At 71.2% G+C, this 54560-nt stretch carries 55 protein-coding genes (1 of these 55 only partly in view); 24 read left to right on the top strand and 31 right to left on the bottom strand.

The features are described from left to right. From G4G93_RS00770 to hisN, 6 genes are all read left to right on the top strand, one after another. On the top strand, positions 1-1439 hold the 3' end of the coding sequence (locus G4G93_RS00770) for an efflux RND transporter permease subunit (protein ID WP_165080317.1). The gene continues 1699 nt to the left of window position 1, outside the view; the window shows 1439 of its 3138 coding nt (coding positions 1700-3138); its start codon lies beyond the left edge, outside the window; it ends in the stop codon at positions 1437-1439. Next, positions 1436-3133, top strand: a complete 1698-nt coding sequence (locus tag G4G93_RS00775; RefSeq protein ID WP_246736464.1) for an efflux transporter outer membrane subunit — start codon at positions 1436-1438, stop codon at positions 3131-3133. The genes G4G93_RS00770 and G4G93_RS00775 overlap by 4 nt, the downstream gene beginning before the upstream one ends. 84 nt (positions 3134-3217) lie before the next feature. After that, on the top strand, positions 3218-4255 hold the full coding sequence (locus G4G93_RS00780; RefSeq protein WP_165080319.1) for a DUF808 domain-containing protein: 1038 nt from the start codon (positions 3218-3220) through the stop codon (positions 4253-4255). Between the two features lie 114 nt (positions 4256-4369). Continuing rightward, entirely contained in the window at positions 4370-6457 is a 2088-nt protein-coding gene (pbpC, locus tag G4G93_RS00785) for a penicillin-binding protein 1C (RefSeq protein WP_165080321.1), read from the top strand. A gap of 136 nt (positions 6458-6593) precedes the next feature. Continuing rightward, positions 6594-8660 (top strand): AI-2E family transporter, encoded by a 2067-nt coding sequence (locus tag G4G93_RS00790; RefSeq protein ID WP_165080323.1) that lies wholly within the window; start codon positions 6594-6596, stop codon positions 8658-8660. Between the two features lie 98 nt (positions 8661-8758). Further along, on the top strand, positions 8759-9550 hold the full coding sequence (gene hisN / locus G4G93_RS00795) for a histidinol-phosphatase (RefSeq protein ID WP_165080325.1): 792 nt from the start codon (positions 8759-8761) through the stop codon (positions 9548-9550). Between the two features lie 368 nt (positions 9551-9918). On the opposite strand, the gene G4G93_RS00800 is transcribed toward hisN, so the two are convergent. Next, positions 9919-10956: an alpha/beta hydrolase gene (locus tag G4G93_RS00800; RefSeq protein ID WP_395410100.1), complete on the bottom strand. Its 1038-nt coding sequence runs from the start codon at positions 10954-10956 to the stop codon at positions 9919-9921. Positions 10957-11182: 226 nt separating this feature from the next. On the opposite strand from G4G93_RS00800, the gene G4G93_RS00805 reads away from it, so the two are divergent. Then, positions 11183-11647 carry an Hsp20 family protein gene (locus G4G93_RS00805; protein WP_099899369.1) on the top strand — a complete coding sequence of 155 codons (465 nt, stop codon included), beginning with the start codon at positions 11183-11185 and terminating at the stop codon, positions 11645-11647. 100 nt (positions 11648-11747) lie between these two features. On the opposite strand, the gene G4G93_RS00810 is transcribed toward G4G93_RS00805, so the two are convergent. Both G4G93_RS00810 and G4G93_RS00815 read right to left on the bottom strand, forming a co-directional pair. Then, positions 11748-12065: a carboxymuconolactone decarboxylase family protein gene (locus G4G93_RS00810; RefSeq protein WP_165080329.1), complete on the bottom strand. Its 318-nt coding sequence runs from the start codon at positions 12063-12065 to the stop codon at positions 11748-11750. A 303-nt stretch (positions 12066-12368) separates the two neighbouring features. Then, positions 12369-12839, bottom strand: coding sequence for a sigma factor-like helix-turn-helix DNA-binding protein (locus G4G93_RS00815; protein WP_165080331.1), 471 nt, complete (start codon positions 12837-12839; stop codon positions 12369-12371). A 271-nt stretch (positions 12840-13110) separates the two neighbouring features. Between G4G93_RS00815 and G4G93_RS00820 the strand changes: the two genes are divergently transcribed. The 3 genes from G4G93_RS00820 to hemC are packed head-to-tail and all read left to right on the top strand — an operon-like array spanning position 13111 to position 14649. After that, entirely contained in the window at positions 13111-13410 is a 300-nt protein-coding gene (locus G4G93_RS00820; protein WP_165080333.1) for an antibiotic biosynthesis monooxygenase, read from the top strand. A gap of 51 nt (positions 13411-13461) precedes the next feature. Then, a complete protein-coding gene (locus G4G93_RS00825; RefSeq protein WP_165080335.1) occupies positions 13462-13641 on the top strand; it encodes a hypothetical protein in 180 nt (59 codons plus the stop codon). Between the two features lie 60 nt (positions 13642-13701). Next, complete coding sequence (gene hemC, locus G4G93_RS00830; protein ID WP_206289410.1) at positions 13702-14649, top strand: hydroxymethylbilane synthase; 948 nt, start codon at positions 13702-13704, stop codon at positions 14647-14649. A gap of 16 nt (positions 14650-14665) precedes the next feature. On the opposite strand, the gene G4G93_RS00835 is transcribed toward hemC, so the two are convergent. From G4G93_RS00835 to G4G93_RS00845, 3 genes are all read right to left on the bottom strand, one after another. Continuing rightward, positions 14666-15817: a GGDEF domain-containing protein gene (locus tag G4G93_RS00835; RefSeq protein ID WP_165080337.1), complete on the bottom strand. Its 1152-nt coding sequence runs from the start codon at positions 15815-15817 to the stop codon at positions 14666-14668. Between the two features lie 158 nt (positions 15818-15975). After that, a complete protein-coding gene (gene pncB / locus G4G93_RS00840; RefSeq protein ID WP_165080339.1) occupies positions 15976-17268 on the bottom strand; it encodes a nicotinate phosphoribosyltransferase in 1293 nt (430 codons plus the stop codon). Between the two features lie 137 nt (positions 17269-17405). Continuing rightward, a complete protein-coding gene (locus G4G93_RS00845) occupies positions 17406-17915 on the bottom strand; it encodes a pyridoxamine 5'-phosphate oxidase family protein (protein ID WP_165080341.1) in 510 nt (169 codons plus the stop codon). A gap of 219 nt (positions 17916-18134) precedes the next feature. Here G4G93_RS00845 and G4G93_RS00850 point away from each other — a divergent pair, with 219 nt between their 5' ends. The 6 genes from G4G93_RS00850 (at position 18135) to mobA (ending at position 23181) form a co-directional block, all read left to right on the top strand. Further along, positions 18135-18344 (top strand): molybdopterin-binding protein, encoded by a 210-nt coding sequence (locus tag G4G93_RS00850; protein ID WP_048427261.1) that lies wholly within the window; start codon positions 18135-18137, stop codon positions 18342-18344. Between the two features lie 12 nt (positions 18345-18356). Further along, positions 18357-19382, top strand: coding sequence for an ABC transporter substrate-binding protein (locus G4G93_RS00855; protein WP_165080343.1), 1026 nt, complete (start codon positions 18357-18359; stop codon positions 19380-19382). Between the two features lie 5 nt (positions 19383-19387). Beyond that, a complete protein-coding gene (locus G4G93_RS00860; RefSeq protein WP_395413609.1) occupies positions 19388-20428 on the top strand; it encodes a FecCD family ABC transporter permease in 1041 nt (346 codons plus the stop codon). Next, a complete protein-coding gene (locus G4G93_RS00865; protein WP_165080345.1) occupies positions 20425-21198 on the top strand; it encodes an ABC transporter ATP-binding protein in 774 nt (257 codons plus the stop codon). The genes G4G93_RS00860 and G4G93_RS00865 overlap by 4 nt, the downstream gene beginning before the upstream one ends. Positions 21199-21400: 202 nt before the next feature. Beyond that, complete coding sequence (locus G4G93_RS00870) at positions 21401-22546, top strand: Mrp/NBP35 family ATP-binding protein (protein WP_165080347.1); 1146 nt, start codon at positions 21401-21403, stop codon at positions 22544-22546. Then, complete coding sequence (mobA, locus tag G4G93_RS00875) at positions 22543-23181, top strand: molybdenum cofactor guanylyltransferase MobA (protein WP_165080349.1); 639 nt, start codon at positions 22543-22545, stop codon at positions 23179-23181. Before G4G93_RS00870 ends, mobA begins: the two co-directional genes overlap by 4 nt. A 224-nt stretch (positions 23182-23405) precedes the next feature. Here mobA and G4G93_RS00880 read toward each other — a convergent pair whose 3' ends face one another. From G4G93_RS00880 to G4G93_RS00900, 5 genes are read right to left on the bottom strand one after another with little or no spacing between them, the layout of a single operon-like run. After that, complete coding sequence (locus G4G93_RS00880; RefSeq protein WP_165080351.1) at positions 23406-23861, bottom strand: peptidylprolyl isomerase; 456 nt, start codon at positions 23859-23861, stop codon at positions 23406-23408. After that, complete coding sequence (locus tag G4G93_RS00885; RefSeq protein ID WP_165080353.1) at positions 23858-24322, bottom strand: hypothetical protein; 465 nt, start codon at positions 24320-24322, stop codon at positions 23858-23860. Before G4G93_RS00885 ends, G4G93_RS00880 begins: the two co-directional genes overlap by 4 nt. Before the next feature lie 3 nt (positions 24323-24325). Further along, positions 24326-24874 carry a peptidylprolyl isomerase gene (locus G4G93_RS00890; protein WP_165080355.1) on the bottom strand — a complete coding sequence of 183 codons (549 nt, stop codon included), beginning with the start codon at positions 24872-24874 and terminating at the stop codon, positions 24326-24328. 29 nt (positions 24875-24903) lie between these two features. Further along, positions 24904-25407, bottom strand: coding sequence for a pantetheine-phosphate adenylyltransferase (gene coaD, locus G4G93_RS00895; protein ID WP_165080357.1), 504 nt, complete (start codon positions 25405-25407; stop codon positions 24904-24906). Positions 25408-25450: 43 nt separating this feature from the next. Then, positions 25451-26269, bottom strand: coding sequence for a phosphodiester glycosidase family protein (locus tag G4G93_RS00900; RefSeq protein WP_165080359.1), 819 nt, complete (start codon positions 26267-26269; stop codon positions 25451-25453). Positions 26270-26414: 145 nt separating this feature from the next. Here G4G93_RS00900 and G4G93_RS00905 point away from each other — a divergent pair, with 145 nt between their 5' ends. Then, entirely contained in the window at positions 26415-26933 is a 519-nt protein-coding gene (locus G4G93_RS00905) for a hypothetical protein (protein WP_165080361.1), read from the top strand. Positions 26934-27031: 98 nt separating this feature from the next. Here the strand turns inward: G4G93_RS00905 and G4G93_RS00910 are convergent, their stop codons facing one another. Continuing rightward, positions 27032-27451: a DUF4174 domain-containing protein gene (locus G4G93_RS00910; protein WP_165080363.1), complete on the bottom strand. Its 420-nt coding sequence runs from the start codon at positions 27449-27451 to the stop codon at positions 27032-27034. A gap of 184 nt (positions 27452-27635) precedes the next feature. On the opposite strand from G4G93_RS00910, the gene G4G93_RS00915 reads away from it, so the two are divergent. Continuing rightward, positions 27636-28649, top strand: coding sequence for an NADP-dependent oxidoreductase (locus G4G93_RS00915; protein ID WP_165080365.1), 1014 nt, complete (start codon positions 27636-27638; stop codon positions 28647-28649). 4 nt (positions 28650-28653) lie between these two features. Here G4G93_RS00915 and G4G93_RS00920 read toward each other — a convergent pair whose 3' ends face one another. Continuing rightward, positions 28654-29397, bottom strand: coding sequence for an RNA methyltransferase (locus G4G93_RS00920; protein ID WP_165080367.1), 744 nt, complete (start codon positions 29395-29397; stop codon positions 28654-28656). 290 nt (positions 29398-29687) lie between these two features. Here G4G93_RS00920 and G4G93_RS00925 point away from each other — a divergent pair, with 290 nt between their 5' ends. After that, positions 29688-30902 (top strand): NADP-dependent isocitrate dehydrogenase, encoded by a 1215-nt coding sequence (locus tag G4G93_RS00925; RefSeq protein WP_165080369.1) that lies wholly within the window; start codon positions 29688-29690, stop codon positions 30900-30902. An 81-nt stretch (positions 30903-30983) separates the two neighbouring features. Here the strand turns inward: G4G93_RS00925 and G4G93_RS00930 are convergent, their stop codons facing one another. From G4G93_RS00930 to glgX, 5 genes are all read right to left on the bottom strand, one after another. Then, a complete protein-coding gene (locus tag G4G93_RS00930) occupies positions 30984-31640 on the bottom strand; it encodes an intradiol ring-cleavage dioxygenase (RefSeq protein ID WP_165080371.1) in 657 nt (218 codons plus the stop codon). A gap of 34 nt (positions 31641-31674) precedes the next feature. After that, positions 31675-33291, bottom strand: coding sequence for a hybrid sensor histidine kinase/response regulator (locus G4G93_RS00935; protein WP_165080373.1), 1617 nt, complete (start codon positions 33289-33291; stop codon positions 31675-31677). A 400-nt stretch (positions 33292-33691) separates the two neighbouring features. Continuing rightward, positions 33692-35611, bottom strand: coding sequence for an AI-2E family transporter (locus G4G93_RS00940; RefSeq protein ID WP_165080376.1), 1920 nt, complete (start codon positions 35609-35611; stop codon positions 33692-33694). A 103-nt stretch (positions 35612-35714) separates the two neighbouring features. After that, the gene (locus G4G93_RS00945) at positions 35715-36092 is read right to left on the bottom strand and encodes a response regulator (protein WP_165080378.1); all 378 of its coding nucleotides are present in this window, start codon (positions 36090-36092) and stop codon (positions 35715-35717) included. 159 nt (positions 36093-36251) lie between these two features. Beyond that, on the bottom strand, positions 36252-38531 hold the full coding sequence (glgX, locus tag G4G93_RS00950; RefSeq protein ID WP_165081298.1) for a glycogen debranching protein GlgX: 2280 nt from the start codon (positions 38529-38531) through the stop codon (positions 36252-36254). A 225-nt stretch (positions 38532-38756) separates the two neighbouring features. On the opposite strand from glgX, the gene G4G93_RS00955 reads away from it, so the two are divergent. Continuing rightward, complete coding sequence (locus tag G4G93_RS00955; RefSeq protein WP_165080380.1) at positions 38757-39161, top strand: CBS domain-containing protein; 405 nt, start codon at positions 38757-38759, stop codon at positions 39159-39161. On the opposite strand, the gene G4G93_RS00960 is transcribed toward G4G93_RS00955, so the two are convergent. The 3 genes from G4G93_RS00960 to cobD form a co-directional block, all read right to left on the bottom strand. Further along, positions 39136-39444, bottom strand: a complete 309-nt coding sequence (locus tag G4G93_RS00960; protein ID WP_165080382.1) for a hypothetical protein — start codon at positions 39442-39444, stop codon at positions 39136-39138. The two genes, G4G93_RS00955 and G4G93_RS00960, sit on opposite strands and share 26 nt — an antisense overlap. A gap of 198 nt (positions 39445-39642) precedes the next feature. Then, entirely contained in the window at positions 39643-40938 is a 1296-nt protein-coding gene (locus G4G93_RS00965; protein WP_165080384.1) for a capsule biosynthesis protein, read from the bottom strand. Between the two features lie 111 nt (positions 40939-41049). Then, the gene (cobD, locus tag G4G93_RS00970) at positions 41050-42057 is read right to left on the bottom strand and encodes a threonine-phosphate decarboxylase CobD (protein ID WP_165080386.1); all 1008 of its coding nucleotides are present in this window, start codon (positions 42055-42057) and stop codon (positions 41050-41052) included. A gap of 5 nt (positions 42058-42062) precedes the next feature. On the opposite strand from cobD, the gene cbiB reads away from it, so the two are divergent. Further along, a complete protein-coding gene (gene cbiB, locus G4G93_RS00975; protein ID WP_165080388.1) occupies positions 42063-43058 on the top strand; it encodes an adenosylcobinamide-phosphate synthase CbiB in 996 nt (331 codons plus the stop codon). 344 nt (positions 43059-43402) lie between these two features. Here cbiB and G4G93_RS00980 read toward each other — a convergent pair whose 3' ends face one another. From G4G93_RS00980 to G4G93_RS01020, 9 genes are all read right to left on the bottom strand, one after another. Next, positions 43403-44371 carry an HlyD family secretion protein gene (locus G4G93_RS00980; protein ID WP_165080390.1) on the bottom strand — a complete coding sequence of 323 codons (969 nt, stop codon included), beginning with the start codon at positions 44369-44371 and terminating at the stop codon, positions 43403-43405. Between the two features lie 12 nt (positions 44372-44383). Next, complete coding sequence (locus tag G4G93_RS00985; RefSeq protein WP_165080392.1) at positions 44384-44587, bottom strand: DUF1656 domain-containing protein; 204 nt, start codon at positions 44585-44587, stop codon at positions 44384-44386. After that, positions 44587-46623: an FUSC family protein gene (locus G4G93_RS00990; RefSeq protein WP_165080395.1), complete on the bottom strand. Its 2037-nt coding sequence runs from the start codon at positions 46621-46623 to the stop codon at positions 44587-44589. The genes G4G93_RS00985 and G4G93_RS00990 overlap by 1 nt, the downstream gene beginning before the upstream one ends. Continuing rightward, the gene (locus G4G93_RS00995) at positions 46623-47132 is read right to left on the bottom strand and encodes a MarR family winged helix-turn-helix transcriptional regulator (RefSeq protein ID WP_165080397.1); all 510 of its coding nucleotides are present in this window, start codon (positions 47130-47132) and stop codon (positions 46623-46625) included. The genes G4G93_RS00990 and G4G93_RS00995 overlap by 1 nt, the downstream gene beginning before the upstream one ends. A 314-nt stretch (positions 47133-47446) precedes the next feature. Next, a complete protein-coding gene (locus G4G93_RS01000; protein ID WP_165080399.1) occupies positions 47447-48016 on the bottom strand; it encodes a DUF4062 domain-containing protein in 570 nt (189 codons plus the stop codon). Continuing rightward, positions 48013-48624: a hypothetical protein gene (locus G4G93_RS01005; protein WP_165080401.1), complete on the bottom strand. Its 612-nt coding sequence runs from the start codon at positions 48622-48624 to the stop codon at positions 48013-48015. Before G4G93_RS01005 ends, G4G93_RS01000 begins: the two co-directional genes overlap by 4 nt. Positions 48625-48652: 28 nt before the next feature. Then, a complete protein-coding gene (locus G4G93_RS01010; RefSeq protein WP_165080403.1) occupies positions 48653-48877 on the bottom strand; it encodes a hypothetical protein in 225 nt (74 codons plus the stop codon). Between the two features lie 856 nt (positions 48878-49733). Further along, positions 49734-50072, bottom strand: a complete 339-nt coding sequence (locus G4G93_RS01015; RefSeq protein WP_165080405.1) for a hypothetical protein — start codon at positions 50070-50072, stop codon at positions 49734-49736. 78 nt (positions 50073-50150) lie between these two features. After that, positions 50151-50432 (bottom strand): hypothetical protein, encoded by a 282-nt coding sequence (locus G4G93_RS01020; RefSeq protein ID WP_165080407.1) that lies wholly within the window; start codon positions 50430-50432, stop codon positions 50151-50153. A gap of 443 nt (positions 50433-50875) precedes the next feature. Between G4G93_RS01020 and G4G93_RS01025 the strand changes: the two genes are divergently transcribed. The 3 genes from G4G93_RS01025 (at position 50876) to G4G93_RS01035 (ending at position 53296) form a co-directional block, all read left to right on the top strand. Further along, entirely contained in the window at positions 50876-51811 is a 936-nt protein-coding gene (locus G4G93_RS01025) for a sugar kinase (RefSeq protein ID WP_165080409.1), read from the top strand. A gap of 8 nt (positions 51812-51819) precedes the next feature. Next, entirely contained in the window at positions 51820-52464 is a 645-nt protein-coding gene (gene eda, locus G4G93_RS01030; protein ID WP_165080411.1) for a bifunctional 4-hydroxy-2-oxoglutarate aldolase/2-dehydro-3-deoxy-phosphogluconate aldolase, read from the top strand. 205 nt (positions 52465-52669) lie between these two features. After that, entirely contained in the window at positions 52670-53296 is a 627-nt protein-coding gene (locus tag G4G93_RS01035; RefSeq protein ID WP_165080413.1) for a L,D-transpeptidase, read from the top strand. A gap of 288 nt (positions 53297-53584) precedes the next feature. Here G4G93_RS01035 and G4G93_RS01040 read toward each other — a convergent pair whose 3' ends face one another. Beyond that, positions 53585-54532: a helix-turn-helix domain-containing protein gene (locus G4G93_RS01040; RefSeq protein ID WP_165080415.1), complete on the bottom strand. Its 948-nt coding sequence runs from the start codon at positions 54530-54532 to the stop codon at positions 53585-53587. Positions 54533-54560 lie beyond the last annotated feature (28 nt).

Consider the following 54560-nt stretch of genomic DNA (forward strand, 5'->3'; position numbering starts at 1 on the left):
TGCCGGCCTCGATCTCGCTCGAGGCGGGCAACCCCTACGTCGAGCGGATGCGCAAGCTGATCGGCTCCTACCCGGAGGTGACCACGGTCGTCTCGCACCAGGGCCGGCCCGACGACGGCACCGATGCCACCGGGTTCTTCAACGTCGAGATCTTCGCTCCCCTGAAGCCCGCCGACCAATGGCGGCCGGGCCTGACCAAGGAGAAGCTGATCGAGGAGATGTCGGCTCGGCTGCGCGAGGAATTGCCCGGCATCGAGTTCAACTTCTCGCAATACATCCAGGACAACGTCCAGGAGGCGGCCTCCGGCGTGAAGGGCGAGAACTCGGTCAAGATCTACGGCACCGACCTCGAGCAGATCACCCGCACCGCCAACGACGTGAAGGCGGCGCTCGCCACGGTGCCGGGGGTGACCGATCTGGCGGTGTTCACCTCGCTCGGCCAGCCGACGGTGCGCATCGACATCGACCGGGCGCGGGCCGCCCGCTACGGCCTGGCGCCCGGCGACATCGCCACCACCATCTCGGCGGCGATCGGCGGGCAGACCGCGGGCGACCTCTACGAGTACGGCAGCGACCGCCACTTCCCGATGCGGGTGCGGCTGGCGCCGGACTACCGCCGCTCGCTGGAGACGATCCGCAACATCACGGTGGGCGTGACGACGGCGAGCGGCGGCGTGATGCAGGTGCCGCTCTCGGAGATCGCCCAGGTCCAGCTCGTCTCGGGCGCCGCCTTCATCTACCGCGAGAACCAGGAGCGCTACATCCCGGTCAAGTTCAGCGTGCGCGGGCGCGATCTCGGCGGCGCGGTGATCGAGGCGCAAAGGCGCGTCGCCGAGCAGGTCGACTTGCCGGCAGGCTACCACCTCGAATGGGTCGGCGAGTTCAGCAACCTGCAGGGCGCCATCGCCCGGCTGAAGCTCGTGGTGCCGGTGACGATCGGGCTGATCGCGCTCCTGCTCTACGTCAACTTCGCCTCGCTCACCGACACCCTGCTCACCCTGAGCGTGATCCCGATGGCGCTGATCGGCGGCATCTTCGCCCTGGTCCTCACCGGCACGCCGTTCTCGGTCTCGGCGGCGATCGGCTTCATCGCGCTGTTCGGCATCTCGACCATGGAGGGCGTGATCCTGCTCTCCTACTGCAACCAGCTGATGGACGAGGGCTGGGCGCGGGCACAGGCCATCCGCCACGCCGCCGACGTGCGCATGCGCCCGGTGATGATGACCTGCGTCGCGGCTTGCGTCGGCCTGCTCCCCGCCGCAATCTCGACCGGCATCGGCTCGCAGGTGCAAAAACCCCTGGCGCTGGTGGTGGTGGGCGGCATCCTGCTCGCCCCGATCCTGATCCTGGTGGTGCTGCCGGTGCTGATCGCGGCCTTCTCGCGCCACCGTCCGCGCCTGCCTGTGGCCGCGGCGCGACAGCCGGAGCCGGCGGAATGAGCGAGATGCAGGTCGGATTCGCCGTGCCCTCCCCTGCTGACGTGAAGCTGCCGCTGCCCATGCGCGCCATCCTGCGCCTCTCGACCGCCATCAGGGTGCCGCCGCGCGCCGCCGCCCCGGCGGCGGTCTCCGGCCCGGCGACGGACGAGACCGCGGGGGAACCCGCCGCGCCGCGCCCCTCCGCCCGCACCGCCGCCCGCATCCTGGCCGCGGCGCTCGCCGCCGGCTCGGCCTCGGCCTGCATGGTCGGGCCCGACTTCCAGGGCGCGACGCCGCCGCCGGTCGCCGCCTACACCAGGGAGGGGCTGCGCCACCCGGCCCTGAACGACGAGGATCGCCGCAACGGCGCGGTGGGTCAGCGCTTCGCGCAGGGGCGCGACGTGCCGGGCGAGTGGTGGACGCTGTTTCGCTCCCGCGCCCTCGACGGCCTCGTGGCGGAGGCGCTCGCCCGCAACCCGACCCTCGACGCCGCCCAGGCGACGCTCCGCGCGGCGCGGGCGACGACGGAGGCGCAGCGCGGCGCCCTGTTTCCGCAGGTCGGCTTCAACTCCCAGGCCTCCTACAACAAGGCCCCGGGCGGCGACCTGCAATCGCCCCTCAACAACAACGACCTGCTCTACAGCCTCGTCACCCCGCAGGTGACGGTGAGCTTCGTCCCCGACGTGTTCGGCGGCACCCGCCGGGCGCTGGAATCGCAGGCGGCGCAGGAGGAGGGGCAGCGCTGGCAGCTCGAGGCGGCCTACCTGACCCTGACCTCCAACGTCGTCGCGGCGGCGATCCAGGAGGCGTCGCTGCGGGCCCAGATCGCCGCGACCGAGAAGGTGATCCAGGCTCAGACCGACCTCCTGAACCTGATCACCAGGCAGTCGAATGCCGGCCAGGTCGCGGGCGCCGACGTGGTGCAGCAGACCGCCCTGCTGGCCCAGTCGCAGCAATTGCTGCCGCCGCTGCAGCGGGCGCTCGCCCAGCAGCGCAACCTGCTGACCGCGCTCGCCGGCCGCTTCCCGAGCGAGGAGGTGAGCCAGACCTTCACCCTCGCCTCGCTGCACCTGCCCCGCTCCCTGCCGGTGAGCCTGCCCTCGCGGCTGATCGAGCAGCGCCCGGACGTCAAGGCGGCGGAGGCCGCGGTCCATGCGGCGAGCGCCCAAGTCGGCGTCGCGGTCGCCAACCGCCTGCCGCAATTCACCCTCTCGGGCGCCATCGGCGCCAGCGCGACCAATTTCGCCGCCCTGCTCAACCCGGCGGCCAGCCTCTGGACGATCGCGGGCGCGGTGGCCCAGCCGCTCTTCGACGGCGGCACCCTGTTCCGGCGCCAGCAGGCGGCGGAGGAGACCCTGGTCGCGGCCCAGGCCCAGTACCGCGCCACCGTCATCACCGCCTACCAGAACGTCGCCGACGCGCTGCGCGCCCTCCAGGCCGACGGCCGCGCGGTGGCCGCCGCCAACGCCGCCGCCAAGGCGAGCCAGCAGAGCGTGGAGCTGGTGCGCAAGCAGTTCAGCCTCGGCGCGGTCAGCAGCGCCTCGCTCCTCATCACCCAGTCGGCCTATCTGCAGGCGGTGGTGACCCAGGCCCAGGCCCAGGCCAACCAGTACGCCGACACCGCCGCGCTCTTCCAGGCGCTCGGCGGCGGCTGGTGGAACCGGCGCGACGTGAAGCCGGCCCGCGACCCGAAGGATCCGGCGCCGTTCCTGTAGGGACGGCCCCTGGTCGGATCGCGGCGCGGATCCAAACCGTTTCTGCCCCGTTTCCAGCAAAGCTGTGACGGGCGGGGGGTTTTGGTGAGCGTCGGTTTGTTGGCTCTTCTGGACGACGTCGCCTTCATGGTGCGGAGCGCCGCGGCCTCCCTCGACGACGTCGCCGCGCAGGCGGCGCGGGCCGGCACGAAGGCCGCCGGCGTCGTCATCGACGACGCGGCGGTGACGCCGCGCTACGTCGTGGGCTTCGCGGCCGAGCGCGAATTGCCGATCGTCGGCAAGATCGCCCTGGGCTCGCTGCGCAACAAGCTCCTGTTCCTGCTCCCCGGCGCCCTCGCCCTGAGCGCCTTCGCCCCCTGGGCGATCACCCCGCTCCTGATGCTGGGCGGCGCCTATCTCTGCTACGAGGGCGCCGAGAAGGTCTACGAGGCCGTCTTTCCGCACCGCGCGCACGGCGACGAGGAGGGTCCCCAAGCCGGAGCGGGGCACGACCCGGCGCTGGAGGAGCGCCGGGTGGCCGGCGCCATCAAGACCGACTTCATCCTGTCGGCCGAGATCATGGCCATCACGCTCGCCGCCCTGCCGGAGGGCAGCGTGTGGATGAAGGCGGCCGTGCTGGCGATCGTCGGCATCGGCATCACCGTGGCGGTCTACGGCGCCGTCGCCCTGATCGTGAAGGCCGACGATGCCGGGCTCGCGCTCGCCGGCAGCCGCGCGGGACCGCCCTTCGGCGGCCTCGTCCGCGGGATCGGCCGCGGCGTGGTCAAGGGCATGCCGGCCCTGCTCAAGATCCTCTCCATCGTCGGCACGGCGGCGATGGTCTGGGTCGGCGGCGGCATCCTGCTGCACGGGCTGGAAGAGTACGGCGTGTCGGGCCCGGCCCATGCGGCGCATGACGCAGCGGTGAGAATGGGAGCGCTCGTCCCCTCGATCCGGGGCGTCGTGGAGTGGCTGGTGACGGCGGTGGCGTCGGGCCTCGTCGGCCTCCTCGTCGGCGGGGTGCTGATCCCGGTGGCGAACGTCGCATCGGGCCTGCTGCGCCGGGGCGGGAAGGCCCCCGCCGGCAAGGCTCCCACCGGCAAGGCTCCCACCGGAAAGCATCCCGCGCGGACCGGTGCGTAAGCGCAGGAGCGCCACGGACGCACCGATCCGGGCGGCCCCGGAGATCCTCCCCATCGCCTCCGCCCGCGAAACGCGGCAGGATCGGCCGGAGCCGACCGCAGGACGAGGCCCGGGATGGGAGCGCGCACGACACCGACGACCCGGCGGCGCCGCGCCGCTCCGACCGCCGCGGTCGTGTCGCTCATCGTCCTCGCCGCGGCGCTCGCCCTCGCCGCCCGATCCTGGTCCAGCCTCCCTGCCATCGACCTCGCCGCGGCGAACGCACGCTCCACGGTCGTCCTCGACCGCACCGGCACCCTCCTGCGCCCCTTCGCGACCGGCGACGGCCGCTGGCGGCTGCCGCTCGAACCGGACGCCGTCGATCCGCGCTTCCTCGCCCTGCTGACGGCCTACGAGGACCGGCGCTTCCGCGCCCATCCGGGCGTCGACCCGATGGCGCTGCTGCGCGCCGCCGGGCAGTGGCTCGCCGCCGGGCGGATCGTGTCGGGGGCCTCGACCCTGTCGATGCAGGTGGCGCGCCTCGTCGAGCCGCGGGGCGCGCGCTCGCTCCCCGCCAAGCTGCGCCAGATCGTCCGGGCGATCGAGCTGGAACGGCGCCTCGGCAAGGACGGGGTGCTGCGGCTCTACCTGGCGCTCGCGCCCTATGGCGGACCGGTCGAAGGCCTGCGGGCGGCGAGCCTCGCCTATGTCGGGCGCGAGCCGGCGCGGCTGACGCTCGCCGAGGCGGCGCTCCTGGTGGCGTTGCCGCAGGCGCCGGAGGCGCGCCGGCCCGACCGCTTCCCCGATGCGGCCCGCCGGGCCCGCGACCGGGTCCTCGACCTCGCGGCCGCCCGCGGCGTGGTGCCGGCGGCGGAGGCCGCGGCCGCCAAGGCCGAGCCGGTACCGCACGGGCGAAAGTCCTTCCCGATGCTCGCGCCCCACGCCGCCGAGGCGGCGGTGGCGCAGGAGCCGGGCCGGGCCATGCACCGGCTCACCCTTGATGCGCGGCTCCAAGCCCGGCTCGAACCGCTGGTGGCCGAGCGGGCGGCGGCGTTCGGCCCCGGCTTGTCGGCGGCGCTTCTCGTCGTCGACAACGCCACCGGCGAGGTGAGGGCCCAGGTCGGCAGCGCCGGCTACCTCGATTCCACGCGCTCGGGCGCCATCGACATGACGGGGGCCGTGCGCTCGCCGGGGTCGGCGCTGAAGCCCTTCATCTACGCCATGGCGTTCGACGCGGGGCTCGCCCATCCCGAGACGCTGATCGAGGACCGCCCGTCCCGGTTCGGCGCGAGCTACGCGCCGGAGAATTTCGACCTCACGTTCCAGGGCACGGTGACGGCGCGGCGGGCGCTCCAGCTCTCCCTGAACGTGCCGGCGGTGGAGCTGATGGAGGCTTTGGGCCCGGCCCGCTTCATCGCCCGCCTGCGCGCCGCCGGCGCCGGCATCGTCCTGCCCAAGGACGCCGCGCCCGGCCTGCCGGTGGCGCTCGGGGGCCTGGGGCTCACGCTTGCCGACCTCGCCCGGCTCTATGCCGGGCTCGCCCGCGGCGGCGAGGTGCCGGTGCTGAAACGCCGCCTCGACGGCCCGGCGGTGCCCGAGGCCGTGCTGCCGCGCATCGCCGAGCCGGTGGCGTCCTGGTACGTCGCCGACGTCCTGCGCGGCACGCCGCCGCCGGAGAGCGCCCTGCCGAACCGGATCGCCTACAAGACCGGCACGTCCTACGGCTACCGCGACGCCTGGGCGGTGGGGTTCGACCGGCGATACACCGTGGCGGTCTGGCTCGGGCGGCCGGACGGGGCCGGGGTGCCGGGCCTCGTCGGGCGCGTCGCCGCGGCGCCCCTGCTGTTCGACGCCGTCGCGCGCCTCGGCGGAGAGCCCGAGCCGGTGGCCCGCCCCCGCGACGCCCTCGTGGCGGCGACCTCCGCCCTGCCGCCGCCCTTGCGCGCCTTGCGCCGCGAATCCGGTCCGATCGATCGCCTGCGCATCGCCTATCCGCCGGACGGGGCTCGGATCGACCTCGGGGCGCATGAGGGAATGCCCGCCGGCCTCGCCCTCAAGGCGCTCGGCGGCACCCTGCCGCTGACCTGGCTGGTCGGAGGCCTGCCGGTGACCGAATCGGACCGGCGCCAGGCCGAGTGGCAGCCCGACGGCGCCGGCTTCGTGCGCATCTCGGTTCTGGACGCGGCGGGGGCCAGCGACAGCGTGATGGTGCGGATCGAATAGGGCCGTACACGTTTTCGCGAGGATGGCCCTGCGTCATCGGGGGATCGTTTCGCCCTCCCTGCCGTTCCTCCCTCGTGGAAGCGTGGCGCGATCGGGCCCCGCGCATGAGGCGAGTCTACGTCGGATGGCAGGTCGCATGGCAGGTCGGATAGCGGACGGGCAGGACGATGGCGGGCGGGCCCTGCCGATGAAGCCGGCCCGGGTCCAGGCCGCCGAGACACCCGGCGACGGGCTCGCGGCGCCGCTGGTGATCGCGGCGGTGATCGTCGCGGCCCTGTATTTCGCCCGCGAGATCCTGATCCCGATCGCCATCGCGGTGCTGCTCAGCTTCGTCATCGGGCCGCTGGTGGCGCTCCTGCGCAAGCTCCGGCTCGGGCGCATCCCGTCGGTCGGCGTCGCGGTGCTGCTGCTGCTCGCCGTGGTGGCGGGACTGGGCGGCCTCATCGGCATGCAGGTCGCCGACCTCTCGACCGGCCTGCCGCGCTACCAGCGCACCATCGCCGAGAAGGCCGAGAACCTGAAGGCAGGGCCGCTCGGCGACCTCGCCGGGTACATGCGCAGCATCAACCACCAGATCCAGCAGGCCGGCGCGCCCGAGCAGAAGCCGCAAGAGCAGAAGCCCCAAGAGCAGAAGCCCGCCTCCGGCAAGCCCGCCCCGCCGCCCTCGGTGCAGAACCCCGACAAGCCGGTCCTGGTCGAGGTGCGCGACCGCGAGCCCGGCCCGGTCGAGCTGGCCGAGAAGGTGCTGGCGCCGGTGATCTCGCCGCTCGCCACGCTCGGCATCGTCTTCGTGGTGCTGATCTTCATCCTGGTGCAGCGCGAGGACCTGCGCGACCGGATGATCCGCCTCGTCGGCTCCAGCGACCTGCACCGCACCACCGTGGCGATGGACGACGCGGCGTTGCGCCTGAGCCGGTTCTTCCTGGTCCAGCTCGGGCTCAATGCCAGCTTCGGCCTCGCCATCGGCGTCGGGCTGTGGCTGATCGGCGTGCCGAACCCGATCCTGTGGGGCATCTTCTCGGCGCTGATGCGCTTCGTGCCCTATATCGGCGCCTTCCTGTCGGCGCTGCTGCCGCTGGCGCTGGCGGCGGCCGTCGATCCGGGGTGGAACATGGTGCTGGCGACCGCCGCCCTGTTCCTGGTGCTGGAGCCCCTGGTCGGCCAGTTCATCGAGCCGCTGGTCTACGGCCACTCGACCGGCTTGTCGCCCTTCGCGGTTCTGGTCTCGGCCCTGTTCTGGACCTGGCTGTGGGGGCCGGTCGGGCTGCTGCTCTCGACGCCGCTCACCGTCTGCCTCGTCGTCCTCGGCCGCCACGTCGACAAGCTCGAATTCCTCGACGTCCTGTTCGGCGACCGGCCGGCCCTGACCCCGGTCGAGAACTTCTACCAGCGCATGCTGGCCGACGATCCGGACGAGGCGCAGGAGCTGGCCGAAGCCATCCTCGCCCAGTGCTCGCTCTCCTCCTACTACGACGAGGTGGCGCTGAAGGGCCTCCAGCTCGCCGCGACGGATGCCCGCCGCGGGGTGCTGACCGAGAGCCAGCTCGAGCGGATCCGCGTCGGCATCGCCCAGCTGATCGAGGACCTGTCCGACCGCGACGACGCCGCGCCGGAGACGAAGCCGACGCTCGCCGGCCGGCTCCTGTCGGGCCGCCAGGACGAGGACGCGCCCTGCGAGGCCGCCCCCGCCGTCCCCGACGCCCCCGCCCCGGAGGACCTCCCGGAGGCCTGGCGGCACGAGGGCGCGGTGCTCTGCGTCGCCGGCCGCGGTCCCCTCGACGAGGCCGCCTCGATGATGCTGGCCCAGCTCCTCGGCAAGCACGGCTTCGGCACCCGGGTGGTGCCGTTCGAGGACGTCACCCGCTCGGGCATCGCCGCCCTGGACGCCGCGGGCGCGCGGATGATCTGCGTCTCCTACCTCGAGATCAGCGGCACGCCGGCCCATCTGCGCTACCTCGTCCAGCGGCTGCGGCGGCGGGTCCCGGAGGCGCAGGTGCTGGTCGGCTTGTGGCCGGCGGACGATGCGGTGCTGACCGATCCCGACGCCCGCGCCACCCTCGGCGCCGACCATTACGCGGTCTCCCTGCGGGAGGGCGTCGAGGCCTGCCTGGAGGCGGTGCGGGACGTGCCGGCGGACCGGCCGGCCCCGGAACCGCCCGCCGCATCCCGGCCGGCCCGGGAGCCGGAGCACGCCGAGGCCTGACCCGGGAAGCCCCGGGGCTTGACGCCGGGGCCGCGCCGTCCTTTCGATCCGGCAAGAGCGGGCCGCGGGCCCGCCGAGCGGCTTCAAGCGGGGACAGCATGAGCGTGGTGGATTTCGCGCGGTTCGTGGACGAGCTCGCCACCCAGTCGGGCCAGGCCATCCTGCCCTTCTTCCGCGCCGCCTTCGCCACCGAGGACAAGGCCGCAGGGACCGCCGCGTTCGACCCGGTCACCGAGGCCGACCGGGCCGGCGAGGCGGTGATGCGCCAGCTCATCAAGCGCAGCTTTCCCGACCACGGCATCCTGGGCGAGGAATTCGGCTCCGAGCACGAGGATGCCGAATACGTCTGGGTGCTCGACCCGATCGACGGCACCCGCGGCTTCATCGCCGGCCTGCCGATCTGGGGCACGCTCATCGGGCTCACCCGCGGCGGCGTGCCCTGCTACGGCCTGATGAACCAGCCCTTCACCGGCGAGCGCTTCTTCGGCGACGGCGAGGCCGCCCATTACCAAGGCCCGCACGGCACCCGCCGCCTGCGCACCCGCCGGAAGGGCGATCTCGCGGAGGCCGTCCTGCACACCACCGATCCGCGGCTGTTCGGCGAGGGCACGTCGGACCGGCAGGCCTACGAGCGGGTGGAGAAGGCCGCCCGCCTGACCCGCTACGGCGCCGATTGCTACGCCTACGCGATGCTCGCCGCCGGCCATATCGACCTCGTGGTCGAGGCCGAGCTGAAGCCCTACGACATCGTGGCGATGATCCCGGTGATCGAGGGCGCCGGCGGCGTCGTGACGACCTGGGAAGGGACCTCCGCCGCCAAGGGCGGGCGGATCGTGGCGGCCGGCGACAAGCGGCTGCACGAGGCGGCCCTGGCGCTGCTGAACGCCTGATCGCGGCCGCCCGGCGCCGCTTCGCCGGGTCGGCCGCGGCTCACGCGCGACGCCGTCCCGATCGAGCCGATGCATCCTGGGGCCGCGCAGCGGAACCCGGGAGGCACCACCGCTGCCGTTTGAGAAGACATACGAACGCAGCCCACCGCATCCGGGATCGTCGGCGGTGATGGCTTGCGGGTTCTCAGCCGTCGCGAGCCTCAGGATGACGCGGAGCGTTGTCGGCCTGTGCGCCGGATCGACCGACCTGTCCGATCGAACAGGCTCACACGCCATCCGGCCGATTGCCTCGCACGCGGATTTCCGCTTCGCTCAAGCGTCGTGCAGGCGTTGAGCCCGTGTCCGGAAGCCATCGTCGGGAATAGGCGTCAGACGACGGCCGCCCGCTCCGTCCCCGCTACCGCGGCAGACGATCCCGCCACCGGGATGGACGACCCCGGCACGAACGCGTCGAACGCCGCCCAGAACTGCTCGCGGACGGCCTCGCGCTCCATCAGGATCTCGTGGCGGGCGCCGCGCAGGGTGATCGTGTGGCCGGCGGCGAGCCGGGCCGCGAAGCGTTCCACCGCCGGGGTGCTGCAGACCGGATCGTCCCCGGCGGCCACCACCAGCACCGGCACGCGGATGCCGAGCGGGTAGCGCGGATCCTCGAAGCCGCGCATCGCCCGGAAGGCGGCGGCGAGCCAGCCAATCGTCGGGTCGCCGATGGCGCCCGCGCCCACCGCCAGCGCCGCGGCAGCGTTGCGGGCGTAGCGGACCGGATCGGCGGTGAGGCGGTTGTTCGGAAACGGCTTGGTGGCGATCGAGACCGCCGAGCCGCCCGGCACGTAGCGGCGACCGAGGCCCAGGGCCCGCAAGACCGCCGCGAGGCGCATCGCCGCCTTCGGCCGGCGAATCATGCAGATCGCCACCATCGGGGCGAGCACGACGAGGCGGCTGAACGGCAGCCAGCCCTCCCGGGCAGCGGTGAGGCAGATCGCGCCGCCCATCGAGTGGGCGAGGCCGAAGAACGGCCGCGGCAGACGCCCCTCCATCACCTGCGCCTCCACCGCCGCGAGGTCGAGGCGGTACTCCGCGAAATCGTCGACATGGCCCTTGTGCGGATCCTCGACGGTGCGGTCGGAGCCGCCCTGGCCGCGCCAGTCGAAGGCGACGACGTGAAAGCCGCGGCCGCGCAGCTCGGTCACGGTCTCGAAGTACTTCTCGATGAACTCCGCCCGGCCCTGCACCAGGCAGACCGTCCCCTGGACCGCCCGCGCCGTCGGCGCCCAGGTGGCGACGCGCAGCGACAGGCCGTCGGCGGTGCGCACCGTCTGGAGGACGGCCCCCGGCGGGATCGAGTTGTCGGGCGTGGCGAGCAGCGGAACGGTCACGGCAGGCTCCCCGAAGTCAGGCATCCGCCGCATCCTCGCACGGCACTCCTAACAAGTGGGGCGGGATCCGCGCGCGTCGCGCCCTCCCGGCGGCTCCCTCGAAAAAAATTCGCGCGACCCCGGTTGCGGCGGTCTTGATCAGTCGAGAGCCCACGCCAATATGCAGGAGGCGCCGGCCGATACGGCGGCGCGCAAGACCGGGACCGGCCCGAGCGGCGGTCCTTCAAGATTACATATTGCTTCGGACGGAGAATATGTCATGCGTCAGTTCGATCTCGCTCCCCTGTACCGTTCGACCGTCGGCTTCGACCGCCTGTTTTCCGCTCTCGACCAGTTCGTGACCTCGGATGCGGCGCCGACCTACCCGCCCTACAACATCGAGCGCACGGCCGAGAACGCCTACCGCATCACCCTCGCGGTGGCGGGCTTCACGGATCAGGATCTGTCGATCGAGACCCGCGAGAACGCGCTCACCGTGAAGGGCGAGCGCAAGGCCGAGGCCAAGCAGGCCGAGTTCCTGCACCAGGGCATCGCGGCCCGCGGCTTCGAGCGGCGCTTCCAGCTCGCCGACCACGTCCAGGTGACCGGTGCGGTGCTGGAGAACGGCCTGCTCCACGTCGACCTCGTCCGCGAGATCCCGGAGGCCAAGAAGCCCCGCCAGATCCAGATCGCCTCGGGCTCCCGTCCGCAGTCGATCGAGGGCAGCGTCCAGAAGGCCGCGTAAGGGGCGACCTGGACGGGCGTCGACTTGGATATCCCAGTCGATTTGCACATCCCATGAATGGGGAAGCGCCCCGGCCTCGCGGCCGGGGCGCTTTTCGTCCTCAAGGCAGCAGGTGGGTGCCGTGGGTGAGCGCGGCGCCGGCCCGCAGGGCCACCGCCACGAACACGGTCTCGGCCAGTTCCTGCTCGGTGGCGCCCGCCTTCTTCGCCGCCTCGCGGTGCACCTCGAGGCAGTACGGGCATTGCGTGGTCAGGGCGACCGCGAGCGCCATCAGTTCCTTGTACTTGCGCGGGATCGCACCGTCGGCGAGCGCCGCCTTGTCGAGGGCCTCGAACGCCCCCATCGCCTCGGGGGCGAGAGTCTTCAGGGCGGGCAGCTTCTTCAGGTTGGCAGCGTCGTAGAGCGCGTGATCGGACATGGCGTGGTCCTCCCGGTGGGTCCGGCCTGTGGCCGGCCGCCCGTCGATCGGGGCGGCTTCGGCCTCCCACGGTTAGACCATCTCGGGCGGTCGCCCAATCGGATTGAGAGCATGGCTCCGATGACGGCGGGAGGTGCCGTACGGGACCAGGGCCTGCGGCCGTCGCGACGGGTTCCGACCGAAGCCCCGTTTCCCGGACGCGCCCGGTCAACGCGGCACCCGCGCCGAGACCTCCCCCACCCCGTCCCGAGTCTCGCGGCGCGGCCCCAGGCCGACCGGGAGGGTGTCGTATCCGCCGGCGGGCTACAGGTCCCCGAAGGCGAGCTGGGCCGTGGCCGGGCGCTTCTGCGGCTTGCCGGCCTTGTCCTTCGCCGCGCCGCCCTTCGCCCCGCTCCTGGGCGCGCCCTTGGCCGCCGCCTTGCGCGGCCGCTTCGGCTCGGCGCCCTGGATGCGCGCCTTGCCCTTGTCGCGGGCCACCGCCTCCGGGGCGGTCTGGTCGCCCGAGAGCCACTTGCCACGCTTGATGACCTCGTTCACCCGGCCCTGGTTGACGCCGAGCTTGAACGCGATCTCCTGCTGGGTCATCTCCGTCGAGCCGTGCAGCTCGAGGATCTGGCGGGCCAGTTCCGGGGTCATCTTCTTGCCGACGATTCGGCGGCCGGGCTTGACCACCCGGTTGGCGCGGTCGCGCTCGCGCAGCCGCTCGAGGATCGCGAGGGCCATCAGCATGCCGTTCTCGCGCAGGGCTTCCTCGAATTCCTTCAGCGTCGCCATGAGGACCGAACTCCGCTGTCACGCTCCGGCAAGGAAACGGCGCCGGCCGGGGCAGGTTGCCCCCATGCACAGGTCATCCACGGTTTGTGCGCGTCCTGTTCCGGGTTGGCAACCGCCCGCCGGACTCGATCCACTGCTGTCCGCCGCACCGCCCTCCCGGGCGAACCCGCCGATTGGACAGGACCGGCGGCTTCGCGCATGAGTCCGCCCGGATGAAGCGGCCCGGATGCGTCTGCCCGAAGACGAGCCTGGCCGGGCACGGGAGGGTCGCATGGTTCTGGAGATCGCGCAGATCGAGGTGAAGGCCGGGCACGAGGCGGCGTTCGAGGCCGGGGTCGCCCAGGCCGCGGAGCTGTTTCGCCGCGCCAAGGGGTGCCGCAGCATGGAACTCCAGCGCTCGGTCGAGATCCCGACCCGCTACCGGCTGATGGTGCGGTGGGAGACCCTGGAGAACCACACCGTCGACTTCCGCGAATCGGCGGATTTCCAGGCCTGGCGCGGCCTGGTCTCGGAGCATTTCGCCGCCCCGCCGCAGGTCGAGCACACGGTTCTGGCGGTGCAGGGCTTCTGAACCGGGCAAGCCTCCGGCCGTTCCCCCCGGGAATGACGGCCGGAGACAGCCATGGACGACGCCCGCAATCCGGACCCGACGCCCGGCGAGGAGCTGGCCGATGACAGCCTCGGGGCGAGCCGCCGCCCCGCGGGCGCTGGCGAGGCGAAGCCCGCCGCCGGCACGCCGCAGGGCGGCCGGCCCGCCGACGAGCAGGTGGCGCGAGAGGCTCCGCCTCAACAGGAGCCGTGACATGGAGCGTCCGGTTCGCTACTCGCGAGTCTGACGTTCCTCGATCCCACGGCACCCGTCATGGCGCGACCTCTGGCCCGACGTCCCCTGCGCATCGGCACCCGCGGCAGCCCGATGGCGCTCGCCCAGACCGGGATGGTGCGCGACCGCATCGCGGCGGCCCATCCCGACCTCGCCGAGCCCGGCGCGATGGAACTGGTCGTCGTCACCACGGTGGCCGACAAGGTGCTCGACCGGCCGCTCTCCGAGATCGGCGGCAAGGGCCTGTTCACCAAGGAGCTGGAGCAGGCGCTCCTCGCCGATCAGGTCGACATCGCCGTCCACTCGATGAAGGACGTCGAGACCTGGCTGCCGGACGGCCTCGTCATCGCCTGCATCCTGGAGCGCGACGACCCGCGCGATGCCTTCCTGTCGCCGCGGGCGACGAGCCTCGCCACCCTGGCGCCGGGCAGCCGGGTCGGCACCTCGTCCCTGCGCCGCGGCGCCCAGGTGCTGATGCGTCGGCCCGACCTGCGGATCGTGCCGTTGCGCGGCAACGCCAACACCCGGATGAAGCGCCTCGAGGAGGGCGCCTGCGACGCCACCCTGCTCGCCATCGCGGGGCTGGAGCGCCTCGGCCTCGCCGACCGCGCCCAGGAGATCCTGCCGGTGAGCGAGATGCTGCCGGCGGTGGCGCAAGGGGCGCTGGGCATCGAGTGCCGGGCCGGCGATGCCGAGGTGATCGAACGCCTCCAGGCCGTCGCCTGCCCGACGACCACGATCGCGGTCGGCGCCGAGCGGGCGCTGCTCGCGGAGCTCGACGGCTCCTGCCGCACCCCGATCGCGGCCCTGGCCCAGATCGACGGCGACGGCCTCACCCTCGACGGCATCCTGTTCCTGCCCGACGGCAGCGCCCACTGGGCCACTCACCGCACCGGCCGGGCCGCCGACGCCCTGGCGATCGGCCGCGACGCGGGGGCCGAGCTGAAGGCGAAGGCGGGCGAGACCTACCGGGCGAAGCTGCAATAGCCGGAGGTCGACCGCCTCACGAGGCGAGCGCCCTCGAACCCGACGGCATCGCAGCCGCGGCGCGGGAAGGAACGGGCGCGCCGGCATCCGCGGCGACCCCGCCGCCGCGCCGCTTCACCGCGTAGGAGGCCTCGTCCGCCCTCCGGATCAGGTCGTCGAGATCCACCGAGCACGACGGCGCCCAGGCATAGCCGAGGCTCAGGCCGACGGTGACGGCCTCCCCCGCCAGGTCGTAGGGCGCCCCGAGGGCGCGGACGATGCGCCGCGCGAGATCCTCCGCCTCACGGACGTGCCGCACCGACGGCTGGAGCACCACGAACTCGTCCCCGCCGACCCGCGCCGCCACCGCCGGCGCGGCGACCAGCAGGCGCAGCCGCGCGCCGAGTTCCTGCAGCAGGGCATCGCCGGCCGCGTGGCCGTAGCGGTCGTTGACGAGCTTGAACCCGTCGAGATCGAAGCAGTGGACCGCGACGGCGTCGTCCGCCGCCCCGGGCAGGCCCCGGAACGCCCGACGCAGGCCGAGGCGGTTGGCGAGCCCGGTCAAGGCGTCGCTGCGGGCGAGCGCAGCCATATCGAGGCGCAACGTGATCTGCCGGACCGCATTGCGGTAGGAGAGCAGGACGCCGTTGAGGGCCCCGACGAGGAAGAGCGCGAAGGTCGCCGCCAGGATGTACTGCGGCCTGCCCCCGAACCAGGCGGCCGACCCGATCGCCGGCAGGGCGGCGAGCAGCAGGGCGCCGGCCGCCAAGCGGGGCCGGATCGACAGATGGGTGACGACGCCCGAGCAGTAGCCGAACAGCAGGCCGGTCGCCAGCATCTGCATCTCCATGTCGGGCTGCGCGAAGATCCGGCCGTCGAGCGCGCCGACCGAGGCCGCCATCATCACGGTCGTCAGGATGTGGCCGCGCTCCCAGCGGCGGGCCTCGTCCCGCGCGACCGGTCCCCGGGCGAGCCGACGCAGATGCCGGACGACGAGGCCGAGCTTGGCCGCGGAGGCCAGCCCGCCGGTCAGCGCCGCCGCGAGCAGCACCGCGTCGCCGAGGGCGTGAGCCACGAACAGGCCCACACCCAGCAGGGTGACGCCCATGATGCCGTTGGGGACGGCAACGCGGGCGAGTTCGGCAACGAGTGCGACGTGGACGTCGTCCGCTTCATTCCGTGAGGGCATCCGCCATGATTCCGATCCCGGCTCTCGACAAGACTGAAACACGAAATTGATGACGAATCTCACAATCCTGCTGCACGTGTTCCGGATCGTCCCCGCCCGGCCGTTCGTCCTTCCGTCCAGCGATCCCGGACACTACGACATCTGACGATACAGATACTCTACACCAGCACCGGTAAAGCCTGCTGCGTCCCGACGCCGAAGACCCGCTTGTAGCGCTCCACCTCTTCCTCGGGCCCGAGCGCCTTGGTCGGGTTGTCGGAGAGCTTCACGGTCGGGTGGCCGTTGGCGGAGATCACCTTGCAGACGATCGAGATCGGGTCGAGGCGACCGTCCGGCGCCAGGCCGCGGAAATCGTTGGTGAGCAGCGTGCCCCAGCCGTAGCCGATGCGCAGGCGGCCGTGGAAGTGGCGGTGGATCCGCTCGATCACCTCGACGTCGAGCCCGTCGGAGAAGATCGCCAGCTTCTCGCGCGGATTGCGGCCGTGCTTGGTCCACCACCGGATGGCCTCTTCGCCGCCCTCGATCGGGTCCTTCGAATCGATACGGATGCCGGTCCAGTCGGCCATCCAGGCCGGGCCGCGCTCGAGGAAGCCGGTGGTGCCGTAGGTGTCGGGCAGGATCACCAGCAGGTTACCGGCATAGTCCCGCTGCCAGTCGGCGAGCACGAGGTAGGGCGCGCGGGCGAGGTCCTCCTCGTTCTCGGCCAGAGCCGAGTAGACCATCGGCAGTTCGTGCGCGTTGGTGCCCACCGCCTCGATGTCGTGGCGCAGCGCGATCAGGCAGTTCGAGGTGCCGAGGAAGCCCGGCCCCAACCCCTCGATCATCGCCTCGACGCACCAGTCCTGCCACAGGAAGCCGTGGCGGCGGCGGGTGCCGAAATCGGCGATGGAGAGGCCCGGCAGGGTCTTCAGCCGCTCGATCTTCTCCCAGATCCGGGTCATCGCCCGGGCATAGAGCACCTGGAGCTCGAACTTGCCCATGCCCTTGAGCACCCCGCGCGAGCGCAGCTCGTTGAGGATGGCCAGCGCCGGCACCTCCCACATCGTGGTCTCGATCCAGGGACCGTGGAAGGTGAGCACGTATTGCCCGTCCTGCTTCTCCAGCAGGTAGTCGGGGAAGCGGAAATTCTCGAGCCAGTCCATGAAATCCGGCGAGAACATCTGGCGCCGGCCGTAGAAGGTGTTGCCGCGCAGCCAGGTCGATTCGCCCCGCGTCAGCCGCAGCGACCGGCAATGGTCGAGCTGCTCGCGCAGCTCGCCGGGATCGATCAGGTCGGCGAGCCTGACCCGGCTGGTGCGGTTCTGGATCCCGAAGGTGACCGAGACGTTCCGGTGACGCCGGAAGATCGTCTGGGCCATCAGGAGCTTGTAGAAATCCGTGTCGAGCACGGAGCGGATGATCGGGTCGATCTTCCAGGTGTGGTTGTAGACCCTGGTCGCGAGATCGAGCATCGCCCGTGCCTGCCTGATTCAGGACCGCCTCCTGCGGGCGGCCGGACCGTCGCCCCTCGGGCGGGGCGACGGAGGGTGGGAAGCCGGCACGGTTCGGGCCGCCAAGTCAAGCGCAGGCCCGGTCTTGTCCGCAATTCTCAGCGGGCGCCGAGGTCGACCGCCTTCTTCTCGGTCTTCGGCGACTCGCCGGTCACCGCCGCCTTCACGTAGCCGTAGAGGTGCAGCATCGTGGCGTTCGGGCTGTCCCAGTACTCGCCCTTCTCGGGGTGGACGCGGATCAGCGCGATCGACGGGTCGTCCTTGCCACCCGGGAACCAGGTCTTCAGGCTCTCGCTCCACTTGGCGTCGATCTGCGCCTTGTCGCGCACGATCTCGGCCTTGCCCGACACCGAGACGTAGTTCTGGTTCGACGGGTCGGAATAGGAGAGGTTGACCTGGTTGTCGCGGCCGATCTCGTTGGTGACCGGAGCGTCGTTCTTCACGAAGAACCAGAGGTCGCCGGCCTCGTCCGCATCCTGGTTCCACATCGGGCGGCTGCGCAGCTGCCCGTCGGAATCGGCCGTGGTCATCATCGCGACCTTCACGTCCTTGATCATCGCGAAGAGCTTCTTTGCGCCCTCGTGGTCGCGGTGGCTGCCCTGGTGCATCGTCGTCGGTCTCCCTCGAATCATGCCGCGAGCGGGCGAGCCCGCTCGAAGATGCACGTCAACGGACGATGCCGGCTTTGGTTTCGGCACCCCGCCGTCGAAACTCGGCCGTGATTTCGGGGGCGACCGCCTCGCCGGGCGGGGGAATGCCGCCTATCTCTGCGGGACGACCGCCGCCGGGCGGCGGCCGACGAGTCCGACGTCAAGACGGGTCCCGAGATGAAGATCAGCGCGCGCAACCAGCTCGACGGCAAGGTCGTCGAGGTCAAGAAGGGCGCCACCACCGCCCATGTCCGGGTCGAGCTCGCCGGCGGGCAGGTCGTCACCGCGGCGATCACCAACGAATCCGCCGACGAGCTGGGCCTGGCCCCCGGCAAGACCGTGAAGGCGGTGATCAAGTCCAGCGACGTGATGATCGCCACGGATTGATCGTCCAAGATCATGCGGCCCGACCGGCGCTCCCTGCTCCTCGGCGCGGCCTCCCTCGCGGCGGCCGGCCCGCCCGCCCGGGCCGCCGACCCCGTGCGGGACGATGCCGGCCGGGTCCTCGGCACCTTGAAGCCGCCCGTCGCCCGGGTGTTTCCCGCCGGCCCCCCGGCGGCGATCCTGCTCTACACCCTGGCACCCGACCTGCTGCTCGGCTGGCCGCGGGCGATCCGGCCGGCGGAGAAGCCCTACCTGCTGCCCCGGGCCGCCGATCTGCCGGAGGTCGGACGCCTCACCGGGCGCGGCAACACCGCCAACCTCGAAGCGGTGCTGGCTCTCAAGCCCGACCTGATCCTCGATGTCGGCTCCACCGCCGAGACCTACCGGTCCCTGGCCGACCGGGTGCAGGACCAGACCGGCATCCCCTACGCGCTCCTCGACGGGCGCCTCGCCTCCGCGCCCGCCACCTACCGCAGCCTCGGCCGCCTGATCGGGCGCGACGCCGAGCCCCTGGCAACCGTGAGCCAGGGCATCCTGGCGACGATGCGCGAGCGCGTCGCGACGGTGCCCGAGCAGAAGCGGCCCCGGGTCTATCTCGCCCGCGGGCCCCGCGGCCTGGAGACGGCGCGGGCGGGCTCGATCAACGTCGAGGCGCTGACGCTGATGGGCGCCGTCGACGTCGCGGGCCCGGGAGGCAGCCTGGCGCAGGTCTCGCCCGAGGACGTGATGGCCTGGGCGCCCGAGGTGATCGTCGCCCTCGATCCCGCCTTCGCGGCGGCGGCGCGGCAGGACCCGCTGTGGCAGGCGACGCCGGCCCTGCGGGCGAACCGCCTGCACGTGACCCCCTCGCTCCCCTTCGGCTGGGTCGACTTCCCGCCCTCGGTCAACCGCCTCGTCGGCCTGTGGTGGCTGGGCAAGATCCTGTATCCGGCGCTCTTCCCCGAGGACCTCCGGGCCGTCGCCCGCGACCTCTACGGCCGGCTCTACCACGTGACGCCGGACGACCCGGCCCTCGACCGCGTGCTGGCGGGAGCCCTGTGAGCGGCATCGCCCATGCCGTCGCCCTGGCGGGTGCCCGGGCGTTCCGGCTCGGCGGGCCGTGGCTGGCGCTGCTCGCCCTGATGCTCGCCGCCGCCCTCGCCTTCGGGGTCGGGCGCTATCCCGTGTCGCTCCTCGACGTCGCCCGGGTGCTCCTCGGCCGCCTCGCCGGCCACGCGCCGGACGTGGCCCCGGCGGTCGAGGCGGTGGTCTTGCAGATCCGCGGGCCCCGCATCGCGGCGGCGATCCTGGTCGGCGCGGCCCTCTCGGTCGCCGGTACCGCCTTCCAGGGGCTGTTTCGCAATCCCCTGGTCTCGCCCGACATCCTCGGCGCCTCCTCGGGGGCCGCCCTCGGCGCGGTCGTCGGCATCTGGCTGTCCCTCGGGGTGCTGGCGATCGAGGGGCTGGCCTTCGCGGGCGGGCTCGTGGCGGTCGCCTGCGTCTACGCCCTCGGCACCGCCCTGTCGGGACGCGATCCGGTCCTGGTGCTGGTGCTCGCCGGCGTCGTCATCGGCTCCCTCCTCGGCGCCGGGGTCGGGCTGATCAAGTACCTGGCGGACCCCTACAACCAGCTCCCGGCGATGACCTTCTGGCTGCTCGGCAGCCTGTCGGGCACGCACCCCTCCGACCTCCTGCCGCTCGCCGGTCCCGTAATCCTCGGCACCGGTGTCCTGCTCCTCCTGCGCTGGCGCCTCGACGTCCTGTCCCTGCCGGACGAGGAGGCGCGCGCGCTCGGCCTCGCCACCGGGCCTCTGCGGGTCGCCGTCGTGGCGGCCGCGACCCTGGTCACGGCGGCGAGCGTCGCGACGGCCGGCATCGTCGGCTGGGTCGGGCTGGTGGTGCCGCATCTCGCCCGCTTCCTCGTCGGCCCCGGCTTCGGCCGGCTGATCCCGACCGCGGCGCTCCTCGGCGCCGGGACGCTGCTCACCATCGACACGCTCGCCCGCATAGTGGCACCGGTCGAGGTGCCGCTCGGCATCCTCACCGCCTTCGTCGGCACGCCGGTCTTCCTGTGGCTGCTCGCCCGGGCGGAGCGGGACTGGTCGTGACCCTGCTTCAAGCCGACCGCCTCGCCTTCGGCTATCCGGGCCGCGAGATCGGGCGCGATCTCTCGATGCAGCTTGCGGCCGGCGAGGCCCTGGCGCTGCTGGGACCGAATGGCGGCGGCAAGACCACCTTGCTCAAGACCCTGCTCGGCCTGCTGCCCGCCTTGCGCGGCACGGTCCGGGTCGAGGGGCGTCCGCTCGGCGATCTCACCGCGCGGGAGCGCGCGCAGGCGATGGCCTACGTCCCGCAGGCGGCTGCTGGCGCCTTCGCGTTCACGGCGCGGGCCGTGGTGCTGATGGGGCGCACCAGCCGTACCGGCCTCCTCTCCGCCCCCTCCCGGGCCGACCACGCGGCGGCGGACGCGGCGCTCGCCCGGATGGGCATCGCCCACCTCGCCGAGCGGCCGGTGACGCGGCTGTCCGGCGGCGAGCGCCAATTGGTGCTGGTCGCCCGGGCGCTGGCGCAGGAGCCCCGCATCGTGGTCCTCGACGAGCCGACCGCCAGCCTCGATTTCGGCAACCAGGGCCGGGTGATGGCGGAGATCCTGCGCCTGCGCGCCGACGGCCTCGGCCTCCTCTTCACCACCCACGACCCCAACCAGGCCGCCCGCTACGCCGACCGGGCGCTGCTCCTGCGCGGCGGCTCGACCCTCGCCGCCGGGCCGGTGGCGGAGGTGCTGGACGCCGCCAGCTTGAGCCGGCTCTACGGCGCGCCGGTCGAGGAGGTGCGGGATCCGGAGAGCGGGGCACGGGCCTTCCTGCCGGGCGGGTGAGCGTCTTCGCGACTTACCCCGACGGACCTGACGACCCCGTGGCCGTCATGTCCGTCGATGCGAGTCGCGCAGGCTCCGACGTTTCCGCAGAAGCCTCCATCCACGCCCCCCACCGATGGCCGCTCCCGCCGCGCTGGCGTTTCCCGGCGCAGGGGTTACATGACGCGGGACGGACACGAGTGGCGGACAGGAGCGAGGCGACGTGGCGATCACCCGGGACGACGTGCTGAAGGCGCTCGCGGGCGTGACGGTCGATGCGGCGGGGACCAGCCTGCCGGCCTCCGGCCGCCTGTCGGAGATCGTTATCGACCCCGCGGGCCGGGTGGTGTTCTCGATCGGCATCGCGCCGCCGGAGGCCAAGGCCTTCGAGGCGGTGCGGCAGGCGGCCGAGATCGCCGTCCTGAAGCTCCCCGGCGTCAAGGCGGCGCTGGCGAGCCTCACCGCCGAGCGCGGCCCAAGCTCGGGATCGAGTGCCGGCCCGGCGCCCCGCCCCGCCGCCCCCGGCGGCGCCCCCCAAGGCGGTCCTCGCCCCGGCCCGGCCCTGCCGGGGGTGCGCCACATCGTGGCGGTAGCCTCGGGCAAGGGCGGCGTCGGCAAGTCGACCACCGCCTGCAACCTCGCCCTTGCGCTGCGCGCGCAGGGGCTGAAGGTCGGGCTCCTCGACGCCGACATCTACGGCCCCTCGGTCCCGAAGCTGTTCGGTATCGACCGCAAGCCGGAGACGATCAACACGCCGCAGGGCCAGCGCATCGTGCCGCTCAACGGCTACGGCATCCCCGTGATGTCGATCGGCTTCCTGATCTCCGCCGACACGGCGATGATCTGGCGCGGCCCGATGGTGCAATCGGCTCTGACCCAGCTCCTGCGCGAGGTCGCCTGGGGCGAGCTCGACGTGCTGATCGTCGACATGCCCCCCGGCACCGGCGACGCGCAGCTGACGCTGGCCCAGGCCACGCCGCTCGCCGGCGCGGTGATCGTCTCGACGCCGCAGGACCTCGCGCTCATCGACGCCCGCCGCGCCGCGACGATGTTCCGCCGGGTCGAGGTGCCGATCCTCGGCGTGGTCGAGAACATGGCGACCTTCGTCTGCCCGCATTGCGGCGGCACCTCGCACATCTTCGGCCATGGCGGCGCCCGCCACGAGGCCGAGACGATGAGCGTGCCGTTCCTGGGCGAGGTGCCGCTCAACATGACGATCCGCGAATCCTCGGATGCCGGCCGTCCCGTCGTCGCGGTCGATCCCGACGGGCCGCAGGCCGCCGCCTACCGGACGATCGCCGCCGCGCTCTGGGCCAATCTCAGCGGCGGCGCCGGCCCGCGCCCGGCGCCCCGGATCGTGATCGAGTGAAGACCCCCCCGACCCTCGGGGTGATCCTGGCCGGCGGGCTCTCCCGCCGGATGGGCGGCGGTGACAAGCCGCTGCTCCGCCTCGGCGACAGGACCCTGCTCGAACGGGTCGCCGAGCGTCTGCGACCGCAATGCTCCGCCGGGCTGATCCTCAACGCCAACGGCGATGCGGGCCGGTTCCGTGCCTTCACGGGTTTCGTGGTGCCGGATTCGGTGCCCGATGCGCCCGGGCCGCTCGCCGGCGTGCTCGCCGCCCTCGATTTCTGCGCCGCGCATCACCCGGACGTGGGTTACGTCGCGAGCGTGGCCGGCGACACGCCGTTCCTGCCGCACGACTTCGTCGCCCGGCTGCACGCGGCACGCGCCCGCGACGGCGTCGAGATGGCGGTCGCGGCCTCGGGCGGGCAGCTGCATTTCGTGAACGGCGTCTGGGCGGTGTCCCTGCGCCACGACCTGCGGACGGCTCTCGTCGAGCGGGGCCTGAGGCGGGTGGGGATGTGGATCGCCCGGCACAATGCCGCGGAGGCGGCGTGGGAGACGGAGCCGGTGGACCCGTTCCTGAACCTCAATACGCCGGAGGATTTTTTTGCGGCGGAAAGGCTGGTGGCGGACGAGGGGCGCTCCGCGATCCAGTGAGACGCAAGCTCAACCCTCCCCCCTCTGCGGGGGAGGGTGCCCGGCGGAGCCGGGCGGGAGAGGGGACGCCGCTTCCGGAAATGACTGAACCGTTCCGAAGAGCGCCACCTGGTTCAGCGCCGCGCTGCCCCGCTCCCGGCCTGCTCCGCAGGCAACCCTCCCCCGCAGAGGGGGGAGGGTTCCCGCGCTTATCTCGGCAGACGGCAGTCCGCCGAATTAAAAGGTCACGCCTCGACGCGCATCGTCTTGATCGTGTCGGGATCGCGCACGGGCTCGCCGCGCTTGATCTGGTCGATCACCTCCATGCCCTCGACCACCTTGCCCCACACGGTGTACTGCTTGTCGAGGAAGCGGGCGTCGGAAAAGCAGATGAAGAACTGCGAGTTGGCCGAGTGCGGGAAGTTGGTGCGGGCCATCGAGCAGGTGCCGCGCACGTGCGGCTCGGCGTTGAACTCGGCCTTCAGGTCCGGCAGCTCGGAGCCGCCGGTGCCGGTGCCCGTCGGGTCGCCGGTCTGGGCCATGAAGCCGTCGATCACGCGGTGGAACGGCACGCCGTCGTAGAAGCCCTGCCCCGAGAGGGTCTTGATCCGCTCGACGTGGTTGGGGGCGAGGTCGGGGCGCAGCTCGATGACCACGCGGCCCTTGCTGGTCTCCATCACGAGTCGGTTGCTGTCGGTCATGGTCGGTCTCCTTGATTCGGACCAGGGTAGACGAAACGCAGGGCGATGGGACGCCCCGCGACGGCGCCGCCGAGCCCCGCCGTCAGCCGCGCCGGGGTGCAGCGGGCGAGCGACGCCAGGGTCTCGGCGACGAGCGCGTCCCGCCGCCGGGGCGGAACGCGCGTGAAGGTGATCCGCGGCTGGCCCTGAAGGCTACCGTCGCGCCGCAGCGCGAAGCGCACGGTGATCGCGGCGGCCCCGAGATCGGCCGGCAGACGCCAGCAGGCGGCGAGCCGGGGATAGAGGTCGGCCAGGGTGTCGGCGGGTCCCTCGGGCGTCGTCGCCACCGGCACCCGGACGGTCGCCCGCAGGGTCGTCGGCAGCGAGAGCACCGAGGGGTTGTCGTAGACGTCGAACTGCGCGGCGGCGGGCGAGGCCGAGAGAGCCAGCGCGAGGCCGGCGCGGATCAGCCCGCCGCGCAAGGCTTACTGGCCGTCCTGCGCCAGGCTCATCCGGACGATCTTGTCCGGGCTCTGCACGGTGCCGTTCTGGGCGGACGAGCCCTTCTTGATCTTGTCGACCACGTCCATGCCCGAGGTCACCTCGCCCACCACCGTGTACTGGTTGTTGAGGAACGGGGCGTCGCCGAAGCAGATGAAGAACTGCGAATTGGCCGAGTTCGGGTCCTGCGAGCGGGCCATGCCGACGGTGCCGCGCTTGAACGGCACCTTGGAGAACTCCGCCGGGATGTTCGGCAGGTCGGACTTGCCCATGCCGGTGCCGGTCGGGTCGCCGGTCTGGGCCATGAAGCCGTCGATGACGCGGTGGAAGACGATGCCGTTGTAGAAGCCGCGCTTCGTCAGCGTCTTGATCTGCTGGACGTGCTTGGGCGCGAGGTCGGGGCGCAGCTGGATGGTGATGCGGCCGTCCTTGGTGTCGAGATAGACGGTGTTCTGGTCGGGCGCGGCACTCGCCGGGGCGGCGAAATTGAGAGCGGCGACGGACAGCACCAGGGCTGCGAGCCAGCGGATCATGGAAAACTCCTGGGTGAAAGACGGCCGCGTCAGGCGGACGGGGCGAAGCGGGCGCTCAGGCGGTCGGCCACCGCCGCGGGCACGAAGGGCCGCACGTCGCCGCCCATGGCGGCGATCTGGCGGACCAGGGTGGCGGTGATCGGCCGCACGCCGGTCGAGGCCGGCAGGAACACGGTCTGCACCTCCGGCGCCATGGCGCCGTTCATGCCGGCGAGCTGCATCTCGTAATCGAGATCGGTGCCGTCCCGCAAACCGCGGATGAACAGGCCGGCGCCATGCCGGCGCGCCGCCGCCACCGCCAGGTCGGCGAAGGTAACGACCTCGAGGCTCGTCCCGGTCTCGGCGGCGAGCGGCCCGCAGGTGGCCCGGATCAGCTCCGCCCGCTCCTCGGCGGAGAAGAGCGGGGTCTTGCCCGGATGCACGCCGATCGCCACCACGAGGCGGCCGACCAGGCGGCAGGCCTGGCGCACCACGTCGAGATGGCCGTTGGTCACCGGGTCGAAGGAGCCGGCATAGAGCGCGGTGCGGTTCATCGTGGTCCCCCTAGAGCATTTTCGGGCTCGACGGAACCGCCCGTCATTTCGTGCGGTCTCCCCGGGTCACGGCCCCGACCAGCGGCCCGAGGGGCCGGCTCAGGTCCTGGCGCCCCAGGGACGGGGCGTAGAGGCTCGACACGCTGCCGTCGAGGAACAGCGCGTTGGGGCAGCCGAGGTCGTCGCGAAACAGCCGCGCGAAGGCCCCGAAGCTCACCGGCGCCTCCGAGATCGCGAACACGGCCGTGTGCCCGTCCGGCCGCACGCCGACGCCGTTGCGGATCTTCTGCGAGGGCCCGTCCTCGGAGATCTTGGGGTGGATGCGGTTGTTGATCACCAGCATCGGGCCGGACTGGGTGGCGAACTCGGCCCGCGGACGGACCTTCAGGTAGCGGCCGGTCTCGACCACGCCGGCCCGGTCGCCGGCGACGTAGAATACGCCGTTGGGCTTCATGTGGAAGTTGCCCGGGCCGTTGGCGGTGTTGGCGGCCTTCAGCTCGCGCCCGTCCTCGACGTAGAGGCCCACCGGGGCCAGGCCGGTATCGTACATCCCGGCATTCATCGCGAAGGCCAGTTTTTCGCCCTGCTGGCCGGCGAGCCGCGACAGCGAGCCGTAGGGCAGCCCGTCGGGACCGCGCCAGAACAGCTTCACCCGGGCGCGCCGCAGGTCGACGGTGCAGACGGCGTAGGCCTGGCCCTCGTGGCTCTGCGGCCGGCAGGCGGCCCCTGGAACAGAGGATGGAGCGGAGGCAGGGGCAGGGCCGGGCGCCGCAGGGGCAGGGCCGGCCGCGAGCCACGCGAGGCCCGCCCCGAGCAGCAACGCCACGATCCGCCCGGTCCGTCCCGCCTTCGGTTCCACCATGTGCCTCTCCGCCCTTCGCTCACCCGACCGGCCTTCGGGGTATCGGTATAGGGCGATCGTGACGTTTTGCAGCACGAACCAACCTTCGCGCTGCGACGTTCTGAGGGCCTGGGGGTTCACGCTTCTTCGATCAGGAGATCGGATCATGAAAGGCATGTTGGCGGCGTCGGCGGCCCTGGCGGGCGCGCTGCTGGTTGTGCCGGCCACCGCCGAGGCGCGCGGCTTCGGCGGCGGCGGTTTCCATGGCGGCGGCGGCTTCGGCGGCTTCCACGGCGGCGGATTCCGGGGCGGCTTCGGCGGCGGCGGGTTCGGCCGGGGTTTCGGCGGCTATCGCGGGGTCGGGTTCGGCGGCTACCGCGGCGGCTTCGGCGGGTATCGCGGCGTGGGCTTCGGCGGGTGGCGCGGCGGTTACGGCGGCTGGCGCGGGGGCTACGGCTATCGCCGCGGTTACGGCTGGGGCGCGGCGGGCCTCGGGCTCGGTCTGGGCCTCGGCCTCGCGGCGGCCTCGACCTACCCGTATTACGGCGGCTACGGCTACGGCTACGCCCCGGTCGGCTATTACGGCGGCTACGATTACGGCTACGGCGGCGGCTGCTACGAGGTGCCCCGCGTGCGCTGGACGCCCTGGGGCTACCGTCGCGTCCTCGTGACCCGCTGCTACTGAGTCCGCGGACAGGTCCCGCACCCGGAAGAGGACCGCCCGGTGGGGCGGCCCTCTTTTTCGGCGAATCTTGACTCTCGGCGGGATTTTCGGTCGGCCGGTCAGTTCCGCCGCCCCGCGGCCTCCTCGCGCCGCATCGGCATGGCGTCGATGGTCGAGAACAGACGCTCCGCCGGGATCGGCTCGGCGGCGTCGAGCTTCGCCCCGCCATCCTTGCCGACCAGTACCGCCCGGAAACCCGTCGCCGGCAGGCCGAGGCGGCGGCGCAGAGCGGTGGCCTCCCTCCCCTGCCCGATCGCCCGCACCACCACGAGGTCGCGCTCGCGCATCCCGCGCCCGGCCGCCGCGGCGATCTCCTCCTGCGCCGCGGCGCGGGGATCCCCGGCCTCGGCCGCGATCACCAGCACCCGGGACTTCCAGCGGTAGCGGTCGAGGCCCATGCCGGCCGCCGCCGGTACCGACATGGCGAGCAGGAGGGCGCCGGCCAGGGGAGCGCCGGCAAGGAGCGAGGACGGGAGCATGCCGAATCCTTGGTCGCGAAGCGCCGCGGACGGGCCGTCCGGCGGCTGCCCGTCGAGGTAAAGCTCTCACACGCCGCCGCCAGCGCGACGTTGACGCGCGGGGCCTCCCGTCCCAAGTGCGGCGTGAGCCGGGCGCGGCCGCGATCGCTCCGCCCTTCGAAGATCCCTGCAGGGAGGTCCCCGCATGTCCGACGTGAACCGCCGCATCGTCCTGGCGTCCCGGCCCCACGGCGAACCGACACCGGCCCATTTCCGCGTCGAGCGCGGGACGGTGCCGGTCGCCAAGGACGGCGAGGTGCTGCTGCGCAACCGCTACCTCTCCATCGATCCCTACATGCGCGGCCGGATGAGCGCGGCGAAATCCTACGCCAAGCCGGTCGAGATCAACGACGTGATGGTCGGCGGCACGGTGTCGGAGGTGGTGGCCTCGCACCATCCGGGCTTCTCGGTCGGCGATCTGGTCCTGGCTTATGGCGGCTGGCAGGATTTCGCCGTGTCGAACGGCCAGGGCCTGCGCAAGCTCGACCCCTCCGCGGCCCCCGTCACCACGGCGCTCGGCGTGCTCGGCATGCCGGGCATGACCGCCTATACCGGCCTCCTCACCATCGGGGCGCCGAAACCCGGCGAGACCGTGGTGGTCGCCGCCGCCACCGGCCCGGTCGGCTCGCTCGTCGGCCAGATCGCCAAGCTTAAAGGGGCCCGCACGGTGGGCATCGCCGGCGGGGCCGACAAGTGCCGCCACCTCACCGAAGACCTCGGCTTCGACGTGGCGGTCGATCACCGCTCCGGCGACCTGCCGGCGGCGCTGGCGGCGGCCTGCCCGAACGGCATCGATGTCTATTTCGAGAATGTCGGCGGCGCGGTGTTCGACGCGGTGCTGCCGCTCCTCAACGACTTCGCCCGCATCCCGGTCTGCGGCCTCGTCGCCAACTACAACATGACCGAGCTTCCCCCCGGGCCCGACCGGGTGCCGGCCCTGATGCGCGCGGTCCTGAGCAAGCGCCTTACCTTCCGCGGCTTCATCGTCTCCGACTTCGCCGAGCAGGGACCGGCCTTCCTCACGGAGGTCGGCCAGTGGCTGCGCGAGGGCAAGATCCGCTACCGCGAGGACGTGGTCGAGGGGCTGGAGAGCGCGCCCGAGGCCTTCATCGGCCTGCTCAAGGGCCGCAATTTCGGGAAACTGGTGGTGAAGCTGTAAGGCTTCACTCCTCCGGGGGGCGCCGCGCCAGCGCCCGCAGCGCCCCCCGGAAGGTGCGCACGTCCTGCTCGGTCATCGCCATGCGGTGGAACATGTCGCGCATGTTGCGGATCATCCCGTCGCGCTTCGCCGGCGGGTAGTAGCCGGCGGCGTCGAGGTCGGCCTCCAGGCTCTCGAACAGCGAGATCAGGGCTTCCCGCGGTGCCGGGCCCGAGCGCATCGCGCCGGCGAAGGGCAGCACCGCCCGGCCCGCCGCCCGCCGCCACTCGTAGCCCATGAGGAGCACGCTCTGGGCGAGGTTGAGCGAGGCGTGGTCCGGATCGACCGGGAAGGTGACGATGGCATCCGCCAGCGAGACCTCGTCGTTCGACAGCCCGACCCGCTCGCGCCCGAACAGGATGCCGACCCGCTCCCCCGCGGCGAGCCGCCCGGCCGCCTCCGCCATGCCCTCGTCGGGCCCGAGGACCCGCTTCATCTGCCCGCGCTCCCGCGCCGTGGTGGCGAGTACGTAATGCAGGTCGGCCATGGCTTCGGCAACGGTCGGGAAGATCGTCGCGCCGTCGAGGACGTGGGTGGCGTTCGAGGCCGTCTCGCGCACCCCCTTCATCGGCCAGCCGCCCTTCGGGTTGACGATGCGCAGGGCGTCGAGCCCGAAATTTCCCATGGCGCGGGCGGTCATGCCGATATTCTCGGCGAGTTGCGGCTCGACCAGGATGATGACGGGGCGGGGCGGCGGGGCGTCGGTCATGGGGCGTCAGTCGGCGGGACGGGATGGCCGGGACATAAGGCCTCGTGCCGCTCTCGCGAAGGGGGTTGCGCCACCCGGGAACCCATCGGCCTCGATCGGCGTTTTCTTCACGGACCTCCTTACCGCCCCGGCGCCCCCGCGCCGGGGCTTTTTTCGTGACAGCCTTGAAAAACCATTCCGTCCCGGCGCTTCCCCCTGTTTGTGCAGCGCGCTATGACCGCGCCACGGCCGGCCGCGCGCCTCACGCGGGCATGGGGGCGGCCCCCGGATCACGGAAGGCTGGATCAGACATGGCGAAGATCAAGGTGGCGAACCCCGTCGTCGAGCTCGACGGCGACGAGATGACCCGGATCATCTGGCAGTCCATCAAGGACAAGCTGATCCATCCCTACCTCGACGTTCCGCTGGAATACTACGATCTCGGGGTCGAGCACCGCGACGCCACCAACGACAAGGTGACGATCGAGGCCGCCGAGGCGATCAAGAAGCACGGCGTCGGCGTGAAGTGCGCCACCATCACGCCGGACGAGGCCCGGGTGAAGGAGTTCAACCTCAAGGAGATGTGGAAGTCGCCGAACGGCACGATCCGCAACATCCTCGGCGGCGTGATCTTCCGCGAGCCGATCATCTGCAAGAACGTGCCGCGCCTGGTGCCGGGCTGGACCCAGCCGATCGTGGTGGGCCGCCACGCCTATGGCGACCAGTACCGCGCCACCGACTTCAAGGTGCCGGGCAAGGGCCGCCTCACCGTCAAGTTCGAGGGCGAGGACGGCACCGTCATCGAGCGCGAGGTGTTCAAGTTCCCGGGCGCCGGCGTCGCCCTGTCGATGTACAACCTCGACGACTCGATCCGCGACTTCGCCCGCGCCTCGATGAATTACGGCCTCGCCCGCAAGTTCCCGGTCTACCTCTCGACCAAGAACACCATCCTCAAGGCCTATGACGGCCGGTTCAAGGACATCTTCGAGGAGGTGTACGAGGCCGAGTTCAAGTCGCGGTTCCAGTCGGCCGGCATCACCTACGAGCACCGCCTGATCGACGACATGGTCGCCTCGGCCCTGAAGTGGTCCGGCGGCTACGTCTGGGCGTGCAAGAACTACGACGGCGACGTGCAGTCCGACACCGTGGCGCAGGGCTTCGGCTCGCTCGGCCTGATGACCTCGGTGCTGCTCACCCCCGACGGCCAGACCGTCGAGGCCGAGGCCGCCCACGGCACGGTGACCCGGCACTACCGCGAGCACCAGAAGGGCAAGGAGACCTCGACCAACTCGATCGCGTCGATCTTCGCCTGGACCCGCGGCCTGTCGCACCGCGCCAAGCTCGATTCCAACGCCGATCTCGCCAAGTTCGCCGAGACCCTGGAGAAGGTCTGCGTCGACACCGTCGAGTCCGGCTTCATGACCAAGGACCTCGCCCTCCTGGTCGGCCCCGACCAGAAGTGGCTCTCGACCACCGGCTTCCTCGACAAGATCGACGAGAACCTGAAGGTCGCCATGAAGGCGTGAGGCCGAGAGGGCGGCCGGATCACGGCCGCCCCGAGCCTTGCCGATTCGGCGCCCCGCGGCCGGTGACGCCGCGGGGCGCCCTCACGCTCCCTTCACCACCAGCGTCAGCGCCGCCTCGTAGCCCTCGCCCACCGGGCGCAGGGCCGCGATGCCGCGGCCCTCGGGATCGTCCTGGCGCAGGAGGACGTCGCGGGCATTGCCGATCCGGCCGCGCCGGGGGCGGTCCGCATAGGCGGGTCCGCCATAGACCGCCTCGCTCACCGCGTCGGGAAAGTAGATCTGGCCCGTGAGTGCCGTCCGGCCGCCCAGGATCACCTTCACGTGCAGGTGGGGCGTGCGGCCCGGATACCAGCCCGGATAGATCGTCCGGAAGGCCGCGCGGCCGGCGCGGTCGGCGACCTGGGTGCCGCGCAGGAACGTCCGTCCGACCGTCGACGTGCCCCGGTCGCCCTGGTCGGGATAGCCCGAGTAGCGCCCCCGCGCATCCGCGTGCCAGAGATCGACCCGAGCCTCCGGCAGGGCGACGCAATCCCGCAGGGTCACGACCTGCAGGTTCACCACGAGCGGCGTGCCGTCGCGGTCCTCGCGGATATCCGACCGCAGCAGGCGGGGATCGAGGTAGAACGGGCCCTCCACCGCCTGCGGGGTCAGGAGGCAGGTCCCTTGCGCCGGCCGGGGTGCCAGGAGGCCGGCGGCGAGGGTGCCGAGCATCACGCGGCGCGTCGGGCGGTCCGGCATCGGCTCCCTCCTGTCTCTCCCGGGCGGGTGCCGGTCAGGTCACCCCGGTCGGCCCGTCCAGCACCGCGCGCACCCGGCGCGCCAGCTCCATCCGCCGGTAGGGCTTGTTGATGATCTCGAACTCGGTGCCGCCGGCATCGGTGCGTTCCAGGGAGGCTTCGGCGTAGCCGGTGGTGAGCAGCACCTTGAGCCGGGGCTGGCGGCGGCGCGCCTCGCGGGCCAGCATCACGCCGTTCATGCCGCCGGGCATGATCAGGTCTGAGAACAGGAGGTCGACCTTGTCGCCGCCGTCGAGGAGTTCGAGAGCCTGCCGGCCGTCGGTGGCGAGCAGCGTGGTGTAGCCGAAATCGCGCAGGATCGCCCGGGCGAGCTCGGCGACGTCGCGGCGGTCGTCGACGACCAGGATCGTCTCGGTGCCGGCGCGCTGGTCGGCGCGCTGGCCGGGACCGGGGGCCGGGCGCTCGTCGCTGTCGCTCATCGGGAAGTAGAGCCGCACGGTGGTGCCGTGGCCGGCCCGGGACTCGATCACGACGGTGCCGCCGGATTGCCGGGCGAAGCCGTACACCATGGCGAGGCCCAGCCCCGTGCCGCGCCCCTCCTCCTTGGTGGTGAAGAACGGCTCCATTACCCGGGCCAGGATCTCCGGCGGCATGCCGTTGCCGGTATCCGTCACCGAGACCGAGACGTAGCGGCCGGCCTGCGGCAGTCCCGAGGGCAGCTCGTCGGCGGTGAAGGCGTGGTTCTCGGTTCGCAAGGACACCCGGCCCCCGCCCGGCATCGCGTCGCGGGCGTTGATCAGGATGTTGAGGAGCGCGACCTCGGTCTGGGTCGGATCGAGGCGGGCGTTCCACAGGCCCTCGGTCAGCTGCGCCTCGACGGTGATCCCGTCGCCGAGGGTGCGGCCGGCGAGGTCGCGCATGCCCTCGACCAGGTTGTTGAGGTTCACCGCCCGTCCATCGAGGCGCTGCTTGCGGGCGAAGGCGAGCAGCTGCTGCGTCAGGGTGGTGGCGCGCTCGGCGGCGTTGCGGATGTTCTCGACCGCCCGCATCATCCGGCGCGGATCGGTCGCCGGATCCTCGAGCCCGGATTGCAGGATGTCGACGTAGCCGACCACCACCTGCAGCAGGTTGTTGAAGTCGTGCGCGATGCCGCCGGTGAGCTGGCCGAGCGCCTCCATCTTCTGCGACTGGCGCAGGGCCTCCTCGGCGTCGCGCCGGCGCGACACGTCCAGCTGCGAGCCGAAGAAATACACCAGCTCGCCGTTCGGGTCGTAGACCGGCGAGATGAACAGCGCGTTCCAGAAGGTCGAGCCGTTCTTGCGGTAGTTCAGGATCTCGGTGGCGATCTCCTCGCGCGCGGCGATGGCGCGGCGTACCTCCGCCACCGTCTCGCGGTCGGTCTCGGGCCCCTGCAGGAAGCGGCAGTTGCGGCCGACCAGCTCCTCGGGCGCGTAGCCGGTCATGGCCCGGAAGGCCTGGTTGGCGAAGATGATCGGGTTGTCCGGCTGGCGCGGATCGGTGACGATCATCGGCATCCGCGTCATCTCGACGGCGGCGAAGAAGATGTCGCTGTGGTGGTCCGAGACGTCGGTCGGCACATCCGCCACGGTCGGGCGGGTTCCCAGTTCGGTCGGCGTTCGCTTCACACTCATCGTCGCTCCGGTGGCCGCCCGGCAGGATCCCGCGCCCGCACGGGATCCTACACTCGGCGTTCATGCACAACGATGAATGTCGCCGATTGTAACCGCGACCGGGCGTCGCTCCGGAGACCGGAATAGAGCAGGCGACGCAAGGTTGCAATCGCCGTCGATGCGACGGCTACGGATCGGAGGCCGCCGCCGGGCCCGGAAACCGCCGCCGAGACTGGGTTTACTTGGCTGATTTCCGGGAATGGACTTCGCATCGGCGGCCCGTCGGCCGGCAGGTACGGCCGCTTTGTCCGGCCCATGCTCTCACGGAGACATCCTCATCCACCCGATGCTTGGCGTCCGCAGCCGGCGTCCCGGCGCGCCGGATGCCGACCCGGCCGGGCCCCGCGCTTCCGGATGGCGGTCAGGCCGCCCGGCGCGGCGCCTCGCGGGTCTCGCTCGCGCCCGACAGCGTCAGGGCGGCGTCGAGGGCGTCGGTGATGGTGGTGACCAGGATGTCGGCCGAGGTCGCCCGGCGCAGGCGGTCGCGGCCGGCCGGGTCGCGCTCGCGCCACACCGCCACCATCACCCGCACGCCCGGGATCGCCCGGCGGGCGAGGCGCGCGGCGAGGCGGATATGGGAGGTGCTGATCGGCTCGATATAGGACAGGCAGACCAGGGCGACGCCCTCCATGTCCGGCCGCTCGCCCTTGGCGAGGGCGTCCTGGGAGACGGTGCGGGCGTGGAGGCCGTGGCGCCCGAGCACCTGCGCCAGCATCCCGGCGGCCGCCGCATCGAACGGCCCGCGGGACGCCACCACCAGCACCGGGGCCGGCCCGCGCCAGGCCGGGGCCAGGTCCTCCTTGCGGCGCACGATGGCGGTCGAGGCCCGGTCCGGCCCGAGCGCCGCCACCGCCGCCTCGGTCTCGGCGCTGCGGACGGTCGACGCCTTCTTGCGGACCGGCATCGAGCCCAGCGTCGCCACCACGCTCTCGATCGCCTGCCCCACCGCCTGCTGGCGGTCCGCTTCCAGCGCGCCGCTCGCCCGGTCGTTCTGGGCGAGCCGCAGGCCGCCGAGGGCGATCTCGTCGTAATAGGTGGCGAGCGCGCGCTCCTTGAGCACCTGGCGCGCCTTGTCGATCGCCTCCATGGGATCGCCCGCCAGCATGCGCTGGTAGAAGATCTCCGAGGGCGCCAGCGCCGGCCGGTCGCCGAGCATCACGTCGAGGAAGCCGAGGCGCTCGACATGGCGCCCGAGCACCACCAGGCAGACGGTGATCGGGGTGGCGAGCACCAGCCCGACCGGCCCCCACAGGAAGGTCCAGAGCGTCGCGGCGAGGATGACCGCCACCGGCGACAGGCCGGTCGAGTGGCCGTAGAGCAGCGGCTCGATGACGTGGCCGGCGATCGGCTCGACGACCGCGAACAGCACCACGGTGGCGATCAGCATCGACCAGCCCGGATCGACCGCCGCCGCGACCAGGAGCGGGAACGCCATGCCGATCACCGCGCCGATATAGGGCACGAAGCGCAGGATCCCGGCGAGGACGCCCCACAGGATCGGGCTCGGCACGCCGATCAGCCACAGGCCCAGAGCCACCACCACCCCGAAGGCGAGGTTGAGCCCGGCCTGGGCGAGGAAGAACCGCGAGAGGCGCGCCACCGCGTCGTCCATCGCCGCCGTGGTGGCGCGCAGGTCGCCGGAGCCGGCCAGGCGGATGGCGCGGTTGCGCAGGTCCTCGCGCTGGGCGAGGAAGAACAGGGTGAAGAGCAGGATCAGCCCGACGGTGGCGAGCGGGTGCAGCACCGGCGCCACCACGCTGCCGAGGGTCGAGAGCAGGCCGGCCTTCGGCTCGCGCACCTCGACCAGCATCGGCTTCTCGACATCGGCCGGACCGCCCCGGGGCTTGGCCGCCTCCGGCGGCTGCAGGTCCTGGCTGAGGTCCTGCACCGCCTGGAACAGGCGCTCCAGGGTGGCGCCGCCGCCGGCCTGGGCGCGCAAGGCCCCGATCTTCTCGCGCATCGTCACGGTGTAGCGCGGCAGGTCGGAGGCGAGCTGCGACGCCTCGTTGGCGATCATGAGGCCGATGCCGCCGAGCGCCCCGAAGGTCGCCAGCACCACGACCAGCACCGCGAGCGAGCGCGGCAGGCGCCGGCGCTGCAGGCCCCGCACCGCCGGGGCGAGGACGAAGCTGAGCAGCACCGCGAGGGTGATCGGCATCAGGACGTCCCGTCCGAGGGACAGGATCGCCCCGATGGCGAGGACCAGCAGGCAGGTGGCCAGCGCCGTGAAGACCGGCATCGCATCGCGCAGGCGGCGCGCCGTCACGGGATCGTCGATCATCGGCCTCTCGTCTCAGTGTGCCTTCGCGTCGGTCGCCGCGAAGGAGTCCGGTGCATCGGCGTCGACGCCCGTTCGGGCTCCGCCGGCATCGCGTGCCGCGCTCTCAAGGCGCGGGCGGCGTGCCGAGGGCGGCGCCGATCTGGGTCAGGAGCTTCGAGAAATCGACCGGCTTCGGATGGTAGTCGTCGCAGCCGGCCTGGATCACCTTCTCGCGGTCGCCCGACATGGCGTGGGCGGTGAGCGCGATGATGGGGATCCGGGCCGTCTCCGCATCCGATTTCAGGGCGCGGGCCGCCGACCAGCCGTCGAGCACCGGCAGGTTCATGTCGAGCAGGATGATGTCGGGCCGGCTGGTGCGGGCCTTCATCACGCCCTCCTCGCCGTCATGGGCGAGCACCACCTCGTAGCCCCGCCGCTTGAGCCGCCGGGAGAGGAAATCCCAGATTTCCTCGTGGTCCTCGACGAGAAGGATCTTTGCCACCGCCCCCACTCCACGCTCGCACGGCACTCCCGGGCGGCCGGTCCGGCCGCCCCTCGCACCGCGCATCATCGAAAGGCCCCGATCCACGCCCCCACCGCTGACGCAGTGGCGGGCGCGAGTCTCCGGGCTCAGCTCAAAGTGGGCAGGCCCGCCCGATTGTCACCCCTCATGCGGCAGCCCGAACGCCACGCACTCGGATTCCGCCCGCTCGAAGGCCTGGATCACGTACTGGTAGGAGCGCCAGGTCTCGCTCGCATGATCGACGTCGGTCGGGCGCAGCACGAACATCAGCATCGAGCGGCCGGTCACCGCGTAGGTGTCGCCGACGGCGAGCCGGGCGAGGTCCTGGGTGTCGGGCAGGTTGGTGTCGAGCACCCGCATCCAGGCATCGCCCCCCACCACCTCCGGCAGGGTGAACTCCACCACGTCGTGATAGGCGTTGAACAGCAGCATCAGGGTCGCCTCGCCCCCGCGCCGGTGGATGCCGCTCGACTGGGCGCGCCCGTCGAGGACGACGGTGAGCGAGCGGGCGCCGCCGTCGTTCCAGTTCTCCGGATTCATCTCGGTCCCGGAGGGCGTGAGCCAGCTCACGTCCTTGACGCCGAGATCGGCGTCGAAGGCGCCGGTGAGGAACCGCCCGCGGCTCAGCATCGGCAGCGACTTGCGCAGGATCAGGAGGCGCTGGGTGAACTCGGCGAGGTCCCGCTCCTCCTCGCCGATCGCCGCCCAGTCGATCCAGGAGATCTCGTTGTCCTGGCAATAGGCGTTGTTGTTGCCCTTCTGGGTGCGGGCGAACTCGTCGCCGGCGAGCAGCATCGGCGTGCCGCGCGACAGGAGCAGCGTGGCGAGCAGGTTGCGCATCTGGCGCATCCGCACGGCGCGGATCTCGGGATCGTCGGTCGGGCCTTCCGCCCCGTAATTGTAGGACAGGTTGTGCGAGTGGCCGTCGCGATTGTCCTCGCCGTTCGCCGCGTTGTGCTTCTCGTTGTACGAGACGGTATCGGCGAGGGTGAAGCCGTCATGCGCGGTGATGAAGTTCACCGAGGCCCAGGGGCGCCGGCCGCGCTTGTTGAACTTGTCGGCCGAGCCGGTGAGGCGGGAGGCGAGCGCCGGGAGCAGGCCCTCGTCGCCCTTCCAGTAGCCGCGCACCTCGTCCCGGAAGCGGTCGTTCCATTCGGCCCAGCCGGGCGGGAAGCCGCCGACCTGATAGCCGCCCGGGCCGCAATCCCACGGCTCCGCGATCAGCTTGACCGAGGACAGGACCGGGTCCTGGCGACAGGAATCGAGGAAGCCGCCGCCCTCGTCGAAGCCGTAGGGCTCGCGGCCGAGGATCGTCGCCAGATCGAAGCGGAAGCCGTCGACCCGCATCTCGGTCGCCCAGTAGCGCAACGAATCCGTCACCATCTGCAGCACCCGCGGATGCGAGAGGTTGACGGTGTTCCCCGTCCCGGTGTCGTTGATGTAGTAGCGCTTCTGGTCCGGCAGCAGCCGGTAGTACGAGGCGTTGTCGATGCCCTTGAACGACAGGGTCGGGCCCTTCTCGTTGCCCTCGGCGGTGTGGTTGTAGACCACGTCGAGGATCACCTCGAGGCCGGCCCCGTGCATCCGGGCCACCATCTCCTTGAACTCCGAGAAGGCGAAGTCCGGCACGGCGGCGTAGCGGCGGGCGGGGGCGAAGAACGAGAGGGTGTTGTACCCCCAGTAATTCACCAGGTCCTTCTCGAGCAGGTAGCTGTCGTTGACGAAGGAATGGACCGGCAGGAGCTCGACCGAGGTGACGCCGAGGCTGCGGATATAGGCCAGCACCTCAGGGGTGCCGAGGCCCGCATAGGTGCCGCGCAGACGCTCGGGCACCGCCGGGTGCAGCTTGGTGAAGCCCTTGACGTGGGTCTCGTAGAAGACGGTCTTGTCCCACGGCACGTTCGGCTTCTGGTCGCGGCCCCAGGTGAAGGCCGGGTCGATCACCCGGCACTTGCGGGTGAAGGGCGCGCTGTCGCGGGTGTCGAAGGTGGTGTCGTCGCCGCTCTCCATCACGTAGCCGAACAAGGCCGGGTTCCAGGTGACGGAGCCGACCAGCGCCTTGGCGTAGGGGTCGAGGAGCAGCTTGTTCGGGTTGAAGCGGTGGCCGGCCTCCGGCTCGTAGGGGCCGTGGACGCGGTAGCCGTAGATCGTGCCGGGACGGGCGTCGGGCAGGTAGCCGTGCCAGACCTCGTCGGTGTATTCGGGCAGCTCGATCCGCTCGATCTCGGTCTCGCCGGAATCGTCGAACAGGCACAGCTCGACCTTGGTGGCGTGGGCGGAGAACAGCGCGAAGTTGACGCCGAGGCCGTCCCAGGTGGCGCCGAGCGGGAAGGGCTGGCCCTCGCTGATGCGCGAGGCGCGCCGGGCGAGAGGCGAGGCCGCCGGGGTCTCCGGGGCGGGCTTGGACGTGAGTTCCATGTTCATGGGGGCGTTCGACGATCCCGGAGGCGAGAAGCCTGACTGTGGGCTGAACGCGCCGGCCCTCGCCCAAGCTCCCGCGCCGCCGTCAAAATTTCAGGCTCGTGCGTTTCGTGCGGGAATTCGGCAACGGTCCGGAGCCGCTTGCCGCCGTCGCGGGTTGCGCAAGGGCCGCGAGGCGCGGGGATACAGGGGGACAGGATGGGTGCGACGGTCGCGGACGTGATGAGCCGAGACGTGGAGTTCATCGCCGGCGAGGCCGCGGTGCAGGAGGCCGCGGTGCTGATGGGCGAACTCGACGTCGGCGCCCTGCCGGTCGGCACGCCGGACGCCCTCGACGGCGTCGTCACCGACCGCGACATACTCTACCGGGTCGTCGCCCAGGGGCTCGATCCGCGCGGGGTCCGGGTGAGCGAGGTGCTGTCGCGCCCGGTCGTGTCCTGCGCCGAGACCGATCCCGTCCGCACCGCCCTCGACCTGATGGCCGCCCACCACGTCCGGCGCCTGCCGGTGCGGGACGCGGGCGGGCGCGTCATCGGCTGGGTCACCCTGGCGGACCTGTCCCGGGCGCTGCTGCTCGGCGGCGACGCGCTCCAGACCTCGCTCAAGCGTCTGACGGAGGAGGCGTGACCGCCTCGCCGTTCGCCGCGGCGGCGTTGGCCGCCGCGTTGGCGCGCTCGGCCGCCAGGATCGTCTGGCGGGCGAGGTAGCGGGTGACCAGGGCCTCGACGTCGCGGATCGTCTCCTCGACGAGGTGGGCCTGGAGCAGGGCGCGGGGATCCTCCGGCGGCAGGTTCTCGCGCTCCTGGAGCCGGCGCATGGCTTGCTTGACCACCTGGTAGACCGCCTCGCGCTCCTCGCGGCTCATCGCCGGGGAGACCGCCCGGGCGACCAGGTCGGTGAAATCGGACATCGGTGTGACGCTCGTCCTCGATGGCACGGGCGCCCGTGCGGCGCCCGGATCCGCTTCTTCGCACGGCCCGCGCCGGGACCGAAGGCCCGGACGCGGCTGGCCCCATTATACCAGTGCGCCTCGCCATCGACACGTCGCGGGCGAGGCGTTCGGCGCAGGCGGTGCCTTCGAACGAGTTCGTCCGCAAGGCAGCGCGGTTCACATGTTGTGGTCCTTGATGCCGGCGACGAGCAGGGTGCTGCAGCCCCAGATCACCAGGAAGGCGAAGAAGGCCACGAACAGGGCGTGCCCGCGCATCGGCACGGTGGAGAGTTCGGGACGGGTCGGCGGCACGAAGACCGCGAGGTAGACGTGCTGGCGGTTCGCCGCCACCCGGGCGCGGTCGAGCATCATGGTGGCGGAGTCGTTCAGCTTCTCGGCGATGGTGCGCTCGACCATCAGCCCCTCGTATTCGAGGATCGCCTCCGAGGCGTTCTTGCCGCCGACCGCCACCCCGTCGCTGGTCAGCGTGTCCTCGAGCTGCTTGATCTGCTGGTTGGTCGCGTTGAGGCTCGCCACGATGGTCTGGATCGAGCGCGACTTCTCGTCGAGGCCGGAGCCTCGCAGCACCTGGAGGTCGTTCTCGGACTTGATCTTGTCCTTGCGCAACGACAGCAGGGTGGTCATCGTCGCCTCGGCCGACTTCGCCGGATCGATGATGCCCCAGCGGTTGCGGAACTCGCGCAGGGCGGCATGGGCCTTGCGCAGCCGCGTCTCGCTCGCCGCCAGGTCGTCCTTGCTGTGCCGGAGCATGTCCTGCTGCGCCCGGGACGAGATCGTATTGATCAGCCCTTCGGCGTGGGAGACGACGTGGCGCGCGATCGCCAAGGCGTCGTCCGGCGTGAAGGCCTGCACCGTCAGGGTCAGCACGCCCGAGACCAGGTCGATATGGACCTGGACGCGCTTGCGCCAGTACTTCAGCAGGTCCTCGATCGGCTTGTCGCCGGAATAGCGCGCCCAGAAATCGCCCTCGTCGCGGGTGTACATCCGGACGATGTCGAGCTCCTTCTGGGCGCTCTCGACCATCGGCTGGCTCTGGATGTATTCCTGGATGATGTAACTGTCCTGGCTGTTGTTCTTCTGGATCAGCGAGGAGAACTCACCCAGCGCAACGTTACCCATCGGCTCGACCTCGCCGCGGACGGCGAATCGGGACTCGACCACGTACTGGTCGGCGGCGAAGACGAACAGGTAGATCCCGACGACCGCCGTCGGCAGCAGCACGAAGATGCCGATGTTGCGCAGGAGCCGGGACAGGACCCGGTTCTGGGTGCCGGCGGCGGGCAGGAGCGGCATCCGGCTCCAGCGCAGCGGGTTGAGCAGGGCCGGCAGCCGGCTCCCGGGGGAAATCGGCTCGACCGTCTCGGCATTGCGGCGCAGCTCGGGCACGGTGCGCCGCGCGAACGCGATCATGCTGCCGAGCCTGTCTCGCCGTTTGACCTCGTCCGCGTCCATTTTCGCTTGATTCCCCGTGCCGGCGCCAGCCGGCGTCGCGACCTCGACGGCCGATCGTCGATTGCTTCGGTTTTCGGCCTTTTTAATGGCGCCCCCTCCGGCGGGGGGGCCTCACCGCCCTCCGAGGACCGCCGCGAGACGGGCCCAGGCCTCCGCGTCCGGGGGCAGCCCGAAGCGCAGGCGCGTCGGCGCGGCCTCGAACCGGCGCACGAAGATCCCGGCCCGTCCCAGCCGCCCGAACAGGCCGGGGGCGTCGGAAAAGTCGGCGGTGCGGAACAGCCGCGTGCCGCCGACGATCCGGCCGCCGGCCGCCGCGATCAGGGCGTCGAGCCGCGCCGCGTCGCGGCCCCGCGCGACGGCCGCCTCCCGCCGCCAGGCCTCGTCCGAGAGCGCGCGGCGCCCGATCGCGATCGCCGGCCCCGACACCGCCCAGGGCCCGAGCGCCCGGCGAAGGCGGCCGATCAGCGGCGCATCCGCCACCGCGAAGCCGAGCCTCAGGCCCGCGAGACCGTAGGTCTTGCCGAAGGAACGCAGCACCAGGCAGCCCGGGGGCGGCGCCGCGCACAGGCTCTCGACGGGTTCGAGATCGGCGAAGGCCTCGTCGACGACGAGCCAGCCGCCGCGCCCGGCGAGCCCGGCCGCGACCGCTTCGAGGTCGCGCCGCGCCGCGACCCGCCCGTCCGGGTTGTTCGGGGTGACCACCACCATCACGTCGGCCTCGCCGGCGAGGTCCGGCACGGTCGTCACGGCGTGCCCGGCCCGGGCCCAGGCGGCGGCGTGCTCGGCATAGGTGGGACCGACCACCGCGACCCGGCCGGCCGGCCGCAGCCGCGGGATCAGGTCGATCAGCGCCTGGGTGCCGGGGGCGGCGACGACGTGCTCCGGCCGCGCGCCATAGGCCCGCGCCGCCGCGTCCGCGAGGGCGGCGAGGTCGGACGCGGCCGGCAGCCGCGTGAAGGCGCTGGCCTCGAGGGCCGGCCACGGATAGGGGATCGGGTTGATCCCCGTCGACAGGTCGATCCAGGGCTCGGGGGCCTGCGGGAAGTGCCGGGCCGCCTCGCCGAGGTCGCCCCCGTGCCGGATCGCTCCGTCCTGCCCCTCGCTCGCGATTCCATCCACGCCCGATGACCGCCCTGCTGCACCCGCCCGACAGCCTCGTCCTGCTCGTCCTCGCCCTCGCGGTCGAGGCCGTGCTCGGCTATCCGGACCGCCTCTACAGGCTGGCCGGCCACCCTGTCACCTGGATCGGCGCGCTGATCGCCGTCCTCGACCGGCGCTTCAACCGCGAGGCCGACCCGGCCGGGCGCCGGCGCGCCGCCGGGGTGCTGGCGCTCGCGCTCGTCCTCGTCGCGACGGGCCTCCCGGCCTCGGCCCTCGCGCTCGCCTGCGGGGCGCTCGATCCCCTCGTCGGGCTCGTCCTCTGCGCGGTCCTCGCCGCGAGCCTGCCGGCGCAGCGCAGCCTGCACGACCACGTCGCCCGGGTGGCGGAAGCCTTGCGCCGCGAGGGCCTCCCCGGCGGGCGCCGGGCGGTGGCGATGATCGTCGGGCGCAACCCCGAGACCCTCGACGAGGCCGCGATCTGCCGCGCCGCGATCGAGAGCCTGGCCGAGAACTTCTCCGACGGCATCGTGGCGCCGGCCTTCTGGCTCGGCGCCGGCGGCCTGCCCGGGGGGGCGCTCTACAAGGCGATCAACACCGCCGACAGCATGATCGGCCACCGCACGCCGCGCCACGAGGCCTTCGGCTGGGCCGCCGCCCGCCTCGACGACCTCGTCAACCTGCCGGCCTCGCGCCTCACCGCCGGTCTCGTCGCCGCCGCCGCCGCCCTGACGCCGGGGGCCTCGGCCCGGGGGGCGCTCCACGCCCTGCGCCGCGATGCCGGCCGCCACCGCTCGCCCAATGCCGGCTGGCCCGAGGCCGCGATGGCCGGCGCGCTCGGCCTGCGCCTCGCCGGTCCGCGGGTCTACGGCACGACGCGGGTCGAGGATGCCTGGATGGGCTCGGGACGGGCCGACGCGACCGCGGAGGACATCGTTCGCGCGCTCGTGCTGTACCGGCGGGCCTGTCTGCTCTTGTGGGGGCTGGCAGCGGGATTGGCGGGCGTCTGGCTGACCATGTGAGCCCTCACCAGCCCGGCTCGAGCGGGATCATCCCTCTCGCCCGGCCGTGGCAGGGCCCGCTCACCGTCCTCCAGGCCATCGACCCGGACGAAGCGCCGGGCGAGTTCTGTCCTGGCCGCCTGATGGGCTGCGAAAACCTGCCCTTGCGTCCGGTCGGTGGTGTCGGCCACCGCGTCCGGGGTCGGGCTGCCCGCGGCCGGATCCCATACCGACTCCACGGACCATGCCATTGAAGCGAAAGGCATTATCCCTGTTTGGAGCGGAACCGGGCCGGAACGGGATAATCGGCTTCGGCCGGCCTCATTCGGCGCCGGACGCCGCAGGGTCCCCTGCAGGCCGCCTTGTCAGCTCCTGATCACCGGAAGCCTGGCCTTCAGGGCGTCCCAGCCGTTGCGGAGGCCGAGATGGCGCAATCCTTCGAACGGCCGGATCTCCGGCCGCGCCCCGCCCGGATGCACCACCACGGTGGCGGTGCGCCCGACGGTCAGGCGGTCGCGGTCGACGCCCGGATCGAGGGCGACGCGGACCGGCACGCGCTGGGCGAGGCGCACCCAGGCGAAGGTCGGGTTGACGTTGGCGAGCAGGCTGGATCCGGCGCTGCGCTCCCGGTCCTCGATGCCGGCGGCGACGCTCTCGACCCGGCCGGTGACGTCGCGGTCCTCGCCCATCAGGCGCACGCTGACCGGGTCGCCGGGATGGATGCGGTCGAGCTTCGTCTCCTCGAAATAGCCCTGGACGTGCAGGGTGTCGCTGTCGACGAGCGCCATCACCGCCTTGCCGACCGCCACGTAGGCGCCGGGCCGCAGTTCGAGGTTGCTGATGCGGCCGTTGACCGAGGCGCGCACCTCGGAACGGTCGAGGTTGAGCTTGGCGAGGTCGCGGTCGGCGACCGCCTGGTCGTAGGCGGCCCGGGCACTCTGCTCGGCGGCGAGCGTCGCCTCGAGCTTCTGCTGCGACACGACGTTGTCGCTGAGCTGGCGATAGCGGGCGAGGTCGGCCTCGGCCTGGACCAGGCTGGCCTTGCGGCCGGCCACCACGGCGTCCGCTTGCCGCAGGGCGAGGCCGAAGCGGTCGGGATCGATGCGGAACAGCACGTCGCCGCGCTTGACCGGCTGGTTGTCGCGCACCTCGACGTCGCGCACGAGGCCGGACACGTCGGGGGCGACGCCGACCACCTCGGCCCGCACCCGCCCGTCGCGGGTCCAGGGGGCCTCGAGGTAATAGTCCCACAAGGCCGCCCCGACGACGGCGGCGAGGGCCAGCATGGCGGCGGTGACGGCGAAGCGGCCGAGGAAGGCGAGCGCGCGGGTCATGGTTCGTGATCTTCAGGTCAGGCGGCCGGCGAGGGACACGACGCCGCCGAGGCAGACGAGGTAGAGGCAGAGGTCGAACAGCGCCCTGTGCCAGACCAGGCGGTAGAGCCCGAGCGCACCGATCAGCCGGCGCACCACCAGGTTCAGCAGGAAGGCGGCGACCGCCCAGACCAGCAGGGCCGGCACGAAGACGCCGTAGAGGTCGATATCGGCCATCACGCGGCCTCCCTCGCGAGGACGGGGGCGCCGGCGGGCGGCGCCTCGGGGAAGAGGGCGCGCCGCAGGCCCGCGAGGCCCAGCAGCGCGTCGCGCCGGCCCCAGACCCCGGCCCCGGCCCCGGCTTGCGCGCCGATCTCCGCCAGGGCCGCGTCGATCCGGTCGAGCAGGATCGGGGAGGCCGGGCCGCGCGGCCCCTCGTAATGGGTCGCCACCGCGTCGAGGGCGGCATCCAGCACCGCGACCTCGCCGTCCGGCAGGCCGTGGCGGGCCCGGCGCAAGGACACGAGGTTCATGCCCACCCGCAGGGCCGCCAGGGCGTCGATGCGCGACAGGTCGCTGTCGGGCCCGGCGGCGGCGAGGCGCGGCACCAGCAGGCCGAGGCGGTCGAGCATCAGGTGGGCGAAGGCGACCCGGTCGCCGCGCCCGCGCCGGCGCGCCGCCCGGGCGAGGTCGGCGCGGCTCGCCGCGATCAGCCGGCGGGCACCGTGCTCGGCCCCGACCGAGCGCACCAGCCGCGTCACGAGGGCGGCGATCCAGATGCCGCCGACGAGGGCGATGCCGGAATTGACGTAGGCGCCGAATTCCGAGGTGTAACGGTCCTGGAGCGCCAGGAGCGCGTTGCCGTTGACGCCGAGCGCCAGGCCCACCGGCAGCGTCCTCGGGGATGTCATCAGCAGGCCGCACAGGATCAGGACCGGCGCCAGCACCAGGGCGAGGCTGACGAAGTCGTGGACCAGCGGCATCACGCCGAACAGCAGCACCCCGATCGCGACCGCGGCGACTCCGGTCCAGGTGGCGAAGCTCAGGATCGCCGGAACCGGGTCGTCCTGGGTCGCGAACATGCAGGAGAGCACCGCGCCCATCATCGCCGCGGTGGCGCCGTCGGGCCAGGCGGTGGCGATCCACACCGCCACGCAGGCGACCGTGCCGAGGAAGGCGCTGAGGGCGGAGCGGAACGCCATGCCGTGGTCGCGGTGGCGTGACGCCCCTCCGCCGAACTCGCCCGCGAAGGCGAGCGGCTCGCTCAAGCGGCCGCTGCCGCGGGCGATGCCGTCCTGCAGCGCCCGGCAGTCCCGGCCGATGGCGACGAGCTCGCGCAGGCGGTCGAGGAGGCTCGCCCGGACGAGCGCCGCCCAGCCGGCATGCGGTGGCAGCGGGCGGTCGGCGGCCTCGATTCTCGCGAGCAGCGCGTCGGCCTCCCCGGCCGGGGCGCCGCCCGCCGACCACGCCTCGACGTCGGCGAGCAGGCCGCGCAGCTCCGGGCTCACGCCGGACAGGCCGCGCAACGCCGCGATCCGGTCCGCCAGGGAGGAGAGGACCGGCAGCAGCATCAGCATCCGGCCGCGCAGGAGCTGCACCAGCGGCACCGCCCGGCTCTGGGCCGAGGTGTCGTAGGCGAGATGGGCCGAGAGCGCGTCGATCTCCGCGGCCTCCGCGGCGAGCCGCAGGCGGCGCGCCCGCAGGGCCGGCGCCTCGCCGACATCGGAGAGCACGTCGCCGGTCCAGCGGCCGGCCTCGCCGAGCCAGGCGCCGATGCGCGACGCCAGGACCGGGCCGACCGGCTCCGGGACGACGAGGCTCGCCACCAGCGAGGCGCAGAGGATGCCGAGCGTGATCTCCTCCGCCCGCGACACCGCGGTGTCGAAGATCGTCTCGGGCGCCGTCACCGCCGGGAAGCCGATCAGCGCCGCGGTGTAGCCGGCCAGCATGAACAGGTAGGCCCGCGGCGAGCGGTCGAGGAGCGAGAGATAGAGGCATCCGGCGGTCCAGAGCGCCAGCGCCAGGGTCAGCATCTCGGGCGAGGCGACGAGCGGCGGCACCATCACGACCGCGGCGGAGACGCCGATCAGCGTGCCGATTACCCGGTACAGCGCCTTCGAGCGGGTGGCGCCGGAGAGCGGCTGCATGGTGATGTAGACGGTCGCCATCGCCCAGTACGGGCGCGGCAGGTCGACCCACAGGGCGATGCCGAGGGCGAGGAGCGCGGCCCCGCTGACCTTGAGGGCGAACAGCCATTGGCGCCAGCCGGGCATCAGGCGCGTCCTCCGGTGGTGGGGCCCGCGGTCTCCCGGCACGGCGGGGCGGCCTCGTCGGGCGGGCAGAGACTCGCGCCCTTCGGGCCGTCGGCCTGGAGGGTGCGCAGCACGGTCAAGGCCGCCCGCAGGTCGTCGTCGCCGACATTGGCGAAGACCGCCGCGCGCAGCGTGTCGAACCGCGCCTCGATGGCGGCGGCGCGGGCCTGCCCTTCGGCCGTCAGGTGCAGCACCTTGGCGCGGCGGTCGGTCGGGTCCTCCCGGCGGGTGACGAGGCCGGCCTCGCAGAGCTGGTCGAGCAGGCGCACCAGGCTCGGCCCCTCGACGCCGAGGGCGTCGGCCAGAGTCGTCTGGCGCAGATCGCCGCCGAGCCGCCCGATCAGCAGCAGCGGCAGCGCCGTCGCCTCGGTCAGCCCGTAGGCGGTCACCACCTCGTCGGCGGCCCGGCGCCAGACGCGCCCGGCCTGGAGCAGGGTCAGGGTGAGGGATTGCAGGAGGTCGCGTCGCATCGCCGTCGCGTTCGGCCAAGCCGATGATTGATCGTACTCATAGATAGGATGCTATCGATTTGGATGACAGCCTACGGTTCGCTCGCGGCGGTGCCTGCGTCATTATCGCGCATACGCGTGCTGGGGCTTATGAGTGTTGCATTACGACGGGTCACGAGGAACACGTTCACATGGCAAGCTCGCGACGGTCGCCGTGGAAGGCGCGTCGTACTTTACGTTCGTTCCCAGATAACTGTCACAACCCGTATAAACGCTAGAATGAACAAATCAGTTAAATTATATAGATTTAACATTGATGCCGGAATTTGTCGATCCTAGATATAGCGGGCTCGGCCCGGAACGCTATTTTTCGGATCATTGATTATTTTGATGAGCGCGCCCGACAATTGCTTGCGTATCACCTCCTCAAAACGATCGTCCGACTCCCATGAGAAATATAATAGGTTAGACTGCATTTCTTTTCGAAACGCCTTCGTCTTCTTTAAGTTTTTTAGATCGATCGAAAACGGATTTAAAGGAACCTCGCAAAATCCGAACATGACGCGCGCCACTCGCGAGCGCCCGGACACGAATTCGGCAACCGCGGTTTTGTATTCTTCCTCTGTTCCGGATCCGAAGTTTTTTGTCGGCGCTCCGAATTTATGGCCCATTATTCCGAGATAAATATCATATCTTCCTTCCATGAATTGATTGATGATCGCCTGAACCCCGTCCACACTATAGCTCGAAGATATATCTTCAAATGTTAAGACGCGCACGGTAACTTTATGAACGTCTTCCCAGTGAGAATTTTCTCGACTGACAATATTCCTCACACGATTGGCGTATTCCGACATTTCACCCGTATGCGAGAGAAAGATTTGAATAAGCCTGAGACCGTTCACGACTTGCCTTCCCCCTTGAGAGAACCGCGCGCAGCATAGACGACGTGATTGACGAAATGAACGACGTGGTGCGGGCCGAACGTGCGGTACCGCATATCGTACAAGAACGACTTGAACAGGTTACCATGTCCATGGCCGACATCGACGGTCAGTGTCAGGACGTTCTCCAGGACTCTTTGTATTTTTCTGACAAATTCCGCCTTCTCCGACTCTTCGATCCCACCTATGATGAGATTGTCTTCCGCGTAGGACAGCATCAAATGCTGCGCGACATAGATCGAGACAACCTCGTTTATCGTATTAAGCTCTTTGTCATGAGAGACGTCATGATCAGGATCATGCTGGTAAGGCTCGAGGTCGGAAAGGGCATAGGCCACCGAAATGGGCTTGAGTTTTCTGATCCAGAAAACCAGATACCCGATATGCTTGGATGGATGCACACCCAGTGGATGAATTTTAAGGAGTCGCCCTAAATCACTCTCATGATGCTCAATGACATCAATGCATGTTTTAAGTGATATATGAGCGACACATCCGCATTGCTCGACGAGAAGCTTCTCGATTAGACGGTACAGATCACGCGCAGATATTTCTTGAGGGCTCATCACGAAACCGCCCCTCCGCTAGCGAAGGGACTTAGTCACCCTCGGGGCGAGGGAGTTTATACGAACGCTTTGCGGCATTGGCTAATGCTTCTCTACCTTGCTCGATATCCATCCCAGAATTGTCTGGCTCATGCTTCATAGCACCAAGCTTTTTTGTATCCATTCCGCGTTGCTTCGTCTCATCCGTATACTGGGCCAAGGCCTGATCGAATTTTTGCGCCCCAATCAGGGCGCGAACGGACGATGTTTTCACCATCACGCTACTCCTGTGTCAGGACGCCGATTTTCGATCGCGAATACCGAATAAATCCCTAATTCACTCCTGAGCAGAGACCAAAGATTACCATTGCCGACAGTCTTCGAGAATTCCTCCGCGTTGCCGGTCCTCGAAATTAGAATCTCGCACACAGACTGACGTAAGGCAAATATTTTTATCGATAGTCGTGAAAAAGCTCGATATCGCAACTCCATTGTATTACATATGAAATAAAATAACAATTTGGATACGCTTGAAATAAGATTTACGTGCCACCGGCGCTCGCCGGCAGCTTTGATGATACTTAAACGCCTATATCGATTGCGCGGCCTGACTGGCTCGACATGTGATACCAGGGCCTGTTGGGGTTTGATCATGGCTCCAATTACGCTCGATCGGGTAAAAAAGCCTCTTATGCGCCTTATCGGCGTAGTGAGTCGCCAATCAGGTAGCCAAGTAGACCGAATCGTTCAAGTGCCGATGAGGCTCATGTGGGGATTACGTGCTCACAGGCGGCGCTATGGCTCCCGGCGGCGCCACGTCTGCGGGCATATTCAGCGGCAGAAAAACCTGCTCGACGCTGGGGGCTAGACGATTTTGCCTTCAGACGAAGCGCTTACACATGAGCAACAAGAAACATATCGTCATTTTGATTGCGAAATCATAAAAATATCCTCAATTACGACACTCAATAAAAAATATTAACACCGTAAAATAGACGATTTACAGATGAAATATACGAATAATAACTGAAATTAGGGGATGTTACTGTTATTCTATTCATGAGAATACGCGCATCTGGCGAATCCCGGTCGCGGGTCCCATGCGCACCGGCATTTCAAGGATGTGAGCCGGATCACCGCCGTTCGGCCGCATCCCGATCCGGCGTCCAGTCCAGCTCCACCACCGTCTCGCCGTCCTCGCGGTTGTAGCGCAGGGCGGTCCGGCGCATCGCATGGAGGGCCTTCGCATCCTCGGCCCGGGGGCACTGGACGGGATCGTGGGCGCGGTGGGTGCGGTCGAGCATGCGGCCGAAGCCGGCGTCGAGGGACGGCATCGCCGCGACGGTCGAGAACGGCGCCGACAGGTAGACGGTGCGGGCGGGCCCGCGGGCGAGGCAGTAGCGCCAGTCGGCGGCGGCCGGCGCGGCGGCCAGCGTCAAGCCGGCGCAGGCGCCGAGAAGCAGCACTCTCATCGGATCGGGGAACTCGGAACGGATGTCGGGGCCGTCCCGATGCGCGGCGCTTGCGGCGTCAGCAAGGCATCGCGCGGCTCAGATCCGGGCGGTCTCGCGCCCCTCTTGCTCGGGGATCCCGCTCTCTTGAGCATCGCTCCGGCAACTATCGCTCTCTCGGGCGTCGAGGTTCAGGCTCCAGACCCGAACGCCGTCCTCGGCGACGAGCCAGGCCTCGCCGGTCCGGTCGCCGAACATGTCGTCGGCCCGCCCCAGGATGCGGGCGGCGGCGTGGCGCACCGTCGGCGCCTCGATCGGCAGGTCCTGGAACACGGAGGCCTCCGGGTCGCGGAGGCGCGATCGCAATCGGTACAGCGGCATGACGGGCGAACTCCGGAAGACGGGCGGGGTCTCGCGAACCCGGATGTCTGGCGTGAGCGGCAGCCTCTTGGTCTCGGACCGTTCCTCCCGGACGCCCCTTCCCGGTAGTGACGGGAAGGCGGTGCCGGGTCTCGTCCTCCGCGGCGGGCCGGAGCCGTCGTGGGGTCGTTGCGCCGTCGCCCGTCGGGTAACGACGCAGGACACCTTCTACCGTCCCGCCGTTCTCGTTCAAGAGTCGACCCAGGAAGAAGTTCACGTTGGGGAAGGCGAAGGCGGCGGCGAAGGACGGGGCGTTGACACCGCCCCCCTCCGTCTCCCCCTTGTGGCACGAAGCCGGAAACGGTGGCGGCGCCGGACGGGGCGCCATGGTCCTTCGCGGCATGCCCCCCGCCTCCATTCCCCGGGAAGGGGGACGGAGCGAGGCAGGGAGAGGAACGGACACGATGACGACGAGGGTCGCCTGCATCGGCGAGTGCATGATGGAGCTGTCGGAGCGGCCGGACGGCAGCCTGCTGCGCGGCTACGGCGGCGATACGCTGAACACCGCCCTCTACCTCGCCCGGCTCGGCGTCGCGGTCGATTACGTGACGGCGCTCGGCGACGATCCGTGGAGCGAGGAGATGCTGGCGGCCTGGGCCGCCGAGGGAATCGGCACGTCCCGGGTGCGCCGCCTGCCCGGGCGGATGCCGGGGCTCTACATCATCCGCACCGACGAACACGGCGAGCGCAGCTTCCACTACTGGCGCGACAGCGCCGCCGCCCGCGACCTGTTCTCCGGCCCCGGCGCCGACGAGACCCGGGCGGTCCTCAGCGGTTACGACCTCGTCTACGCCTCGGGCATCAGCCTGTCGCTCTACGGCGAGGCCGGGCGGGCGGCGCTCGCAGAGACCTGCCGGGCGGTGCGGGCGAAGGGCGGGCGCGTCGCCTTCGACACCAACTACCGGCCCCGCGGCTGGCCCGACAAGGCGAAGGCGCAAGCCGCCTTCCGCGACGCGATGGCGGCGGCCGACCTGATCTTCGCCTCCGCGGAAGACCTCGAATGGCTGTACGGCCGCGAGGGCGAGGAGGAAGTCCTGCGCCATCGCGGCCGCTGCGAGATCGTGCTGAAGGGCGGCGGCTCGCCGCCGAGCGTCCGGGTGCTCGCGGGCGCCGAGGACGTGACGGTGCCGGCCTCCACCGTCGCGGCGGTCGTCGACACCACCGCGGCGGGCGACAGCTTCGCGGCGGCCTACATGGCGGCCCGCCTCGCCGGCCGTCCGCCCGCCGGAGCCGCGTCGTGCGGCCACCGCCTCGCCGGCACCGTCATCGGGCATCGCGGTGCCGTGATCCCCCGGGCCGCGATGCCCGACCTCGCCCTCGATTCGGGAAACAAGCCATGAGACAGGCCATGACGACAGAGACCCGAGCCCACCGTCTCGACGCGCTGCTCGCCGCCTCCCCGGTGATCCCGGTCATCACCGTGCCGGAACTGGCCCACGCGGTACCCCTCGCCCGCGCCCTGGTAGCGGGCGGCATCACCACGCTCGAGATCACCCTGCGCACGCCGGTGGCGCGGGATGCCGCGAAGGCGATCATGGCCGAGGTGCCGGAGGCGGTGGTGGGCCTCGGCACGGTGCTCACCCCGGCCGACCTCGAGACCGCCCACGCGCTCGGCGCCCGCTTCGCGCTCAGCCCCGGGGCGACGCCGGACCTGCTGCGGGCGGCGGCGGCCAGCGACATGGTGTTCATGCCGGGCATCGCCACGCCCTCCGACCTGATGCAGGTGCTCGCCGCCGGCTTCACCGTGGCCAAGTTCTTCCCCGCGGTGCCGGCGGGCGGCATGGCGGCCCTGAAGGCGCTCGGCGGGCCGTTCCCGCAGGCCCGCTTCTGCCCGACCGGGGGCATCGGCGAGGCCGACGCCAAGGCCTGGCTCGCCCTGCCGAACGTCGCCGCGGTGGGTGGCTCGTGGCTGACGCCCGAGGCCGAGATCCGCGCCGGCAACTTTTCCGCCATCACCGAGCGGGCCCGCCGCACCCTCGCGGCGTTGCAGTAACGGACGAGAAACGTGCCCTCGCCGCCACGGTGTGGCGCGGGCACAACGTCGATCTCGCAACCGCGAAGCTTCGCCGGATTTAAGCTTGGCTTTGGGACGTGGACGTTTACGGCTTGGCCATTGGTTCCGCCGTACGGTGCCGGTGGCGTTCGCACCGTCCTTGCCCCGCGCTTCCCCTTCCAAGCTTTCCTGCCAAGAGGCTTCCATGCGCCGCTTCGTCCCCGCCCTGGCCGGGCTGGCCTGCGCCGTCGCCGCCTGGGTGGCGCCCGCCGCCGCCTACGAGATCGACCCGCTCACCCGCCAGCCCCTGGAGCAGGCCCTCACCGTGACGGTGCGGGCCCCGGCCGCCGCCGCGGTCGATCCCCTCGACGCCACGGTGCCGAAGCTGAGCCCGATCCCGCGCGAGACGGTGGCCTATTCCGGCCCCTACGGCGCCGGCACCATCGTGGTCTCGACCGCCGAGCGCCGGCTGTACTACGTGCTCGGCAACGGCCAGGCCCTGCGCTACGGCGTCGGCGTCGGCCGCCCGGGCTTCACCTGGAACGGCGCGCAGACCATCTCGATGAAGCGCGAGTGGCCCGATTGGCGCCCGCCGGCCCAGATGATCCGCCGCCGCCCCGACCTGCCGCGCTACATGAAGGGCGGCCCCGAGAACCCCCTGGGCGCCCGCGCGATGTATCTCGGCGGCTCGCTCTACCGCATCCACGGCTCCAACGAGCCCGAGACCATCGGCACTGCCGTCTCCTCCGGCTGCATCCGGATGACCAACGACGACGTGATGGATCTCTACACCCGCGCCAAGGTCGGCACGAAGGTGATCGTGCAGCGTTGATCCGGCAGTTGTAGATTCGAGAGCGATGAGGCCGGCCTTGTGCCGGCCTTTTTCGTGCCGATCTGCCTGATGCACTCGATCGTGTGTGGCGCGGGATCCCCTCTTCTGACTGGGAGTGGGAAAAAGTCTCCGCCCTCCCAGAAGCTTATCCTCCCTCTCACGCCACCGACCACGCTACACGACACAGGAGGCTGCGTGGATACGGGAGCGACGGCCACCGCAGGCCCCCTCCCCCCGCGGATGAAGGCCGGGAGAGGGGCAGCGGGACGCCGATCCCGACAGCGCCCTTCAGAACGATCCAGTCTTCTTCGGAAGCGGCGTCCCCTCTCCCGGCTCACTCCGTTCGCCCCCCTCCCCCGCAGAGGCGGGAGGGTACTTGCGCGGCGGCCGTCGTTCCCGCACCGCGCAACCTCCTGTGTCGTGTAGTGTGGTCCCCGGCCCCGCCGACCGCCCGCGCATGTAGGTCTGCGGCGCGCATCCCATCTCGCGCCGGAACGCGTAGACGAAGGCCGAGGTCGAGCCGTAGCCGAGCGTCAGCGCGGTCCGCGTCACGTCCAGTCCGCCGCCCATCAGCTCGATCGCCTTGAACAGCCGCAGGCGGCGGCGCCAGGCGCGCAGGCTCATGCCGAGCTCGGCCTCGAAGCGGCGGGCGAGGGTGCGGCCCGACAGGCCGAGCGCCCGGCCCCATTCCTCGGGCCCGCGGGGATCGGCGGGTTCGGCGTAGAGCGCCTCGCACAATCCGGTCAGCGGCCCCCCGCGCGGCCAGGGCAGCGCCCCCGGCAGCGGCGCGGCCCGGCGGAGCTGGTCGAGGATCAAACCGGCGACGCGGCCCGCATAGCCGTCCGAATCGGCTTGCCCGTCATCCCCTCGCCCGTCGAGCGCCGCAGCCTCGACGATGAGCGCCTGGAGCAGGGCCGAGACGCCGAACACCGTCGGCTCCTCGGGCAGGCCGTGCCCGGCCGCGTCGGCGATCCACAGGCTGCGGAACTCGGCCCCGAGCAGCGAGCCGACCCGGTGCCGGTGCCCGGTCGGCAGCCACACCGCCTGCTCCGGCGAGATCACGAAGGAGCGGCCGGCCACCGCCACCGTCAGCACGCCCGAGACGGCATAGACGACCTGATGCCAGGCATGGGCGTGCTCCGGGAAGGAGTGGCGCGGCGGGATCCCCTGCGCGCGTACGGTGAGGGGCTGCGGCGGCGCGGCGCCGGGCGGCGTCTCGATCGTCTCCCACTGCATGCGGCCCCCCAGATTGGCGGCAATTCTA

The organism is Methylobacterium sp. DB0501, from assembly GCF_011043735.1.
GTDB classification, from domain to species: domain Bacteria; phylum Pseudomonadota; class Alphaproteobacteria; order Rhizobiales; family Beijerinckiaceae; genus Methylobacterium; species Methylobacterium alsaeris.

Bases quoted from the DNA above. Each gene is read 5' to 3' on its own strand.
- G4G93_RS00775 (WP_246736464.1), top strand. From the start codon at position 1,436: ATGAGCGAGATGCAGGTCGGATTCGCCGTGCCCTCCCCTGCTGACGTG.
- pbpC (WP_165080321.1), top strand. From the start codon at position 4,370: ATGGGAGCGCGCACGACACCGACGACCCGGCGGCGCCGCGCCGCTCCG.
- G4G93_RS00790 (WP_165080323.1), top strand. From the start codon at position 6,594: ATGGCAGGTCGGATAGCGGACGGGCAGGACGATGGCGGGCGGGCCCTG.
- hisN (WP_165080325.1), top strand. From the start codon at position 8,759: ATGAGCGTGGTGGATTTCGCGCGGTTCGTGGACGAGCTCGCCACCCAG.
- G4G93_RS00800 (WP_395410100.1), bottom strand. From the start codon at position 10,956: ATGCGGCGGATGCCTGACTTCGGGGAGCCTGCCGTGACCGTTCCGCTG.
- G4G93_RS00805 (WP_099899369.1), top strand. From the start codon at position 11,183: ATGCGTCAGTTCGATCTCGCTCCCCTGTACCGTTCGACCGTCGGCTTC.
- G4G93_RS00810 (WP_165080329.1), bottom strand. From the start codon at position 12,065: ATGTCCGATCACGCGCTCTACGACGCTGCCAACCTGAAGAAGCTGCCC.
- G4G93_RS00815 (WP_165080331.1), bottom strand. From the start codon at position 12,839: ATGGCGACGCTGAAGGAATTCGAGGAAGCCCTGCGCGAGAACGGCATG.
- G4G93_RS00820 (WP_165080333.1), top strand. From the start codon at position 13,111: ATGGTTCTGGAGATCGCGCAGATCGAGGTGAAGGCCGGGCACGAGGCG.
- G4G93_RS00825 (WP_165080335.1), top strand. From the start codon at position 13,462: ATGGACGACGCCCGCAATCCGGACCCGACGCCCGGCGAGGAGCTGGCC.
- hemC (WP_206289410.1), top strand. From the start codon at position 13,702: ATGGCGCGACCTCTGGCCCGACGTCCCCTGCGCATCGGCACCCGCGGC.
- G4G93_RS00835 (WP_165080337.1), bottom strand. From the start codon at position 15,817: ATGCCCTCACGGAATGAAGCGGACGACGTCCACGTCGCACTCGTTGCC.
- pncB (WP_165080339.1), bottom strand. From the start codon at position 17,268: ATGCTCGATCTCGCGACCAGGGTCTACAACCACACCTGGAAGATCGAC.
- G4G93_RS00845 (WP_165080341.1), bottom strand. From the start codon at position 17,915: ATGCACCAGGGCAGCCACCGCGACCACGAGGGCGCAAAGAAGCTCTTC.
- G4G93_RS00850 (WP_048427261.1), top strand. From the start codon at position 18,135: ATGAAGATCAGCGCGCGCAACCAGCTCGACGGCAAGGTCGTCGAGGTC.
- G4G93_RS00855 (WP_165080343.1), top strand. From the start codon at position 18,357: ATGCGGCCCGACCGGCGCTCCCTGCTCCTCGGCGCGGCCTCCCTCGCG.
- G4G93_RS00880 (WP_165080351.1), bottom strand. From the start codon at position 23,861: ATGACCGACAGCAACCGACTCGTGATGGAGACCAGCAAGGGCCGCGTG.
- G4G93_RS00890 (WP_165080355.1), bottom strand. From the start codon at position 24,874: ATGATCCGCTGGCTCGCAGCCCTGGTGCTGTCCGTCGCCGCTCTCAAT.
- coaD (WP_165080357.1), bottom strand. From the start codon at position 25,407: ATGAACCGCACCGCGCTCTATGCCGGCTCCTTCGACCCGGTGACCAAC.
- G4G93_RS00900 (WP_165080359.1), bottom strand. From the start codon at position 26,269: ATGGTGGAACCGAAGGCGGGACGGACCGGGCGGATCGTGGCGTTGCTG.
- G4G93_RS00905 (WP_165080361.1), top strand. From the start codon at position 26,415: ATGAAAGGCATGTTGGCGGCGTCGGCGGCCCTGGCGGGCGCGCTGCTG.
- G4G93_RS00910 (WP_165080363.1), bottom strand. From the start codon at position 27,451: ATGCTCCCGTCCTCGCTCCTTGCCGGCGCTCCCCTGGCCGGCGCCCTC.
- G4G93_RS00915 (WP_165080365.1), top strand. From the start codon at position 27,636: ATGTCCGACGTGAACCGCCGCATCGTCCTGGCGTCCCGGCCCCACGGC.
- G4G93_RS00920 (WP_165080367.1), bottom strand. From the start codon at position 29,397: ATGACCGACGCCCCGCCGCCCCGCCCCGTCATCATCCTGGTCGAGCCG.
- G4G93_RS00925 (WP_165080369.1), top strand. From the start codon at position 29,688: ATGGCGAAGATCAAGGTGGCGAACCCCGTCGTCGAGCTCGACGGCGAC.
- G4G93_RS00930 (WP_165080371.1), bottom strand. From the start codon at position 31,640: ATGCCGGACCGCCCGACGCGCCGCGTGATGCTCGGCACCCTCGCCGCC.
- G4G93_RS00935 (WP_165080373.1), bottom strand. From the start codon at position 33,291: ATGAGTGTGAAGCGAACGCCGACCGAACTGGGAACCCGCCCGACCGTG.
- G4G93_RS00940 (WP_165080376.1), bottom strand. From the start codon at position 35,611: ATGATCGACGATCCCGTGACGGCGCGCCGCCTGCGCGATGCGATGCCG.
- glgX (WP_165081298.1), bottom strand. From the start codon at position 38,531: ATGGAACTCACGTCCAAGCCCGCCCCGGAGACCCCGGCGGCCTCGCCT.
- G4G93_RS00955 (WP_165080380.1), top strand. From the start codon at position 38,757: ATGAGCCGAGACGTGGAGTTCATCGCCGGCGAGGCCGCGGTGCAGGAG.
- G4G93_RS00960 (WP_165080382.1), bottom strand. From the start codon at position 39,444: ATGTCCGATTTCACCGACCTGGTCGCCCGGGCGGTCTCCCCGGCGATG.
- G4G93_RS00965 (WP_165080384.1), bottom strand. From the start codon at position 40,938: ATGGACGCGGACGAGGTCAAACGGCGAGACAGGCTCGGCAGCATGATC.
- cbiB (WP_165080388.1), top strand. From the start codon at position 42,063: ATGACCGCCCTGCTGCACCCGCCCGACAGCCTCGTCCTGCTCGTCCTC.
- G4G93_RS00980 (WP_165080390.1), bottom strand. From the start codon at position 44,371: ATGACCCGCGCGCTCGCCTTCCTCGGCCGCTTCGCCGTCACCGCCGCC.
- G4G93_RS00985 (WP_165080392.1), bottom strand. From the start codon at position 44,587: ATGGCCGATATCGACCTCTACGGCGTCTTCGTGCCGGCCCTGCTGGTC.
- G4G93_RS00990 (WP_165080395.1), bottom strand. From the start codon at position 46,623: ATGCCCGGCTGGCGCCAATGGCTGTTCGCCCTCAAGGTCAGCGGGGCC.
- G4G93_RS00995 (WP_165080397.1), bottom strand. From the start codon at position 47,132: ATGCGACGCGACCTCCTGCAATCCCTCACCCTGACCCTGCTCCAGGCC.
- G4G93_RS01010 (WP_165080403.1), bottom strand. From the start codon at position 48,877: ATGGTGAAAACATCGTCCGTTCGCGCCCTGATTGGGGCGCAAAAATTC.
- G4G93_RS01015 (WP_165080405.1), bottom strand. From the start codon at position 50,072: ATGAGAGTGCTGCTTCTCGGCGCCTGCGCCGGCTTGACGCTGGCCGCC.
- G4G93_RS01020 (WP_165080407.1), bottom strand. From the start codon at position 50,432: ATGCCGCTGTACCGATTGCGATCGCGCCTCCGCGACCCGGAGGCCTCC.
- G4G93_RS01025 (WP_165080409.1), top strand. From the start codon at position 50,876: ATGACGACGAGGGTCGCCTGCATCGGCGAGTGCATGATGGAGCTGTCG.
- eda (WP_165080411.1), top strand. From the start codon at position 51,820: ATGACGACAGAGACCCGAGCCCACCGTCTCGACGCGCTGCTCGCCGCC.
- G4G93_RS01035 (WP_165080413.1), top strand. From the start codon at position 52,670: ATGCGCCGCTTCGTCCCCGCCCTGGCCGGGCTGGCCTGCGCCGTCGCC.
- G4G93_RS01040 (WP_165080415.1), bottom strand. From the start codon at position 54,532: ATGCAGTGGGAGACGATCGAGACGCCGCCCGGCGCCGCGCCGCCGCAG.